Annotated in this window: 53 protein-coding genes and 4 tRNA genes (2 of these 57 only partly in view); 24 read left to right on the top strand and 33 right to left on the bottom strand. The window is 60.5% G+C overall.

Annotated elements, in window-relative coordinates; all coding sequences use genetic code 11:
- From rpsG to HRU82_04900, 17 genes are all read right to left on the bottom strand, one after another.
- On the bottom strand, positions 1 to 60 hold the start of the coding sequence (gene rpsG, locus HRU82_04820) for a 30S ribosomal protein S7 (protein ID QOJ34315.1). Its footprint begins 414 nt before the window's first position; 60 of the gene's 474 nt are visible here — the first part of the coding sequence; it begins with the start codon at positions 58 to 60; its stop codon lies off the left edge, out of view.
- Positions 61 to 120: 60 nt separating this feature from the next.
- Positions 121 to 492: a 30S ribosomal protein S12 gene (locus HRU82_04825; protein ID QOJ34316.1), complete on the bottom strand. Its 372-nt coding sequence runs from the start codon at positions 490 to 492 to the stop codon at positions 121 to 123.
- Positions 493 to 599: 107 nt separating this feature from the next.
- Positions 600 to 4787, bottom strand: a complete 4188-nt coding sequence (gene rpoC / locus HRU82_04830) for a DNA-directed RNA polymerase subunit beta' (protein ID QOJ34317.1) — start codon at positions 4785 to 4787, stop codon at positions 600 to 602.
- A gap of 85 nt (positions 4788 to 4872) precedes the next feature.
- Positions 4873 to 8832, bottom strand: a complete 3960-nt coding sequence (gene rpoB, locus HRU82_04835; protein QOJ34318.1) for a DNA-directed RNA polymerase subunit beta — start codon at positions 8830 to 8832, stop codon at positions 4873 to 4875.
- An 84-nt stretch (positions 8833 to 8916) separates the two neighbouring features.
- The gene (rplL, locus tag HRU82_04840) at positions 8917 to 9849 is read right to left on the bottom strand and encodes a 50S ribosomal protein L7/L12 (GenBank protein QOJ34319.1); all 933 of its coding nucleotides are present in this window, start codon (positions 9847 to 9849) and stop codon (positions 8917 to 8919) included.
- A 29-nt stretch (positions 9850 to 9878) separates the two neighbouring features.
- Positions 9879 to 10571 carry a 50S ribosomal protein L1 gene (locus HRU82_04845; GenBank protein ID QOJ34320.1) on the bottom strand — a complete coding sequence of 231 codons (693 nt, stop codon included), beginning with the start codon at positions 10569 to 10571 and terminating at the stop codon, positions 9879 to 9881.
- A gap of 44 nt (positions 10572 to 10615) precedes the next feature.
- On the bottom strand, positions 10616 to 11038 hold the full coding sequence (gene rplK / locus HRU82_04850) for a 50S ribosomal protein L11 (GenBank protein QOJ34321.1): 423 nt from the start codon (positions 11036 to 11038) through the stop codon (positions 10616 to 10618).
- Between the two features lie 78 nt (positions 11039 to 11116).
- Positions 11117 to 11656 (bottom strand): transcription termination/antitermination protein NusG, encoded by a 540-nt coding sequence (gene nusG, locus HRU82_04855; protein ID QOJ34322.1) that lies wholly within the window; start codon positions 11654 to 11656, stop codon positions 11117 to 11119.
- A gap of 73 nt (positions 11657 to 11729) precedes the next feature.
- Entirely contained in the window at positions 11730 to 11924 is a 195-nt protein-coding gene (gene secE, locus HRU82_04860; GenBank protein QOJ34323.1) for a preprotein translocase subunit SecE, read from the bottom strand.
- 68 nt (positions 11925 to 11992) lie between these two features.
- A tRNA-Trp gene (locus HRU82_04865) sits at positions 11993 to 12067 on the bottom strand.
- Between the two features lie 56 nt (positions 12068 to 12123).
- Positions 12124 to 12273, bottom strand: coding sequence for a 50S ribosomal protein L33 (gene rpmG, locus HRU82_04870; protein QOJ34324.1), 150 nt, complete (start codon positions 12271 to 12273; stop codon positions 12124 to 12126).
- Between the two features lie 46 nt (positions 12274 to 12319).
- Positions 12320 to 13525, bottom strand: coding sequence for an elongation factor Tu (gene tuf / locus HRU82_04875; protein ID QOJ34325.1), 1206 nt, complete (start codon positions 13523 to 13525; stop codon positions 12320 to 12322).
- An 84-nt stretch (positions 13526 to 13609) separates the two neighbouring features.
- Positions 13610 to 13685: transfer RNA gene (locus tag HRU82_04880), tRNA-Thr, on the bottom strand.
- 79 nt (positions 13686 to 13764) lie between these two features.
- Positions 13765 to 13839, bottom strand: a tRNA-Gly gene (locus HRU82_04885).
- A 145-nt stretch (positions 13840 to 13984) separates the two neighbouring features.
- Positions 13985 to 14070 (bottom strand) — tRNA-Tyr (locus HRU82_04890).
- Between the two features lie 245 nt (positions 14071 to 14315).
- The gene (locus tag HRU82_04895; GenBank protein ID QOJ34326.1) at positions 14316 to 15173 is read right to left on the bottom strand and encodes a hypothetical protein; all 858 of its coding nucleotides are present in this window, start codon (positions 15171 to 15173) and stop codon (positions 14316 to 14318) included.
- A 115-nt stretch (positions 15174 to 15288) separates the two neighbouring features.
- Complete coding sequence (locus HRU82_04900) at positions 15289 to 17367, bottom strand: ATP-dependent helicase (GenBank protein ID QOJ34327.1); 2079 nt, start codon at positions 17365 to 17367, stop codon at positions 15289 to 15291.
- A 122-nt stretch (positions 17368 to 17489) separates the two neighbouring features.
- Between HRU82_04900 and HRU82_04905 the strand changes: the two genes are divergently transcribed.
- The 3 genes from HRU82_04905 (at position 17490) to HRU82_04915 (ending at position 21945) form a co-directional block, all read left to right on the top strand.
- The gene (locus HRU82_04905; protein QOJ34328.1) at positions 17490 to 18308 is read left to right on the top strand and encodes a hypothetical protein; all 819 of its coding nucleotides are present in this window, start codon (positions 17490 to 17492) and stop codon (positions 18306 to 18308) included.
- A 69-nt stretch (positions 18309 to 18377) separates the two neighbouring features.
- Positions 18378 to 20540: an alpha-glucan family phosphorylase gene (gene glgP, locus HRU82_04910; GenBank protein QOJ34329.1), complete on the top strand. Its 2163-nt coding sequence runs from the start codon at positions 18378 to 18380 to the stop codon at positions 20538 to 20540.
- Positions 20503 to 21945, top strand: a complete 1443-nt coding sequence (locus HRU82_04915; protein QOJ34330.1) for a HEAT repeat domain-containing protein — start codon at positions 20503 to 20505, stop codon at positions 21943 to 21945. The genes glgP and HRU82_04915 overlap by 38 nt, the downstream gene beginning before the upstream one ends.
- A gap of 122 nt (positions 21946 to 22067) precedes the next feature.
- Here HRU82_04915 and HRU82_04920 read toward each other — a convergent pair whose 3' ends face one another.
- The 5 genes from HRU82_04920 to HRU82_04940 all read right to left on the bottom strand — a co-directional run bounded on the left by HRU82_04920 (position 22068) and on the right by HRU82_04940 (position 25152).
- Complete coding sequence (locus HRU82_04920; protein QOJ34331.1) at positions 22068 to 22907, bottom strand: HEAT repeat domain-containing protein; 840 nt, start codon at positions 22905 to 22907, stop codon at positions 22068 to 22070.
- A gap of 35 nt (positions 22908 to 22942) precedes the next feature.
- Positions 22943 to 23155 (bottom strand): hypothetical protein, encoded by a 213-nt coding sequence (locus HRU82_04925; protein ID QOJ34332.1) that lies wholly within the window; start codon positions 23153 to 23155, stop codon positions 22943 to 22945.
- Between the two features lie 131 nt (positions 23156 to 23286).
- Entirely contained in the window at positions 23287 to 23952 is a 666-nt protein-coding gene (locus HRU82_04930) for a septal ring lytic transglycosylase RlpA family protein (GenBank protein QOJ34333.1), read from the bottom strand.
- Between the two features lie 117 nt (positions 23953 to 24069).
- Entirely contained in the window at positions 24070 to 24729 is a 660-nt protein-coding gene (locus HRU82_04935) for a hypothetical protein (GenBank protein ID QOJ34334.1), read from the bottom strand.
- 57 nt (positions 24730 to 24786) lie between these two features.
- A complete protein-coding gene (locus HRU82_04940; protein ID QOJ34335.1) occupies positions 24787 to 25152 on the bottom strand; it encodes a hypothetical protein in 366 nt (121 codons plus the stop codon).
- Positions 25153 to 25401: 249 nt separating this feature from the next.
- On the opposite strand from HRU82_04940, the gene HRU82_04945 reads away from it, so the two are divergent.
- From HRU82_04945 to HRU82_04965, 5 genes are all read left to right on the top strand, one after another.
- Entirely contained in the window at positions 25402 to 26370 is a 969-nt protein-coding gene (locus HRU82_04945) for an ABC transporter ATP-binding protein (GenBank protein ID QOJ34336.1), read from the top strand.
- A 4-nt stretch (positions 26371 to 26374) separates the two neighbouring features.
- Positions 26375 to 27145, top strand: coding sequence for an ABC transporter permease subunit (locus tag HRU82_04950; protein QOJ34337.1), 771 nt, complete (start codon positions 26375 to 26377; stop codon positions 27143 to 27145).
- A complete protein-coding gene (locus HRU82_04955; protein ID QOJ34338.1) occupies positions 27136 to 28665 on the top strand; it encodes a GldG family protein in 1530 nt (509 codons plus the stop codon). The genes HRU82_04950 and HRU82_04955 overlap by 10 nt, the downstream gene beginning before the upstream one ends.
- A gap of 3 nt (positions 28666 to 28668) precedes the next feature.
- Complete coding sequence (locus tag HRU82_04960; protein QOJ34339.1) at positions 28669 to 30045, top strand: DUF4340 domain-containing protein; 1377 nt, start codon at positions 28669 to 28671, stop codon at positions 30043 to 30045.
- 93 nt (positions 30046 to 30138) lie between these two features.
- Complete coding sequence (locus HRU82_04965; protein ID QOJ34340.1) at positions 30139 to 30540, top strand: hypothetical protein; 402 nt, start codon at positions 30139 to 30141, stop codon at positions 30538 to 30540.
- A 69-nt stretch (positions 30541 to 30609) separates the two neighbouring features.
- On the opposite strand, the gene HRU82_04970 is transcribed toward HRU82_04965, so the two are convergent.
- On the bottom strand, positions 30610 to 31911 hold the full coding sequence (locus HRU82_04970) for an MFS transporter (GenBank protein ID QOJ34341.1): 1302 nt from the start codon (positions 31909 to 31911) through the stop codon (positions 30610 to 30612).
- A gap of 49 nt (positions 31912 to 31960) precedes the next feature.
- On the bottom strand, positions 31961 to 33220 hold the full coding sequence (locus HRU82_04975; protein QOJ34342.1) for an MFS transporter: 1260 nt from the start codon (positions 33218 to 33220) through the stop codon (positions 31961 to 31963).
- A gap of 301 nt (positions 33221 to 33521) precedes the next feature.
- Between HRU82_04975 and HRU82_04980 the strand changes: the two genes are divergently transcribed.
- The 14 genes from HRU82_04980 (at position 33522) to HRU82_05045 (ending at position 44175) form a co-directional block, all read left to right on the top strand.
- Positions 33522 to 33848 (top strand): YtxH domain-containing protein, encoded by a 327-nt coding sequence (locus HRU82_04980; protein ID QOJ34343.1) that lies wholly within the window; start codon positions 33522 to 33524, stop codon positions 33846 to 33848.
- A gap of 48 nt (positions 33849 to 33896) precedes the next feature.
- Complete coding sequence (locus HRU82_04985) at positions 33897 to 34205, top strand: BON domain-containing protein (GenBank protein QOJ34344.1); 309 nt, start codon at positions 33897 to 33899, stop codon at positions 34203 to 34205.
- 50 nt (positions 34206 to 34255) lie between these two features.
- The gene (locus HRU82_04990; GenBank protein QOJ34345.1) at positions 34256 to 35731 is read left to right on the top strand and encodes a DUF4403 family protein; all 1476 of its coding nucleotides are present in this window, start codon (positions 34256 to 34258) and stop codon (positions 35729 to 35731) included.
- A gap of 162 nt (positions 35732 to 35893) precedes the next feature.
- Positions 35894 to 36301: a hemerythrin domain-containing protein gene (locus tag HRU82_04995; GenBank protein ID QOJ34346.1), complete on the top strand. Its 408-nt coding sequence runs from the start codon at positions 35894 to 35896 to the stop codon at positions 36299 to 36301.
- A gap of 61 nt (positions 36302 to 36362) precedes the next feature.
- Positions 36363 to 37463: a Gfo/Idh/MocA family oxidoreductase gene (locus HRU82_05000; protein QOJ34347.1), complete on the top strand. Its 1101-nt coding sequence runs from the start codon at positions 36363 to 36365 to the stop codon at positions 37461 to 37463.
- A 127-nt stretch (positions 37464 to 37590) separates the two neighbouring features.
- A complete protein-coding gene (locus HRU82_05005; GenBank protein QOJ34348.1) occupies positions 37591 to 37785 on the top strand; it encodes a hypothetical protein in 195 nt (64 codons plus the stop codon).
- A 12-nt stretch (positions 37786 to 37797) separates the two neighbouring features.
- Positions 37798 to 38205: a phage holin family protein gene (locus tag HRU82_05010; GenBank protein ID QOJ34349.1), complete on the top strand. Its 408-nt coding sequence runs from the start codon at positions 37798 to 37800 to the stop codon at positions 38203 to 38205.
- Positions 38169 to 38858 carry a hypothetical protein gene (locus HRU82_05015; GenBank protein QOJ34350.1) on the top strand — a complete coding sequence of 230 codons (690 nt, stop codon included), beginning with the start codon at positions 38169 to 38171 and terminating at the stop codon, positions 38856 to 38858. The genes HRU82_05010 and HRU82_05015 overlap by 37 nt, the downstream gene beginning before the upstream one ends.
- Positions 38859 to 38876: 18 nt before the next feature.
- Positions 38877 to 39356, top strand: a complete 480-nt coding sequence (locus HRU82_05020) for a hypothetical protein (GenBank protein QOJ34351.1) — start codon at positions 38877 to 38879, stop codon at positions 39354 to 39356.
- A gap of 8 nt (positions 39357 to 39364) precedes the next feature.
- Positions 39365 to 39856, top strand: coding sequence for a DUF421 domain-containing protein (locus HRU82_05025; GenBank protein QOJ34352.1), 492 nt, complete (start codon positions 39365 to 39367; stop codon positions 39854 to 39856).
- A gap of 3 nt (positions 39857 to 39859) precedes the next feature.
- Positions 39860 to 40819 (top strand): YihY/virulence factor BrkB family protein, encoded by a 960-nt coding sequence (locus HRU82_05030; protein ID QOJ34353.1) that lies wholly within the window; start codon positions 39860 to 39862, stop codon positions 40817 to 40819.
- Positions 40816 to 42018: an AI-2E family transporter gene (locus HRU82_05035; GenBank protein QOJ34354.1), complete on the top strand. Its 1203-nt coding sequence runs from the start codon at positions 40816 to 40818 to the stop codon at positions 42016 to 42018. Before HRU82_05030 ends, HRU82_05035 begins: the two co-directional genes overlap by 4 nt.
- The gene (locus tag HRU82_05040) at positions 42015 to 43763 is read left to right on the top strand and encodes a pyruvate oxidase (GenBank protein ID QOJ34355.1); all 1749 of its coding nucleotides are present in this window, start codon (positions 42015 to 42017) and stop codon (positions 43761 to 43763) included. Before HRU82_05035 ends, HRU82_05040 begins: the two co-directional genes overlap by 4 nt.
- A gap of 37 nt (positions 43764 to 43800) precedes the next feature.
- Positions 43801 to 44175: a sensory rhodopsin transducer gene (locus HRU82_05045; GenBank protein QOJ34356.1), complete on the top strand. Its 375-nt coding sequence runs from the start codon at positions 43801 to 43803 to the stop codon at positions 44173 to 44175.
- 25 nt (positions 44176 to 44200) lie between these two features.
- Here HRU82_05045 and HRU82_05050 read toward each other — a convergent pair whose 3' ends face one another.
- The 6 genes from HRU82_05050 to HRU82_05075 form a co-directional block, all read right to left on the bottom strand.
- Positions 44201 to 44455: a hypothetical protein gene (locus HRU82_05050; GenBank protein ID QOJ34357.1), complete on the bottom strand. Its 255-nt coding sequence runs from the start codon at positions 44453 to 44455 to the stop codon at positions 44201 to 44203.
- A gap of 136 nt (positions 44456 to 44591) precedes the next feature.
- A complete protein-coding gene (gene ligD / locus HRU82_05055; GenBank protein ID QOJ34358.1) occupies positions 44592 to 47174 on the bottom strand; it encodes a DNA ligase D in 2583 nt (860 codons plus the stop codon).
- A gap of 18 nt (positions 47175 to 47192) precedes the next feature.
- Complete coding sequence (locus HRU82_05060) at positions 47193 to 47939, bottom strand: DUF72 domain-containing protein (GenBank protein QOJ34359.1); 747 nt, start codon at positions 47937 to 47939, stop codon at positions 47193 to 47195.
- Between the two features lie 20 nt (positions 47940 to 47959).
- Positions 47960 to 49978 carry a glycogen debranching enzyme N-terminal domain-containing protein gene (locus tag HRU82_05065; GenBank protein ID QOJ37111.1) on the bottom strand — a complete coding sequence of 673 codons (2019 nt, stop codon included), beginning with the start codon at positions 49976 to 49978 and terminating at the stop codon, positions 47960 to 47962.
- 39 nt (positions 49979 to 50017) lie between these two features.
- Positions 50018 to 51940, bottom strand: a complete 1923-nt coding sequence (gene treZ / locus HRU82_05070) for a malto-oligosyltrehalose trehalohydrolase (protein QOJ37112.1) — start codon at positions 51938 to 51940, stop codon at positions 50018 to 50020.
- Positions 51941 to 51997: 57 nt separating this feature from the next.
- Complete coding sequence (locus HRU82_05075; protein QOJ34360.1) at positions 51998 to 52858, bottom strand: Ku protein; 861 nt, start codon at positions 52856 to 52858, stop codon at positions 51998 to 52000.
- Between the two features lie 151 nt (positions 52859 to 53009).
- Here HRU82_05075 and HRU82_05080 point away from each other — a divergent pair, with 151 nt between their 5' ends.
- Entirely contained in the window at positions 53010 to 54536 is a 1527-nt protein-coding gene (locus HRU82_05080) for an FAD-dependent oxidoreductase (protein ID QOJ34361.1), read from the top strand.
- Here the strand turns inward: HRU82_05080 and HRU82_05085 are convergent.
- Complete coding sequence (locus tag HRU82_05085; GenBank protein QOJ34362.1) at positions 54523 to 54693, bottom strand: hypothetical protein; 171 nt, start codon at positions 54691 to 54693, stop codon at positions 54523 to 54525. The two genes, HRU82_05080 and HRU82_05085, sit on opposite strands and share 14 nt — an antisense overlap.
- An 82-nt stretch (positions 54694 to 54775) precedes the next feature.
- Here HRU82_05085 and HRU82_05090 point away from each other — a divergent pair, with 82 nt between their 5' ends.
- Entirely contained in the window at positions 54776 to 55015 is a 240-nt protein-coding gene (locus HRU82_05090) for a hypothetical protein (protein QOJ34363.1), read from the top strand.
- Here HRU82_05090 and HRU82_05095 read toward each other — a convergent pair.
- Together HRU82_05095 and HRU82_05100 are read right to left on the bottom strand one after the other, a co-directional pair.
- Positions 54999 to 55748, bottom strand: coding sequence for an endonuclease/exonuclease/phosphatase family protein (locus HRU82_05095; GenBank protein QOJ37113.1), 750 nt, complete (start codon positions 55746 to 55748; stop codon positions 54999 to 55001). The two genes, HRU82_05090 and HRU82_05095, sit on opposite strands and share 17 nt — an antisense overlap.
- Positions 55749 to 55779: 31 nt before the next feature.
- On the bottom strand, positions 55780 to 57671 hold the 3' portion of the coding sequence (locus HRU82_05100) for a VTT domain-containing protein (protein ID QOJ34364.1). 262 nt of this gene lie beyond the right edge of the window; the window shows 1892 of its 2154 coding nt (coding positions 263-2154); its start codon lies off the right edge, out of view; it ends in the stop codon at positions 55780 to 55782.

The raw sequence follows: 57671 nt of genomic DNA on the forward strand, positions 1-57671 counted from the left end.
ATCGCGATACTTTGAATCCGGCTGCGCTTCCCGGTGACCAAAAAATTGTCCGCGTGGCATCGTTATCCTATAGCGTAATGACTGTTGAGGTTCCGCAAGAACACAACCAAGTAACCAACCCTATTTCGGACGCTTCGCCCCATACTTGGACCGAGCCTGCTTTCGATCCGCCACACCGACCGCATCGAGAGAGCCTCGCACGATGTGATAACGCACACCAGGCAAGTCCTTGACCCTCCCCCCGCGCACCAGGACGATCGAATGCTCCTGAAGGTTGTGGCCAACACCAGGAATATACGTGGTGACCTCCATCCCATTGGTTAAGCGAACACGAGCGACCTTTCGAAGGGCCGAATTGGGCTTCTTTGGGGTGGTGGTATACACACGTAAGCACACACCACGTTTTTGAGGGCAGCGCTTCAGTGCCGGACTTTTCGTCTTGGACTTCATGAGCGTCCGGCCTTTACGGACAAGCTGATTAATCGTTGGCATTCACAGTACTCTTTCTTGAAAAAGCAACGAATTATTAAGATTTGTTCCTGAGCGAAGCCGTCGGATTATAGGGATGTATGCCATCCCTGTCAAGACCGTTCTTCGCCTCATTCGACTTTTTCGCGTTCGATTTCTCCTGCCACAGCGGTCTGTTGGGCAACGGCAACCGATTGAGCCTGCCCTCCCGTTACCTCAGCTTCAGCCTTGGCACTGGCCACGAACGTTTCTCGATATTCGTCAAATCCGCTTCCGGCAGGGATAAGTCGACCGACGATGACATTCTCCTTCAGGCCGAGCAAATTATCCTCACGACCGTTGATCGCCGCCTCAGTCAACACTCGGGTCGTCTCCTGGAAGGAGGCAGCGGAGATGAAGCTGTCGGTAGTCAGCGCAGCCTTGGTGATACCAAGCAATACCGGCTTACCCAATGCCGGCTTCCCATCCGCTTCCAGCACACGCTGATTCTCCAGATCGAAGAGGGACTTGCTCACCTGACTACCAGGCAAGAACGAGGTATCACCAGGGTCTTCAATCCGAACCTTCCGGAGCATCTGCCGCACGATGATTTCGATGTGCTTATCGTTGATCGAAACACCCTGCAAGCGATAGACGTCTTGCACTTCATCCACGAGATACTTCTGCAATTCTTTCGGCCCGAGAACGTCCAGGATGTCGTGGGGATTGGCCGATCCGTCCATCAAAGGCTCACCGGCCCGCACCCAATCTCCTTCATGGACGTTGACGTGCTTGCCCTTCGGAATGAAGTACTCCTTCACGTCACCCACCTTGTTGTCGACCATGACCTTCCGCATGCCCTTCACGAAGCCACCGTAGGACACTTCGCCGTCGATTTCGCTGATGACGGCTTGCTCCTTTGGTTTGCGCGCCTCGAATAATTCCGCGACACGCGGCAGACCGCCCGTGATGTCCTTGGTCTTGGTGGTTTCGCGCGGAATCTTGGCCAGCACGTCACCGGGATGAACCGTGGCGCCCTTTTCAACGAAGATGTGGGCGCCGACCGGCAAAAGGTATCGGGCAACGGGCGCTCCCGCCCCTGAGACCTTGGCGGTTTTTCCGCTTTCATCTTTGATTGACACGCGTGGACGAAGGGCCGCTCCACTCTGTTCGATGATGACCTTGCGTGACAATCCGGTCACCTCGTCGAACTCTTCCTTCATCGTGACGCCCTCGATGATGTCGCCGTAGGCAACTTTCCCGCCGGTTTCCGTCAGGATGGTGAGCGAGTAAGGATCCCATTCGACCAGCTTTTGGCCGACTTCAATACGATCGCCATCCTTCACCTTGATCTTGGCGCCGTACACGACGGGATACTTTTCGCGTTCACGGCCGCTGTCGTCCACGATCGCAATCTTGGCGTTGCGATTCATGACGACCCACTCGCCTTCCTTGTTGCGCACCGCAATGCCTGCGTTGTGCACATCGGCGTTCTTCTTCGCGTCGAAGCTCATGTACTTCATATGGCCGACGTGCTTGGATTCCAAGACGGTTTGCTCGACCACCTTACTCGCCGTACCGCCGATGTGGAAGGTACGCATCGTCAACTGCGTACCAGGCTCACCGATAGATTGCGCTGCAATCACGCCCACCGGCTCCCCCTTTTCCACGAGTCGGCCCCGTGACAAATCTCGCCCATAACACAACCGGCAAACCCCACGCTGCGACTGGCAGGTCAGCACCGAGCGAATCTTCACTCGATCGACACCGGCCTCCACAACCGCCTTGGCTTGCTCTTCATCGATTTCCTCATTGAAGGACACGATGATTTCGCCGGTCACAGGATCACGAATGTCCTCGCCCGCAAGCCGTCCCAAGAGACGCTCCTCGAGCGGTTGGATGATCTCGCCGCCTTCGAGCAAGGCGCTCACGATAATGCCATCCGTCGTGCCGCAGTCTTCCTCGCTGACGATAACGTCCTGCGCGATGTCAACCAACCGCCGCGTCAGGTAGCCGGAGTTGGCCGTCTTCAAGGCCGTATCCGCCAAGCCCTTGCGCGCGCCGTGGGTCGAAATGAAGTATTGCAAGACCGTGAGGCCCTCTCGGAAATTGGCAGTAATGGGCGTTTCGATGATTTCCCCGGACGGCTTCGCCATCAGACCACGCATACCACCCAGCTGTCGAATCTGTTGCGAGCTACCTCGCGCACCGGAGTCGGCCATCATGAAGATAGGGTTGAATGCTTCAGCCTTGGCCGGATCACCGCCGGCGCCCAATTCCTTCATCATCTCGTTCGCCACCTGCTCGGTGACGTGGGCCCAAATGTCGATCACCTTGTTGTACCGCTCGCCGTTGGTGATCAATCCCTCGGCATACTGCTTTTCGATTTCATTGACCTCGCGCTGCGCCTTGACGATGAGGTCTTCCTTGCGTGACGGTATATGCATGTTATCGATACAGATCGACATGCCCGCCTTGGTCGCATAGTGGAAGCCGAGACTCTTGATCTTGTCGAGGAACACGACCGTCTCGCGATGGCCGGCTTGGCGATAGACCGCATCGATGAGCTTGGTCATCTCCTTCTTGGTCATCAGCTTGTTCGCATCGGCGAACGGCATCATCGGAGGCAAGATTTCAGCCAAAATGACACGCCCTGCGGTCGTCTGGACCATGGAGCCGTTACAACGGACCTTGATCCTCGCATGTTCGTCCAGAGCTCCGGCATCATAGGCGATCCGCGCCTCTTCCGGCGAACCGAACATTTTTCCCTCACCCTTCGCGCCGACCCGCTCCTTGGTAAGCCAGTAACAGCCCAACACCATGTCCTGCGACGGCACGGCAATCGGCTTACCATTGGCAGGCGACAGGATGTTGTTGATCGACATCATGAGCACGCGCGCCTCGATCTGCGCCTCCACCGACAGGGGCACATGGACGGCCATTTGGTCGCCGTCAAAGTCGGCGTTGAATGCCGCGCACACGAGCGGGTGCAGCCGGATGGCCTTGCCCTCGACCAGCACTGGATCGAAGGCTTGGATGCCCAACCGGTGCAGAGTCGGCGCACGATTCAGCAGAACGGGATGCTCACGAATCACTTCGTCCAGCACATCCCAGACTTCCGGCCGCTCCTTCTCCACCAGGCGCTTGGCGCTCTTGATGGTCGTGGCGGCTCCGCGCTCTTCGAGCTTGTGGAAGATAAACGGCTTGAACAGTTCCAGCGCCATCTTCTTCGGCAAACCGCATTGATGCAGGCGGAGTTCGGGACCAACCACGATGACCGTACGGCCTGAATAGTCGACTCGCTTCCCGAGGAGATTCTGCCGGAAGCGTCCCTGTTTTCCCTTCAGCATGTCGCTCAAGGATTTCAGCGGTCGCTTGTTTGGCCCGCGGATGGCCCGCCCGCGCCGACCGTTGTCGAAGAGCGCATCGACCGCTTCCTGAAGCATCCGCATTTCGTTGCGAATGATCACCCCCGGCGCCTTCAGTTCGATCAAACGCTTCAACCGATTGTTGCGGTTGATGACGCGGCGGTACAGATCGTTCAAGTCCGACGTGGCAAAGCGCCCCCCATCCAGGGGCACCAACGGACGCAGCTCAGGGGGCAATACCGGGATGACGTCCATAATCATCCATTCCGGCTTGTTTCCGGAACGGCGGAACGCCTCGAGGACCTTGAGTCGCTTGGCGTACTTCTTCTTCAACGCGGCCGAGGCCGAGGCCTTCGCCTTGACATGCAACTCATCCCACTGCGCATTGATATCGACCTTGCGGAGCAATTCGCGAATCGCCTCGGCTCCGATGCCGACCTTGAATGCACCGCTTCCGTACTCCGACTGCAACGAGCGCAATTTTTCTTCCGATACGAGTTCTTGCTCGCTCATACTGGTAGATCCCGGATCCACCATGACATAACTCTCGAAGTACAGAATCTTTTCGAGCTGCTTGAGACTCATGTCCAGCAACGTACCGATTCGGCTGGGCACCCCCTTGAGGAACCAGATGTGGGCAACCGGAGCCGCCAGCTCGATATGGCCCATCCGCTCGCGGCGTACCTTCGACTGAATGACTTCCACGCCGCATTTGTCGCACACGATGCCCCGATGCTTCATGCGCTTGTACTTGCCGCAATTACATTCCCAGTCCTTGATCGGCCCGAAAATTTTGGCGCAAAACAGCCCATCTTTTTCGGGCTTGAAGGAACGATAGTTGATGGTCTCCGGCTTCTTGACTTCGCCGTACGACCACGACCGGATTTTCTCGGGCGACGCGATGCGAATCCGCATCGAGTCGAACGACACCGAGTCACGCGGCTTTTCGAACAATGTGTATACGCCTTCCAAGGTTGATCCCTCCTTAACGGTCGCCTGACCGCAGTTCTGAGTTATGAGCGCTGTGCGATTCGGTCCTCAACACTCAGCCCTAGAATCAGTCCTTCGATTTCACCAATTCGACATCAAGCCCAAGGCTCTGCAGTTCCTTGACCAACACGTTGAACGACTCCGGCAAACCCGGTTCGAGAAACGGTTCGCCCTTTACGACCGCCTCATACATGCGCGAACGACCAGGCACGTCATCCGACTTCACAGTCAGGAACTCTTGCAAGGTGGAGGCAGCTCCGTAGGCTTGAAGCGCCCACACTTCCATTTCTCCCAACCGCTGGCCGCCGAACTGTGCTTTACCGCCCAGCGGTTGCTGGGTCACCAACGAGTAGGGGCCGATCGATCGCGCGTGAATCTTATCATCCACCAAGTGATGCAGCTTGAGCACATACATATATCCGACCGTCACCGGGCTGCTGAACGGCTCTCCCGTCTTGCCATCCATCAACACCGTCTGGCCGCTGGGAGAAATCTTGGCCTTCTTCAGCAAGTCTTTGATTTCTTTTTCCGATGCCCCGTCGAACACCGGGCTGGCCACTTTGATGCCCAATGCGCGGGCCGCCCAGCCAAGGTGTGTTTCGAGAATCTGCCCCACGTTCATACGAGACGGAACGCCCAACGGATTGAGCACAATTTCCACCGGGGTCCCATCCGGCAAGTAGGGCATGTCCTCCTCGGGTAGGACTCGAGAGACGACACCCTTGTTGCCATGACGACCGGCCATCTTATCGCCGACCTGGATCTTCCGCTTCATCGCGATATAGACCTTGACCAGCTTGATCACGCCGGGCGGCAATTCATCACCTCGCTTGAGGCGGCCCACTTTTTCGTCGTAGAGGGTCTGCAGGATTTCGATTTGCTCTTTGGCGCGCCGCTCGACATCCTCCAGCTCCTTCTGCTCGTCGGGATCGCTGAGAATGATATGCCGCACCATGTCGTCCGGCAGGCGCTTCAAGATTTCTGCAGTAAGTTTGCCTTTCTTCTTCAGAATCACGTCGCCGGTTTCAGGATCCATCAGGTCGCGACCGACGACTTTGCCCAGCAAGAGCTTCCGAACCTTCTTGGTCTTTTCGTCTTCAATGATGCGCAGCTCTTCCTGGTGGTCGCGCTGCAGCTTCATATGATCTTCACTCTCGATGCTTTTCGATCGCTCGTCCTTATCCAACCCCTTACGCGAGAAGATCTTCACGTCGACCACGATACCCTCGACGCCGGGAGGCACCGTCAACGAAGTATCCTTCACATCGCCGGCCTTTTCGCCGAAGATCGCGCGCAGGAGCTTCTCTTCCGGCGTCAGCTGCGTTTCGCCCTTCGGCGTCACCTTACCGACCAGAATATCGCCCGGCTTCACCTCCGCGCCGATGCGGATGATGCCGCTCTCGTCCAGATCGCGAAGGGCCTCTTCGCCGACGTTGGGAATGTCACGCGTGATATCTTCCTTGCCCAACTTGGTATCGCGCGCCTCGACCTCGAATTCCTCGATGTGGATCGAAGTGAACGCATCCTCTCGGACCAGCTTCTCACTCAAAAGAATGGCGTCCTCGAAGTTGTAGCCGCCCCACGGCATAAACGCGACCAACACGTTCTTACCGAGCGCGAGTTCGCCGTGATCGATCGCCGGACCGTCGGCCAATACCTGTCCCTTCTTGACCGGCTCTCCGATCCGGACAACCGGCGTCTGGGTAATACAGGTATTCTGATTCGACCGCTGGAACTTGATCATTTCATAAACATCAAGCCCCGAATCGTTTCTCTTCCGCCCATCCTTCGCGTCGACGCGCACCACAATGCGCGTCGCATCGACACTTTCGACCACACCTTCTCGCTTCGCCTGCACCACATACCCCGAGTCGCGCGCGACTACTGCCTCCATGCCGGTTCCGACCAGAGGGGCCTCTGCTTTCAACAGAGGAACGGCCTGCCGCTGCATGTTGGATCCCATCAACGCCCGGTTGGCATCGTCGTGCTCCAGGAAGGGGACCAATGCCGTCGCCACACTGACGACCTGCTTGGGCGACACGTCCATATATTCGACCTTGTCAGGCGTGGCCGTAATAAAATCGCCGCCCCACCGGGCCGAGACCGTTTCCGAGACCAGGCGGCCGGCTGAATCCACCTTTGAGTTGGCCTGGGCGATCACATACTTGTCCCCCTCGATCGCGGAGAGGTATTCAAGCTCATCGCCCACCTTGCCCTTCACGACCTTCCGATAGGGTGCCTCGATGAATCCGAATTCATTGATACGCGCATAAGTGGCCAGCGAGGTGATCAAGCCGATGTTCGGCCCTTCCGGTGTTTCGATCGGACAAATACGGCTGTAGTGCGACGGGTGGACGTCGCGCACTTCGAATCCCGCCCGCTCACGCGTCAAACCACCCGGCCCGAGCGCCGACAGGCGCCGCTTATGGGTAATTTCAGCCAGCGGATTGGTCTGGTCCATGAACTGCGACAACTGACTGCTGCTGAAAAACTCTTTGACCGCCGCCACCACAGGCTTGGCATTGATCAAGTCGTGCGGCAACACCGTTTCCATATCCAGGAGATTCATCCGCTCCTTAATGCTGCGCTCCATCCGTACGAGGCCGAGGCGGAACTGGTTCTCCAAGAGTTCGCCCACCGACCGGACGCGACGGTTGCCCAAATGGTCGATGTCATCGATTTCACCGCGCCCGATCTTCAGATTGACCAGGTACCGCACCACCTCCACGATGTCTTGTGCCGTGAGCGTCCGCTGTTCGAGCGAAAGATCAAGTCCCAGCTTTTTGTTCAGCTTCAGTCGTCCCACCGGCGACAGGTCGTAGCGCTTGGGGCTCAGAAACAGATTATCGAACAGCGCGCGGGCCGTCTCGACGGAAGGCGTTTCCCCCGGGCGGAGACGGCGATAAATCTCGACCATCGCCTCTTCCTTTGACCCCGTCCGCTCCATATCGAGCGTATCGAGAATCACCGGTGTAGCGCTCGTGGTGTCCAGGTAGATGACCTTGAACTCTTCGATATCGCTTTCGAGAATTTTTTCCAGGACCTCTTCCGTCAGTCGCTGATTTTTCTCGGCGAGCGTCTGCTTTTTGCCAGTATCCACCAACTCCGTCAGCACCGCACGACCGACCAGTTCCGCCGGAGCAACAGGAATCTCTTTGATCCCGGCAGCCTTCAGTTTGGCAATCACGACCTTGGTCAGCTTGCCCCCTTCTCGCACCAGCGGATCCTTACCGCCCTTCTCCGTGACTTCGGTCGAGCACTTCAACCCGTGATGGATTTCCGGATCGAGCTTTCGGAACAACTTGCCCCTGGACACCCGAATCTCTTCGACCGGGTAATACATCCGCAAGAGGTCGTCGGTGCTGTACCCGAAGGCCTTGAGGAGAATCGTAGCCGGCATCTTGCGACGCCGGTCGATCCGGACATACAAGATGTCCCGTGCGTCGAACTCGAAATCGAGCCACGATCCGCGATAAGGAATGATCCGCGCCGAGTAGAGCACTTTCCCGCTCGCGTGGGTTCTCCCCTTGTCATGGGTGAACGAGGCGCCGGGTGAGCGATGCAACTGACTCACCACGACTCGCTCGGTTCCGTTGATGAGGAATGTCCCGCGCTCGGTCATGAGAGGAAGCTCACCGACATAGACTTCCTGCTCGCGCACGTCCAAGACCTTCTTCTTCGGACCCTTGTCCTCCTTGTCGAAGACAATGAGGCGAACCCGCAGCTTCAGCGGAACGGCGAACGTCATGCCCTGCTCGAGACACTCCCGCTCATCGTACTTCGGAGTCCCCAGCGAATAACTGGAGAACTCCAACGCCGCCGTATTGTTGTAGTCCGTTATGGGAAAGACACTGGCCAATGCCGCCTGCAACCCTTGATCCTTTCGGCGATCCGGCTCGACTTCCATCTGAAGGAACTCTTCGTAGGACCGTTTCTGGATTTCAATAAGATCGGGAATGTCGATACTCGTACGGATGCGAGAAAAGTCCTTACGTTCGACAAACTCCGAAAGAGTCGATTCCGACATTCGTTAGTCCTCCAAGCTCATAAAAGGGATGGACACGCGGCCCATCCCATCGAACGACCCCACACACGGCAGACGACGGACGGACTACTTGACCTCGACCTTGGCTCCGCTCTCTTCGAGCTTTTTCTTCATGGTATCGGCCTCTTCCTTGGCCACGCCGGTCTTCACGGGCTTCGGAGCCCCCTCGACCAAATCCTTGGCTTCCTTCAAACCGAGGCTGGTGAGCTCGCGGACTACCTTGATGACCTGGATTTTCTTGTCGGCCGGGGCGCTGACCAAGACTACGTCGAACGAGGTCTTCTCTTCCGCCGGAGCCGCCGCCGCGCCGCCGCCCGCCGGAGCCGCCACCGCCACCGGCGCCGCTGCGGTCACGCCGAACCGCGTTTCCAACCCCTTGACCAACTCAGCCAATTCCAACACGCTCATGCCCTCGATCGCCTTGATCAATTCTTCCTGCGACAATTTGGTTCCTGCTGCTGACATGTCCCCCTCCCCTTTCTTTTTATCCTGAATGGCTGCAATGACTCGCACGAACTTGCTCAGTAGGCCGCTCAACGCATATACGACGCCGCGAATCGGGCCCTGCATGGCCGACAGCAACATCGCGATGAGCACTTCTTTTTTGGGCAGCTGGGCGACCGCCGCAAGGTCCTCGGCCTTGACCAACTTGCCCTCCAACACTCCAACCGTGACCTTGATTTTCTCCGAGCGCTTTTCGGCCTGGATGAAATCCTGCAGGATTTTGGCCGGACTGACGGGGTCATCATATCCGATGATCAGTCCTATCGGTCCCTTGAAGTGGTCCTTTGCATCGGCAAGGATCGTCCCCCCCGACGCCCGGACGGCCAACGTATTCTTGACCACGCAATACTCGGCCTTCGCACCGCGCAACTGACGACGCAATTCCGTCATCTGGTTTACGGGCAGGCCGGCGCACTCCGTCAAAATCGCCAAGCGGGCGCGACCGAACTTTTCCGCCAACTCCGCGATCGCTGTTGCCTTTTCTTCTTTCTTCATACTTTCCCCCTACTGAGAACGGCCCGTTCTCACCCACCCAACTTCGACAAGGCCACGGGATCCAACTTCACGCCGGGCCCCATAGTGCTCGACATCGTCACGCTTTTCAGATAACGCCCCTTGCAGGACGATGGCTTGGCCCTGATGACGGACTCCAAGACGGCCTGGGCATTGTCACAGAGCTTTTGAGCTTCGAACGATACCTTGCCGACGGCAACCTGCACGATCCCGGCCTTCTCGACCTTGAACTCCACTCGTCCCTTGCGGATCTCGTTGACCGCCTTGCCCACCTCAAACGTCACCGTCCCCGTCTTCGGATTCGGCATAAGCCCCCGGGGCCCAAGCACCTTGCCCAACTTACCGACCGAGGCCATGAGATCGGGAGTCGCGATGGCACAATCGAACTCCATCCATCCCCCCTTGATCTTCTCCATCAAGTCGTCACCCCCGACGAAATCGGCGCCGGCTTGCTTGGCTTCCTGCTCTTTTTCGCCCTTGGCGAAGACCAGAACGCGCAATTGCTTACCGGTTCCATGGGGTAAGGCCGTGGTCCCACGCACCATTTGGTCCGAACGCTTCGGATCAATGCCCAACCGAATGGCTAGATCCACGGATTCATCGTATTTCGCGTAGGCTGCCTGCTTGACGACCTCGACGGCCTCCTGCAGTCCATACAGCCTGGGCTCAACCTTCGCTTGAGCCGCGGTCATCTTCTTTCCCATACTGCTACTCCTTCACATCCGACGGATGTTGACTCTACCGAGACTCACTGGACGGCAATGCCCATGCTGCGCGCGGTTCCCTGAATGATCTTGATCGCTCCTTCGAGATCGGCCGCATTGAGGTCAGACATCTTCTTCTGCGCGATCTCACGAATCTGAGCTTGACTGACTTTCCCGACCTTATCCTTGTGTGGGATTCCAGACCCCTTAATGATTCCCGCGGCCTTCTTGAGGAGATCCGACGCCGGCGGCGTCTTCATGATGAAGGTGAAGCTCCGGTCTTTGTACACGGTGATAATGACCGGAATGATGCTGTCGCCCTCTTTCTGCGTTTTCGCGTTGAATTGCTTGCAGAACTCCATGATGTTCACGCCATGTTGTCCCAGCGAAGGGCCGACCGGCGGCGCAGGATTGGCTTTCCCTGCCGGGATTTGCAACTTGATCTGTGCGGACACTTCCTTAGCCATGAATTACTCCCTGAAGACTGCGGACTGAGCACGAGGACTGAGAGCGGCTCTCAGTCCACCCTCTCGAATCCAGTGATCTCAAATACGTTCGACCTGCAAGAAGCCAAGTTCGACCGGCGTCGAGCGGCCAAAGATGCTGACGAATACCTTGACACGGCTGTGGTCGGCATCTACCTCATCGACCGCGCCGTTGAACCCCAAGAACGGCCCGTCTACGATCCTCACGTTGTCACCCTTGATGAACCGGACCTGTTCGCGCGGTCCCGCTGCTCCGGCATCCACCTGCTTCAACAACGACTCGATTTCTTCCTGCGACAACGGTGTCGGCTGTGCGCCTCCGCCCACGAACCCTGTCACCTTGGGCGTTTCCTTGATCAGTTGGAGCGTCTCGTCGGCGAGTGGGGACTCCAATTCGACCAGGACATAGCCCGGAAAAAACTTTCGCCGCGACGTACGACGCTTCCCATCCTTGATTTCGATGACGTCTTCCGTGGGAACCAACACCTGCCCCAATTGCTCGGTCAGGCCCATCTGGTTCGCACGCTCCATGAGGCTGGCCTTCACGCGCCCTTCAAACCCTGCATAGGTATGGATGACGTACCAGTTCTTATTGCTCATCGTCTCCTCTCAGCTGAACATCCAGCACCGTATCGTCCGGGTCATGCCGAACTTGTCCAGCCGCACCGCGCACTTAAATCACCTTGCGCATCAGCCAGCCGAGGACGGAGTCCATCAGCGATAGATACAAGGACATAAGGACACAAAACACGATCACCACCGTCGTGGCGCCGATTGTTTCCGCCCTCGTCGGGAACGAAACCTTCTTCAGTTCGCCGCGCACACCGTCAAAAAATTCTCGAATCGAAGCGCTCAGTCGCTGAAACACGATATCTCTCCTTCACACACTCGCACTGGCCGCCAAAGCCCTCTCGCCCAATCGATCGCGGGACGGCTTGGCAGGGGCACTAGGATTTGAACCTAGACTCTCGGTTTTGGAGACCGATGTGCTGCCATTGACACCATGCCCCTCCGCATCGATCCGGGCACGCCGGACCCGACGCACCGGCACCTCACAAGGCGAAGCGCTACTTCACCTCTTTGTGGGCACTGTGCTTCCGACAAAACTTACAGAACTTGTTCCGCTCCAGCCGGTCCGGATCGTTCTTCTTGTTCTTGCGGGTCGTATAGTTCCGCTGCTTACAGACCGTGCAGGCCAAATCGATGATATCTCGCATGTCCCATTCAGCAAGGCGCGATCCGCTCGACGCCTCGCGCCTCCTACTACGCTAAGATTTCCGTGACGACGCCGGAGCCGACGGTCTTGCCGCCTTCGCGGACCGCAAACCGCAACCCCTGATCCATCGCGATCGGACTGATCAACTCCCCCGTCACCGTCACATTATCCCCCGGCATCACCATCTCCACCCCCGGATTCAACGTCACCACCCCCGTCACGTCCGTCGTCCGGAAATAGAACTGCGGCCGGTACCCGTTGAAAAACGGCGTATGCCGCCCCCCCTCTTCCTTCGTCAAGACATAGATCTCCGCCTTGAACTTCGTGTGCGGCGTGATGCTCTTCGGCTTCGCCAACACCATGCCCCGCTCCACATCCTCTTTCTTCGTCCCCCGGAGCAGCACCCCGATGTTGTCGCCCGCCTGCCCCTCATCCAGCACCTTGCGGAACATTTCCACGCCCGTCACCACCGTGGTCTGCGTCGGCCGCAACCCCACAATCTCGATTTCGTCGCCCACCTTCACGATGCCCCGCTCGCACCGTCCCGTCACCACCGTGCCCCGCCCGCTGATCGTGAACACGTCTTCGATCGGCATCAAAAACGGCTTGTCGATGGCCCGCGTCGGCGTCGGAATGTAGGTGTCGATGGCCTCCAGCAACTTCAGGATCGACGGCACCCCCAGCGGCCCCTGATCCCCCTCCATCGCCTTCAACGCCGAGCCCTGAATGATGGGAATCTTCTCCCCCGGGAATTCATACTTCGTCAGCAGCTCCCGCACTTCCAATTCCACCAGGTCCAGCAACTCCTTGTCGTCAACCTTGTCCGCCTTGTTCAAGAACACCACAATGTACGGCACCCCTACCTGCCGAGCCAGCAGGATATGCTCCCGCGTCTGCGGCATCGGACCATCTGCGGCACTCACCACCAAAATCGCCCCGTCCATCTGCGCGGCGCCCGTAATCATGTTCTTCACATAGTCCGCGTGCCCCGGGCAGTCGACGTGCGCGTAGTGCCGGTTGTCCGTCTCGTACTCCACGTGGCTGATCGCAATCGTCATGATCTTCGTCGCGTCGCGCCGCCCCTGGCTCTCGCTCGCCTTCGCCACTTCGTCGTAGCTCACGAACTTCGCCATCCCCCGCTCCGAGCAGATCTTGGTCAGCGCACTCGTCAGCGTCGTCTTCCCATGGTCCACATGCCCAATCGTCCCAATGTTCACGTGGGGCTTCCGTCGCTCAAATTTCGCCTTCGCCATGATTCACTCCTTTTCTAAAACACTGAAGGTAGTACCCCGTCGCGCTCAAGCATCCAGCGCTCCTGGTCGAGCTAGCTCTATATATGGAGCCCACGACGCGGATTGAACGCGTGACCTCGTCCTTACCAAGGACGTGCTCTGCCAACTGAGCTACGTGGGCCCTCAACACGTATGGCCATGGCACTTCCCGATCGCCATGACATCGGAGAATATCAGCGTTAGACCGAGCAGGCCTGGTTTGGAGCGGGCGATGGGATTTGAACCCACGACAGCCAGCTTGGAAGGCTGGAACTCTACCACTGAGCTACGCCCGCCCACGGCCCCCCAACAGATCCCTTCCTGTCACGGCCTACTCAACAGTGCGCCGTTTCGAGCCAACCAGACCCAGCGGATAACACACTCAACTCCACTCGCTTGCTCCGCACCCGCGTTAGGCGCCGAAGCTGAACCGGCTCGATATGGTGGGCAGGCAAGGATTCGAACCTTGGAAGACATAAGCCAGCAGATTTACAGTCTGCCCCCTTTGGCCACTTGGGTACCTGCCCCTCCGGCACCCGGCTCCATATACAATTTTTCAACGCACGTACGTTCAAACCAGACAAACCACTCGCTGGAGCAGCCCCATCTCCCCTCTGCGGAGAATGAAAGTAAGCCCCACCACGCACAGCTCCCCAGCGAAACGACAGGGCTGGAATGCTGAAGAAATGAGGATTGGTTTGGCTTTGAAAGCAGCCGATTTTATTTGTGACGCGTTCTATTGTCAAGGGGGTATGTTCTATGCAGGAACAAATCAGGGAGTGGGTGGAATTTGGCAGGTACCCTGAGTACTGACGCTCAACCTTGGCCGCTTCAGCACTGCCTCGGCCTGGCGGATCAATTCAACCGGACTCCCCAGCACCTCTTTCATCAGGGTCGTCAACTCCTGGGCGGAAAGCCGAAACTCCGGCGCGAGGAATCGCTTACGCGCCATGGCCTGCTCGCTGGGATCTTCAGGTTCATAATAGCCCTTCAGATCCGCCTCCCCGTCCGCTTTTTCGAGGCGGGCCAACCAACCGGACGGGCTGAACGGTTGCGCCGCCCCCTTCGCAGGCTTCCCCACCTCCAACTGCGTCCAGACCGCCCAGCCGATGAAGATGGCCCAGGTTTCGTTCAGCACCTCCCACGACTCCGTTTCGCTGAGGAATCGTTCCTCCTTCTGATCTTTCTTTTGCAGCAGCGGAGTGATCAGCACATGTTGATACCGACAACGTTGTTGTTCCCGCGCAAACGCCAGTAAGCCCGGTCCGTTGGCAGACTGCGTCTGTTCAAGAAAATCCATATAGGCATGGAACAGCTCGTGATACAGCGTCTCCAGCTCTTTGTGTGTCAACCGTTTCAGAGGCCGCAACGTACCCCCCGCCGCATTCAACGACAACGAACGATTGAGGACCATTCGATGCTCCGCGGGATGATACTCGGCGGCGTAGGCATGCAAATCCTCAAACTCAAACCGAACGAATTGTGCGGGAATCTGCTCAAGAAATTTGGTCGGCAGTTGCAACGCCTTGGCCTCAGCAATCAAGGTCGTCCATAGCCTGGAGGAATCGGGGTGCGGCCCACCGGACTCCGCTCCAGCCGATCCCACAAAAACCAGCCCTACCCACAGCACAAGGGCCCATAGACCAAGCAGACGGGAAAGACGGTTACGACAGGAAGACATCTGGAGCATGGTGCTGGAAACTCGCGGAAGGCCGATGGACAACTACAGCGTCGGCGAGCACTCGTCAATACGAATCTCGATCACGTCCCCATTCATACGCCCCCCCCTCCTCGACCAGAGCCAAGGTCTCGAAGAGCTGTGGAGAGACATGATCAAGAAAACGCGAGGGTTTGGATAATAACATCCCGGAACTCTTATCATACACATTGATTGGATAGATGAGGAAGAGGTGCCGCTTGGCTCGAGTGACTGCGACGTAGAGGAGTCGCCGCTCCTCTTCCAATTCCTCATCCGTGTTGAATGAGAACACGGACGGAAACTTTCCATCCACCACCCAGATCAGGAAGACACATTGCCATTCCAGCCCCTTGGCGGAATGGATGGTGGAAATGACCACCTGTTCATCGTCCGATCCCAGCGGATCCACGCCGACCGCGCTGCCCTCCGGAGGGGAGAGGGCCAAATCCGCCAACAGCTCGGTCAGGCTAGGATAACTTTCAGCAACGGTGTGCAGGTGGTCGAGATCGCGAATACGTTTGGGATAGTCGTCATGCTGATCCTTCAGGATCGGCAGATAGTACTCGTAGATCCGATTCACCTGTTCCGTCGGGCTGAGATCATCCGAGGCGGCAAACCCTTCCAAGACCAAGGCCAAATCCTTCAGTCCCTTTCCCGCCCGTCCACGGCTCTCCCGCAACACTCGATAGGGATCGGCGGTCCGCACGATCGTCGAAACGAGATCCTGAGCCTTCTTCGGTCCCACCCCTTCCACCAGCATTAACACCCGATGCCAACTCACCGCATCCTGAGGATTGAGGACCACCCGCAGATGGGCAAGCACATCTTTGACGTGGGCAGCCTCGATAAATTTAATTCCTCCCCGCTTCACAAAAGGTATACCGCACCGAGACAGCTCGATTTCCAAATCGAAGGCGTGAAAGCTCGATCGAACCAGCACGGCGATCTCATTGAGCGGGACCCCTTCCTCACGCAACTCCAAAATCTTTTGCGCCACGAAGCGCGATTGGGCGTTTTCCCCGGCTGCTTCAACCAAGGCCGGAAGCGGACCATCCAACTTGCGGGTAAACAGACGTTTCGAGTACTTCTCCGGCGCTTCCTGAATGATCTCGTTGGCCACACTGAGAATCGGTTGCGTGCTGCGGTAGTTCTCTTCGAGCTTGTAAATTTTGGCGCCGGGAAACCAGGTGGGAAATTCCATGATGTTTCGGAACGTGGCCCCCCGGAAGGCATAAATGGACTGAGAATCGTCGCCCACGACCATGACGTTCTCGTGGGTCGCGGCCAACTTGCGAATCAGCTCGGCCTGCAACCGATTGGTGTCCTGATATTCATCCACCAAAATATGCCGAAACTGCTGAGACACCGCCCATCTGGTCGCCTCGTCCTTGTCCAACACGTCCCGCAACAGCACCAAGAGATCATCATAATCCAGCAACTGCCGCTGCCGCTTGGTAGCCCGATACGCCTGCTGCAGCTTCGCCAAGTCGTTCAGATGGTCCGCAAAGTGGGCAAACTCTTCGAGCACGATGTCTTCCAACGACCGCAGGGTGTTCTCGCACTTGCTGAAGACCTCCGCGATGGTGCCCTTGCGGGGAAACCGCTTGTCCTTTTCATTGAGTTCCATCTGGGCACGCAACAGGGCGATGAGGTCTTCGGCATCCCCGCGGTCCATAATTGTGAAGCCAGGTTCGATGCCCAACACCCGCCCGTAACGCCTGAGCAGCAGATTGGCGATGGAGTGGAAGGTTCCGCCGCAGACTCGTTGACTCCGCGCCCCGATCAGTTGCCCCGCGCGCTCCAGCATCTCCTCCGCCGCTTTCCGCGTGAAGGTCAGCAGCAAGATCCGTGCGGGGTCGACACCGGAATCGATCAAGTAGGCTACTCGGTGGACGAGCGTCCGCGTTTTCCCGCTGCCGGCTCCGGCAATGACCAGCGCGGGCCCTTCTCCGGCCGTCACCGCCGCATACTGCTGGGGATTCAGCGTGCCGGCATAGTCCAGCGACAGCTTCGGGGGGGCGGTCGGTTCGGAGGCACGTTTCAGAATGTATGGTTTGACGTCTCGATTCATGACGGCAGCGATTCGTAGCCGTGAGGCCCGCACAGCGGACGCGCTGTATAACATACCACCTGATGCCTTGCAACGAACAGGAGCGGCCGGTCACCGTTCGTCGCCCCTGCGGAATGGCGCAACACTTGGCCCCTGAAAGTGAGTTGTATATAATGCCGCTCACCTAGAGGAGGGTTATGACGGCAGAGCAAGACATTTTGGCACAACAAAGGCAGACGGTTGCAGAGCTCATGCTCGCGGTGGCGGGCGAGTCGGTCTCCGTCATTAAACGCGCGGCGCCGGAACAGGCGCTGAAGCTGAAGCGTCAGGAAGAGTGGGGGATCTACCTCGAATTCCTCCGCGTGATGTTCAACCTGGTCGATCGCGTGTCTGCCCTCCATGTTCCCCTCAAGGAACAGCCCCAGTTCATGGACCAGTTGACCGATGCCGTCATCGACCAGCTCAAGAAAGTCCTTGAGCCGGCCTTTGGCGCCGGGGAGGACCAGACGGAAATCGTCCTCACCATCGGCATGGCTGTCTCCGAAAGCCGCCAAACCTACGAACGCTACAGATTTCTGGTGACCGAAGATAGCGCCGGGCGAAACGATCTGTACCGGGATTTCAGCGAACGAATTGCCCGCGCGCTTGGGGTGCCCGGCAACCCCCAAGTCACCGCCGCCGCCACGCTCTGCATCAGCGCGGTCATCCCGGCCCTCTGCGGGATTTTCGAAGGCCAGGCTCCTCCTGGGACGGCGGAAGCCGCGGCTCAGACGGCAGCACCCCGTGGCGCCACAGGTACCGATATCAAGCTGGTGAGTGTCATGTCGAGCATCAAGGGCGAAGAAGTCGAAACGCGCTGGGGGCTCCACCCGCGCTTCCGTCAGGACTTGACCCAGGAGGAGGCGAAACAACTCACGGCGACCATGAACCGCGTCGCCAAAATCCTCGGTGAACGATACGCCACTGTCGCCTTTTCAGACCAGTGGGCCTCCTGGCACAAAGCCGGGCACGCCTGACGCAGCATTCGGAAAGAACGACCCGACGGTCCTCTTCCGCAGCCACTGACCACACTCCACGGAGGCGACGTGCAAGCACCCGATCAGCAACCCCAACCAGGGCCGGACAACGTACCGCAGAATCTGCATCGTTTGGGCGAGCTGGCCCATAATCTCTGGTGGAGTTGGAACGCCGCCGCCAGGCAATTGTTCGAGTCCATCGATCCGACCTTGTGGTTTCTCACCCATCACAACCCGGTGCAGTTATTGTCCGGCGTCAAGCCCGAACGACTGATGGCCCTGGCCAGTGATCCGCACTTCGTCCGCCAATACTCAGCCGTCCTGCGTACCTTCGACGAGTACATGAGCGACAAAAAAACCTGGGCGGCGACGGAATTTCCGGCACTCCAGAGCGCTCCCATCGCGTATTTTTCGGCCGAGTTTGGACTGCACATTTCGATCCCGATCTACAGCGGAGGACTTGGGATCCTCGCCGGAGACCATTGCAAAGAGGCCAGCGACCTCGGCATTCCCCTCATCGGCATCGGATTCATGTATCCGCAAGGCTACTTCAAGCAACGCATCACGCCGGAAGGTTGGCAGGAAGCGACCTATGCGCCGTTCAACCGCCATGATTCGCCCATCCATCAGGCGCTGACGCCGATCGGGATTCCCTGCTCGCTCAAGGTTGAGATCGGCCACCGTCAGGTGACGGTGCTCGTCTGGCAAGTCCGCGCCGGTCGCATGTCGCTGTACTTGATCGATACCGACGTGCCGGAGAATACGCCCGAAGATCGCGCACTCTCCGCGCGGCTCTATGGCGGCGACCAGGAAACGCGTCTCTGCCAAGAGTTTCTGTTGGGCATCGGTGGAGTGCGGGTGCTGCGAGCGATGGGGAAAAATCCTGCCGTCTGGCACTGCAATGAAGGACACTCCGCCTTCCTGACAGTCGAACGGATCCGAGAACTGGTCACGGCAGGCCACAGTCACGCAGAAGCCAGCGACCTGGTCAGACAGAGCACCGTGTTCACGACCCATACGCCGGTTCCCGCCGGCCACGATATCTTCCCGTTTCACCTCATGGATCGTTACTTCTCCAATTATTGGGGCCAACTCGGGTTATCGCGGGAGGAGTTCTTGCGACTCGGAGAAACTCCGGAAAGCAAAGGCCACGGGTTCAACATGACGGCCCTGGCCATGCGGTTATCGGCTCACCTCAATGGAGTCAGCCGGGAACATGGACGAGTGTCCAGGAAGATGTGGCAGCACCTGTGGCCCGGTTTAGCCGAAGACCTGATCCCGATCCGCAGCCTGACCAACGGAATCCATGCCCCGACGTGGATTTCTCCGGAAGCCAACTCCTTATATGCGAAATACCTTAGCCCCAACTGGGCCGAGCGAATTGACGATCATGCGATTTGGCAGCGGATCTCCGACGTGCCGGACGCCGACCTCTGGGAAGTCAGACAGACGACCCGGCGAAAGCTCATGCGGTTCATCCGCGAACGGGCGAGGGACGGCTGGATCCGAGGACACCTCCAGCCCATGCAGGCCATCGCGCGCGGCACGCTGCTGGATCCGGAGGCCCTCACGATCGGATTCGCCAGACGATTCGCCACCTATAAACGGGCGACACTGTTGTTCCGCGACCTCGAACGGCTGAAGCAATTACTGCACAATCGGTGGCGACCGGTCCAAATTGTGTTCGCAGGAAAGGCGCATCCGGCCGACGAGCCGGGTCGATACTTCATCCATGAAGTGCTCAGCTTCTGTAACGACCATAAGCTGGGCGGCCACATCGCTTTCCTCGAAGACTATGACATGCATATGGCGAAATACCTCGTGCAGGGCGTCGATGTGTGGCTCAACACGCCGAGGGCGCCGCTCGAAGCCAGCGGCACCAGTGGTCAGAAGGCTGCCCTCAACGGTGTGATCAATCTCAGCGTCTTGGATGGCTGGTGGCAGGAAGGCTATAACGGCGCCAATGGCTGGGGCATTCAGCCGTTGCCGGATGGGACGGATGCCCACGCTCAGGATCACCATGACGCCGAGCAACTGTTCCGTTTACTGGAACAGGAGGTCGTGCCGCTCTTCTACCAACGTGATCTTGACGGCACCCCACGCGGCTGGCTCCAGATCGTAAAAGAAAGCATCAAGACCATTGCCCCTCGGTTCTGTACCAGACGGATGGTCAAGGAATACATGGAGCAGATGTATGCACCGGCCACCGCACGTACTCCGTCGAAATGGTAGCGTGATCCGTTTGGTTCTGTCGCGTCGGCATGGTGCGCTCCTCTCTTGGGCTTTGGGCATCGTCCTCGGTCTTCACGGAGGGCTTGCCGCCTCCTCGGTCTCCGCGGCCTCCTCACCGCCCAAACCCGCCCTCACAGCCACGGCACGGCAGGCTGCGGCATTCTACAAGTCCGGCGAATACGACCGCGTGCTGCAGCTGCTGCAAAGCGTGGCTCCGGGACAAGAGCCGGATCGCGAGATGATTCGGTATGCGCTGCTGAGCCAGGTGAAACTCGGCAAACCGGAAGAGGCTTTCAAGCTCTACCTCAGGCTAATCCCCGCCGGCCAACCGGATGATCCAGCCTTGTTGCGTGATGTGGCCCGGAGCTTCATTCTCAGCCGCGTCCGCGACTCCCAGGAGCACGTTCGTATCGCAGCCTACACTGCCTTGGCGGAGATCGGTGACAAGGACACCTTACCGCTCTTGGAGGATGGGCTACTGGATTCTTCGGCGCTGGTCCGTGCCCGCTCCGCCGAGGCCATCGGCCGAAGCGGGATGGCCGGACATTCCTCAGCTCTCAAGCGAACCCTTCGCGACGAGGCTCCGGGGGTTCGGATAGCGGCCATCAACGCGCTCAGTGATGCCAAGGTCTCTGGCATTACCGAGCAACTGACGGAAATCGCACGGATAGACGAGGGGCCGGAATCTATTTTTGCATTGGCAGGCCTGTACAAGTTGGGCCGAACAGACGTGCTGATCGACATTTCGAATGCAGCGACCCTCCCTGACCCGGAAGTCCGCATGGCCGCCATCGGGATCCTGGGTCGGCTACGCCGGCCTGGCAGCCTCTCCATTCTGAGTCAAGCTGTGTATGATCCCCACCCTGCCGTCAGGGCCTTCGCAGCTGGTGCATTGGGTGAGTACGGAAGTCCGGAGGGCGTCGCTCCTCTGACCCATTCACTGGGCGACGACAACCCGCGTGTCCGCAGTGTAGCCCTCACCAGCCTTGGCCGTCTGGCCCTGCCTGAAACTCGAAGCGTCATTCAACCGCTCTTGCGTGATCCCGACGAGCAGGTCCGGGTCAGCGCTATCGAAGCCATGCTGCGATTGGGGGACGCCACAGCCGTCCTGAATGCTGCCGACCTCGCTCGCCATCCCGATCCCTCCGTGCGCGGAGGAACCGCACAGGCGTTAGCGGTCGCAACAGCCCCCAAGGCCCTTACCGTGTTGGAAAGTCTGCTGAAAGATCAACAACCGCTCCCCCGCCTCATGGCCGCCCGCGCCCTTGGGAAGTCTCCTCTCAGCACCGTGATCTCTCCTCTCAAGCTCGGCCTGCAGGATTCTGACGCTGCCATTCGAATCGCCTCTGCCGGAAGCCTCCTCCAAGCACTGGCAAGGACGGGTAAATCGGGAAGCAGCCGTTAAGGCTTGTCTCGATACCCAAACTGCTTAAGGGGTCTGCGTAGGGAGAGAGAACCTATGACGTTCCTACGCCCAGGCTGAGAATTTCGCCTGGGCGCAAGAGATTTGCGGAGCAGGTCGAGGGACTACACGGTAGCTGGCTGTTTCTTCCATTTGGCGAGGATACGCTCAACGCGCATCTTCACCACGAGGTCGTTGTCTTTGAGCAGCGGCTTGATGGCCTCGCGGCCACGTTCATCGCCGATGGCCTCCAGCGCAGCGGCAGCCGTCAATCGGATAAACCAGTCCTTGTTCTGCAGCATTTCGATCAAGGGATCGATCGCTTCCGGAGACTTGATGCGGCCCAAGGCAATAACAGCCTGTTTGCGCACCAATTCTTCTTTATCCTTCAACGCTTTGATCAATCCAGGGAGAGCCGGTTCACCCAAGTTGACCAGCGCATCGGTCGCATCCTCCATGAATTCATCGTTCCGCAGTTGCTGTAAGAGCGGCTCCAACACTCGCTCATCGCGGATCTTCCCAAGTGCGGTAATCGCAGCCTTCCGCACATCCCAATCGCGCAGCAACTTCAGCAGGACTTCAACGGCCGGCGATCCGATCTGCCCGAGCCCTTCTACAGCCACTTCACGGACCTGCCAATCTCCATCACGTAGCGCGTTGGCAAGGGGCTCCACACAGCGTTCATCACCCATTTCCCCGAGCGTAATCGCCGCTTCGCGTCTCACCACCCAGTCGGGATCCTGCAGAAGATCGATCTGGATATCGATCTCGTCCTTGACCTGTTCTTCTTCCAGCGCGACATCCTGAACGGCCTCCGTAAGGTCTTGAGCCGCACCTTCCGTGTCGGACGACGCGATGAGCTGATCTGAAACTTGGTCGGTCAAGGCCTCGTCGGTGTCTTCCATATTCTGACCGGCAAGGGCCGGGGCCTGAGGCCGTTCTTCATTGCGACCAGATTGTTCCATTGTGATGTCCCTCATGTGACAGGAGGTGGAAAATGTTACCCGGCAGCCTCGGTTTTCCCTTCAGCCTTCCCCGCCGCCTGCTTGGCACGTAACGCCATAGACCGTCGCTTACGCTGGACCCGTTTCAAACGTTTACGCAGAGACCGGACGGCAGTGCTGTCGGCGGATTTGCCTTCCCCGGTTCCCAGCCCGGTGAGTTTTTTCTTCAGTCGAGTTTCGTCCGTTTCAGCGGTTGGTTTCTTAGCCATCCAGCCCTTCCCCCCAGCGTTAAGTGGCAACAGTTGAACAACGGCGCAGCACCTACGGGCGTCGCCTGAGATCGGGCAGTCTAATCAACTGCAACAGGGAGTGTCAACTGAGCGAAGGAGCAGTCGCCTGATTACGCCACGACGAGTACCGGAACGGTATTATGAGCAGTATGGTCTGCGGCCAACATGCTGCCGATTCGTCGCTCCCGTCGAACGTAAATGGCTTCTTGCGGCAACATGCGCATGGGAAGCGCTGGACCCTGCAGATCGCCGCCAGGCCGACCAGATTGAACGACCTGACGTTCGTTCATGTTCAACAAGACACCCGCCACCACTGGAAGTGTCTGCGGGGGCAACGGCATGACCGGACGATGGTCCGCTACCACCTCGACTTGGACGGACGCTATGCCTGCATCCACCATCCCCAGTTCTCGAGCGGCGGCGTGAGAGAGATCTAACATGCGACCCGCGACATAGGGGCCTCGATCATTGATTCGAACTTGCACGGACTTTCCGTTGTGGACGTTCATGACACGGATCATGGTGCCAAGTGGTAACTTGCGGTGGGCAGCAGTGTAGGCGGTCATATCAAATAGCTCACCGTTGGCCGCGAGTTTTCCGTGAAACTCTTTTCCGTACCATGAAGCCACGCCGCGGTCCTTGATGCCCAAGTCCAACGAAAAGTCTCCTTTGGGAACCGAGGAACAGGCACTCAGGAGGAGAAGACCGGTCAATGGAACAACCGTACCGGCCAGTTTGCGTCGAGACCACTTCTGAAAGGTCTTTTCCATCTTCATAGAAGTACCTCACATGAAAGTCTGAGCAACACAAGGCCTCAGCCTACGAGGGAATCTCCTCGGCGACAATCCCGCCCGAGTGGTGGCGTCCCCCCTACAAATGGACGAGGGGGAGCCTTACCGAAGTTGAATCGTGCGGTCCTCGAACTTGGTCTTCATGACAAACCGCTCGAAGTTCTTCTCCAAGACCTCTGAGAGAATGGCCTCGCCATCTTGCGGATCAAACCAAAACACATTCTCGTAAGCTCCCGAGTGCGCATCAGTCCGTGACAGAGAGCTCTCGTCCTCACGATTGCTGGCTTGAATCACCAACTTGCTTTTGGCCTCAACGTCGGTCAAAAGGAATCCCTTCTTCGCATCGACGGCCAACTCCAAGATCTTCCCCGTGAGCACGATGTCGGGGCCGCCCTCACTCGAAGGAGGAACTGTTTTCGCGTACTGCGCCTGCCACCCCTTCCGCTTGAGATAGGCCGCAAACACCTGAGCTGTTTCTTCACCTGCATTTCCACTTGAGACATTAAAGGGCGTCTCTCCGCCCCACATCGAAGTCCGGCTGCCGATCCTGGTCCGATCGGCCCTTCCATCCTCAAACGGGATGACAACAACCTTGGGTCCCGTCATTGCCCTGACAGGCTGGGCAGGCACACTAGACTCGGCGGACGGCTTGGGGGTCAGATTCATTGGAATGACATCGTTTTTCCCGGAGCAGCCCAAGAGCAGCAACAACCCTATTGCCGTCGTCGCAGACAGCCCACACGATCCATGCTGTCGAATCATAAAAACTCCTTACCTCCTAATAGGCCACAGACCTGAACGTTACAGATTGAATGTGATTTAATGGCGATGCAGCACGATCGAACGAACAACCAAGCCGTCGCGCGTCTTGCTGTACTTCAAGGTCACGTCATCCCCCGGGCGAAGGCGATCGAGCCCGATGCGCTTTTTCCCCAGCAGAATGGTCGAACCTTGCTTGAGTACTGCGCCGACCACGATCTCTTCGGATGAGCCGCTGACGCTACGCACCATGATGACGGGGGGATCTTCGGACGGGCTCACGGAAGCTACGGTACCTCTGATCTCGTGGATCTGACTTCCTGCCGCATAGACCGAGCTCAGCAAGCTTCCCAATCCGGCCACAAGCACACAGAGGATCGCGCCGATCACCAACAGGCCCAGCAGATTTGTCCGTGACTGACTCATGCGCACCAGGTACCGATGCCATCCGAACGTGCCCGACTCGCACCACACCCAGAGAAAAGTCGCGAAACTTTAGCAGTTACGCATCACAGTGTAAAGCCAAACAGTCGAGACCCTGCCCATCGAAACAGGCCGCGTCCGTCTCTTGACTGCATACCAGGCTGCCGGTAATATCCGATTCGGTTTGCCACACCACGTGCCGAATCAACGAACAGCAGGACTCAGCCGCAGGCAGCCGTCCACCTCGACTGCATGATCGACGTTCGCAATATCACGAAGCGGTACGGGCACCTCACCGCCATCGACCGCGTGACGTTTCGGGTCGACAAGGGCGAAGTCTTGGCCTTTCTCGGCCCGAACGGCGCCGGCAAGACCACGACCATGCGGATTCTCACCTGCTTCATGCCCGCCACCGAAGGCACGGCAGAGGTTGCGGGGTTCAATTGCGCCGACCAGCCCGACGAAGTCAAGAAGCGAATCGGCTATCTACCCGAAACCCCGCCGGTCTATCAGGAACTCACGGTCTCGGAATACCTCTCGTTCGTCGGAAAGTTGCGCGGGCTGAGCGGAGAGAAACTGACGCAGGGCATGGATCGCGTGATTGAACGCCTGTCCCTGGGATCGGTTCGAGGACGACTCATTGCGAATCTCTCTCGTGGGTATCGCCAGCGTGTCGGCCTCGCCCAAGCTTTGATTCACGATCCGCCGGTCTTAATCCTCGACGAGCCCACGGTGGGCCTGGATCCGAAGCAAATCATCGAAATCAGAGAATTGATCAAGAGTTTAGCCGGCTCGCACTCCGTCATCTTGAGTACCCACATCCTGCCGGAAGCCACCGCAGTCTGCCAGCGCGTCGTGATCATCCACGGAGGCCGGATCGTCGCAGAGGACACGCCGGAGCAGTTGTCGGCACGCCTGCGCCGTTCCGAAAAGATCAGCGTCACCCTCAAAACCCCTCCGGCAAACGTCCTGGAGCGGCTCCGAGAGGTGGAGGGGGTAGAACACGTGTTGACGACCACGGACAACGGCACCTTTCTCATCGAATGCGCGTTGGGCAAGGACATTCGAGAAGAAATCGCACGATTCGCAGTTGGACAGCAATGGGGCCTACTGGAGATGAAACTGGTCTCAATGACCTTGGAGGACGTGTTCCTACGACTGACCCAACATGAAGAGGGGCTGCCCCAGCCGGGTGGGGTCGGCGACAAGGAGTCGCACTGAGACCATGACACCGGTTGAAGTCATCATAGCGAAGGAGTTGCGCTCCTACTTTGTCTCCCCCGTCGTATATGTCGTAGGCGGGGTCTTTCTGCTGACTTTCGGGTTTTTGGCCTACCTGTATATCGTATTCACCGGGGCCCAGGCCATCCAGTTGATGCAGATGCAAGGGGGAACGGCTCAGATCAATCTGAACGACCTGGTCTTCCGCAACCTTTTTGCCAGCATGCGCTTCGTGTTGTTGCTGATCCTTCCGATCCTGACCATGCGTCTGCTCGCCGAAGAACGGAAACTCCGCACCTTTGAATTTCTGATGACCGCCCCGGTGCGAACCATAGAAATCGTCGTGGGGAAGTTCACGAGCGTCTACCTGGTCTTTCTCGGGATGCTGCTGGTCACAACCCTGGTGCCCCTGACGCTGGCCCTCTTCAGCGACTTCGACTGGTATCCCGTCTTGACCGGATACCTGGGCCTGGCCCTGTTGGGGAGCCTATTCCTTTCGGTCGGCCTCTTTGCTTCCTCCATCACCGAAAACCAGATCGTCGCGGCCTTCACCAGCTTTGGATTGCTGCTGATGTGTTGGCTCTTGGCGGGACTGGGCGCATTACTGGGAGATACCCTGGCTGGAAACGTGGTGTCGTACCTGTCGTTCATGGAGCACTATGACCACTTGGTGCGGGGTTTGGTGGACACCAAGGACTTGGTCTATTACGTCAGCGGAACCGCACTCATGTTGTTCCTGGCCCATCGGATTGTGGATTCGTCGAGATGGAAATGACGCCTACGCGTTTGCCCATCGGTGTCATCGCGGTCGGGTTGGCCACTGCGGGGATCATCGCCTACTCGCTGGCTCCCGATGCCCTCTGGTTGGTGACGGTCTTGGAAGGGTCCGCCCTGGCCTGCTTGATCTGGCTCTTCGTTACCCAGTTCGAGCGGCTCAAAAAGTTTTCCGCGCAGCGCTCCACCCGCATGGGTGCGAACAGCGCCATAATGGTCCTGCTGTTCATCGCCATTCTCGCCATCGTCAATTTCTTAGCTGCACGTCATTCGATCCGGTGGGATTTCTCAGAGAACCAGAACTACACCCTGGCACCGGAAACCTATCGCGTCCTCCGTAATCTGCCCCGGGACATCAATATCACGGTGTTTACCAGAGAAAAGGATCCTGGCTACCAGGCCTATAAGGAACGCCTCGACAGCTACCGGCAATTCAGTCCGAAACTCACAGTACAGTTCATCGACCCTGAGCGGCAGCCGAAGGTGGCGCAAAATTACGGCATCATGCGGACCGATGTCGCCATCTTCGAAAGCGGCCCCCAGTCCGTCCGCATCAGTTCTCCCGCGGAGGTCGAAATTACCGGGGCCCTCCTCCGCGTCTCGCGAGACAGCCGAAAGCGCCTGGTCTTCCTGGAAGGTCACGGCGAACGCAACCTGGAGGACAAAGATCGTGGCGGACTGGCCCTCACCAAGGATGTCTTGCAAAAGCAAGGCTATGATATCGGCAGCCTATCCTTGCTTCAGGAAACCGCTGTACCCGACAACACCGATGTGCTCATCATCGCGGGGCCGCGCCGGCCGGTGACGAAAGACGAGCAGGCCAGGATTCAATCCTACGTCGCCAAAGGCGGGCATGTCATGGTGTTGGTCGACCCGGAGACTCAAGCAGACCTCGACGACCTGCTCGCCGGATGGGGGCTGGAACTGGGACAGGGAGTGCTCGTCGACCTCCAGGACCGACTGGCGCAGGGCGACCTGACCGCTCTACTCGTGCGGACCTTCACCGAGCATGAAATTACCCATGAACTGACCTCCGCGGTCTTATTTCCGCTCGCGCGTCACCTGACGTTCCACGAGGACAAGGGCAAGGACTGGGATTATGTCCCCCTCGCGCGAACTTCCCCCCGAAGTTGGGCCGAAACTGAGATGAAGGGGAAAGTCGTCAGTTTTGACGAAAAAGAGGACGTGCAAGGCCCCCTCGCCCTGGCGGTCGCACTCACCCCGAAACAGACTCCGGAAGAAGGCAAGCCCCGCCCGGCGGTGGTCGTGGTCGGCAACTCCTCCTTCGCCAGCAACGGCTTCATAAACTTCCCCGGCAACAGCGACTTCTTTCAGCGGGCGATCGGCTGGCTGTCGGAAGAACGTGACCTGATCTCGCTGACTCCCAAGGACCCGGCGCTCCGCCCCTTCGTCCCCAACCCCTTGCAGGAACGTATCCTCCTTTACGTGCAAGTGATCTTTCTGCCGGCCATGACCGTCCTCGGCGGACTCTTGGTCTGGCGGCGACGGCGCCGGCTGTAATCCATGACGCGCTATTGGCCCACGCTACTGATGGCGGGTGTATTCGCGGGGCTCGGCCTGTACCTCTATTTCATCGAACTGCCCGAGCAGCGGACCGAAGAACACACCGCCGCCGAAGCCACGCGCATCGTGCCCTTCAACGAGGCGGAGATGACTTCGCTCATCGTCAAGAGCCAGGGTGGAGAGGTGACCCTGTCTCAGGCCCCAGGACAACCTTGGAGCATCACGGCCCCGATCCGTAGCGATGCCGACCAGCGCCAAGTCCAGGCCCTACTCCGCGCACTGGTGACCGGCAAGGTATCGCGCCTCGTCGAAACGCGCCCCGCCTCCCTCGTGCCATTCGGATTGGACCATCCTTCCACCGTCGTCACCATCGACACGGGCACGAAACAGGAGACGCTTTCGATCGGCGATGCCGGGCCATTGTCCTCCACCCTCTATGTCCTGCGAGGATCGGATCAGGCCGTGCTCCTGACCGACCTGGCGCCCAAGGACTTCTTGAACAAGACGCTCCTGTCGTTCCGACGCAAAGAACTCTTGCAGTTCAGCACCAACGACGCGGAGCGGCTCCGCCTCACCTACCCGACCACCGAAATCGTGCTCTACGCTGTAGACGAGAAGCCGAAAAAAAAGTGGAAGATTCGGTACCCGATCGAAGCCGAAGGCGACCGCACCGAGGTGCAGGCCCTGTTGTTTCGTCTGGAGGACCTGAAGGCGCTGGCCATCGTTGATCCCGGCCCCGAACGGGATGCGCTTCTGCCGCTCCTGGTGAAACCCAAGGTCAAGGTCGCCCTGCAGGCCGCCGGCCCCGAACAGACCGTGCGGCTCTTTCAGCCGGACCCGGCCAGCGGCGAGGCCTACGCCCAAACCACGCCCGACGGCCCGATCTTCAAGGTCAGCCCTTCCGCCATCAAGGACCTGACGAAGGACCTGTTCGCGCTGCAAGACAAGCGGCTCCTGGGTGCGGAGATCAACGACATCGCCCTGCTCTCGATCAAGACGCGGGATGAGCAATACGTGCTGGTACGCGACCAAAACGAATGGGTACTCGAAGATCGGCCGACGACCACATTGCGCCAGGATGTGGCTGACCTGCTCGTGAGTCGGATCGTCAACCTGCCGGCGGAGGAACGGGTGCTCAAGCAGGCCGGTCCCCTGGCGCCCTACGGCCTCACCGCACCGGTCGCGGAATTCGTCGCCACAGGGAAAGACGGCCGCACCGTCGGACGCCTCGCGCTGGGCAGCCAGGTCGGCGGACTCGTGTACGCCATCGGCCAGCGCATTCCCGGCATCTTTCAGGCCCGCCCCGATCTCCTGACCCAAATTCCCTCGCGACCGACCCTCCTGGGGCAGTCCCACGAGCAGGAGACCACACGGTAAACAGACGCACGGAGGTGTTTCCAGTCGAGGGAGGTTTGTGCTACTGTGTGCGCGCTATTGCCCTTGGATAAAGTGATAAAGGAGGATCCTTCAATGAGGTACTTGCAGTCTCACAGTGCACTCGTCTTGTCCTTATCGCTGCTCATCCTCAGCGCCTGCGCCACGCAAGAAGGCACTACCAGCGGTTCGTCTGCCGCCGGCTCCTCGATGAGAGCTGCCACACAGACCGACCCACTGCAAGCCTGCCTGGCCCGCATTCCATCGGGTGGCACAGCCGGCACACGCCAGTTGGCGGAAGAAGCCTGTCAACGCGATGAAGCGCTCCGTCAGACGATCGCCGGCACCGCCGCCGTCAAGAGCGGGAATCGCGCCGCCGCCGGTGCCGCCGGTGACACGTTGGAAGCCTGCCTGGCCCGAATCCCTACGGATGCGTCCGCCGGACAGAAGATGCTGGCAGAGGAAAGCTGCAAGCGCGATCAGGCGAACCAACGGTAACCTGCCGCTCCTCCCCGTTGTTGCGCCTTCCGCCTCGGCAGCCGTCGAAGGCGGGAGGCGCGTATCCCCTCAGGAGGATTCCACCTCGACGCTCCACCAACCGCTGACCAGGGCAAGGAGCAACAGGGTGAAGGAGATGCCGACGACCGCGCTCGCAGCCCCCCACGACTCCGCCACCCACCCGAACACCGTCATCCCTGCCATCGAGGTAGTTGTCGCAATAGCCGTGTACAGCGCCATGACCCGCCCCACCAGAGTCGGTGGAGCCACTTCCTGCACCATTCCCCAGGCAATCGGCGTCCAGCCTCCGAAACCGGCGCCGACGCAGGTGACCAACAGGGCAGCAATGCGAAATTCCTGAACCCAGACCAACATCAGCGCCGACGCGCCGCTCAACAAGGCAAACAGCACGACGGTCGAGAGCCGCCGCCGAAGACTCCAGCCGCTCAACCGAATCAAGCCCAGCGAGGTCAGGCAGAGTCCCACCCCCAGCCACGACCAGAGATACCCCACCTCGACCGGACCGAGCTCGAGGAGATTCCGTCCGAACACCGGAAACAATGTGGTGAAGGCGCCCGCGGCAAAGGTATAGAGCGCCGCCAAGAGCACCAACCACAACAGCCGACGTTCGCCGGCAAGGATGTACCACAATCCCTCCCACAGGGCATGAAGAACCTGCCGCACTCCGCCTTCCTCGCCCTTGCCTGCGCGCCCCTCGCTCAACCGGATCGGCAACAGCAGCAACGCGGACAGGAGATAGGTCCCTGCATTCATGCAGAGCACGTCCTGCGACCCGGAAAAGGCGATGCCGAGCCCGCTCAAGGCCGGCCCGATGATGATGCCGAGACTGGTCGTCCCTTGGAGCAAGGCGTTGGCCGCCGTGTACTGAGACCGCCGCACCATGAACGGCACCGACGACGACAGTGTCGGAACGAACAGCGCCGTCGCCACGCCGTACAGAAAAGTCAGCGCATAGAGGGCATCGACCGTAAACTGCGCGACGGAGATCCAGCAGGGGATCAGGCCGATTAAGAGCCCACGGGCCAAGTCGCTGCCGATCAGGATGGCCTTCTTGGGAAGGCGATCGACCATCACTCCGATGAACGGCCCCAGCAGGATAGGAGGCAACGTTTGTAAGAGCCCGATCACGGTGGTTTTGAGTGGTGACCCGGTCACGGCGTATACAAACCAGAGCAGGGCGAGCTTGCTCACTCCATCGGCCACCTGGGAGAGCACCTGACTCCACCAGAGGAGTTGAAAGTCGCGCGTCAGCAGCCACCGATGGGGGTGCCCCGCAGCGTCCGCAGACCGCTCCGTCACGGCTGTCACCAGGCTGTTTGACGGGTGCGGGATGGTCCGATCCTCCTGCATGGAGAGCACCGAGTCGAGGACCGGAGTCGAACGGTTATCGAGTCCGCCCTCACGGTACCGCGATCGGGCTCTGGGTGCATCTCGCGCAATACACGGCGACCGCAGCGGTCATCAACAAGACCACCCCGAGCCCCATCAGGCTCGCCGCCGGCCCCAAAGACTCCGCCACCCAGCCGAAGCCCGTCATCCCCGCCATGGCGGAGGCCATCGAGCCGACGCTGAAGGTCGTGAGCACTCGACCGATCAGCGGTTCCGGAGTCACTTCTTGCAACAGAGCCCACACGATCGGATTCAGGACGGCCGTACTTCCGCCGACGATGATCACGACGGCCGCGGCAATCAACGGTTGTTCGAGGAGACTGAGACTGCCCACCGCGATGCCGCCCACCGTCATGCCCCGAACCACGATGCGCAACCGACCCTGCATGTCGTTCTGTTGTTTCCACGCGAGCCACGTCGAAGCCACCAACATCCCCACGCCCAGCGCGCTCCACAACCAGCCTAATTGCACCGGCCCCACTTGGAGAAACTCCTTGGCATACACCGGCAGGATAAACACAAAGGCGCTGACGCCCAGGTTGTACAGCGAGGAAATGACGACCAGCGTGAAGACCATGGATCGTCGGCCGAACACGAAACGGAATCCCTGCTTCAGGTCACCCCAGAGCGAATGGGCCGACGTCGAAGAGCCCACCGCCTGTGTCACGAAGTGAATGGGCATCAGGCACAACGCTGAGATCAAGAAGGTACCCGAGTTGATGAACAGCGCACGCTCCGATCCGATCAGTGCGATGAGCAGACCGCTGATCGCCGGACCGAATAACATTCCCAAATTGCCGGTACCTTGAATGAGGGCGTTGGCCGCAGTCAGTTCGGACGGGCGGACCAGCAAGGGCACGGCGGACACCAAGGCCGGTCCGAACACGGTCGAGACGATCGAAGTGACGAAAATGAGGAGGTACAGCCGCTCGATCGACAGCGCGTCCACGGCGTACAGTGCCGGAATCAGAAAAGTCAGGCCGGCCCGAATCACGTCCACCCACACCATTACCTGCTTCTTGGGCCACCGGTCGAGATAGACACCGATCACCGGACCGAACAACAACGGAGGGATCGTCTGCAACAATCCCACCATGGTCATCTTCATGGCAGACCCCGTTAACTCATACACGAACCAGAGGAGGGCCACCTTATTCAGGCCCTCGCCGATTTGCGAGGTCACCTGTCCCCACCACAACAATCCGAAGTCTCTGGTTCTGATGAGGCGCCAGCCTCTGTTGTTCGGCTCCGTCGATGAGTCTTGTGCCATGACGATTCCTCCCCGGTCATGACTGTGGGTGCGGGCTGTGTACCCCGCACATACTGCTGTTGTGCCCACCTTAACCAACCGTACGACGAGGAAAAGCTGGGGAAGCCCCTGGAGGTCCGGCATCACGAACCCTCGGCGGAGGCCGAACTCGATGAGGAAGGCCCATGACTAGGGCCTTACCTAGTGCAAGAGAGGCGCCGGGCTGCATAGGGTGATACTCATCAACAGTCGCGGACATCGAGAGTCGCCGATGGGTCGCACGTATTCACTCCGGGCCGCAAGACAAGAAGGAGGTCGAGAGATGTACAACCAGGATTCGTCTAATTGGTCCGCCTTTATCGCAGGAGCCTTCATCGGCGCAGGAATCGCCTTGCTCTTGGCGCCGCAATCGGGACCGGAACTTCGGTCCACCCTTCGGGACTATGCCGCTCGGGCCAAGGATGAACTCGACGAAGCCACGGAACAAGGGCGCGCCGCCTGGGACCGCGCCGTCGAGCGGGGACAAGAATATGTGGAAGGCGGCAAACAGACCTTGCGCAAGGCAGGCCAGGCCGCACGCGAGTTTGTGGACGAGACCGTGCAAAGCGCAGAAAAGACCGTGGAAGAAGCCTCCTCGCGCCGAGGGTAAGCGCTATCTCAAACCGATGCTCGACAACTAGAGAAGGAGAACCATCCCATGATGACCCGCATGACTCACATAATGTTCGGCTTGGCCCTCGTGACGCTCGTCGGCTGCCAATCCACCACCGGCAAGACGGCCGGGCAAACCATCGACGATGCCTCCATCACAGCCGCGGTCCATTCCAAGCTGGCTTCGGACCGTCTGTCGAACTTCACCCGCATCGACGTCGACACAGAACGGGGTGTTGTCACGCTCAACGGGGTCGTGGGGACCGCCGAGCAGAAGATGCGCGTGGCCGAACTGACGCGCGAGGTGAACGGCGTCCGGACAATCAACAACAACCTTCAAATCCAACCCCAGTAACGAGCCCCGTAGACTGTGCGACCGTTCCGACGGAAAGAAGGAGGCATGTCATGAAGCATCGTCGCACCCTCGTGGTTCCAGTCCTCACCGCCGTCTTTCTGACGGGGGTGGCCTGCAGCCATACCATTCCCAAGAGTTCCTCTCAACCGGTGCCGCCGCCCATTACGAGCGCAGTTCCCTCCTTCACTGCGATGGCGAAGGAGGACGCACCGGCCCCGGTGTCGCACGTGCCGGTTCAGGTCAAGACGGATCTGACGCCCATTCAAACGGCAATCCGCCAAGCCGTGCCGGATCGTCTTACGGAGACAGGGCATCCTTTGGAACAGGAGTTCCGGTGGACGTTCGTTAGGACCGGCGAGCCTCACGTACACATCCAAGACGGCCTAGTTGCGATCCATGCGGAGTACAAGGGCGACATCGAGGCGCGTGGGAGTTCCCGCGCCTGCCGATTGGATCCCGTCTATGCGACGCTGGACGCCACCGGAACACTCCTACTCGTGCAAAGCCGCGAGACGCTCTCCTTTGCGTTCGACCTCACTCATGCGGCAGTCGGTACGAAACCGGAGAGCGATGCACGTTGCAATATGTTCAACCGGTCTATCAATGAGCAGTTGCCGGAGTTGTTCAGCCTGACGCAGGTCAAAACCGCCATGGTGGACGCTGTGCATCCGGAGGCCTTCGGCATTCCGTTCCAACGCATCTGGAACAACCTAGAAGGCCCCTTGTCGATTCCCGTGGCCTCCTTGAACACGCGCGCCTGCCTGTACGGCAATCCGCGGGAAATGCTCGTGAGCCAACAGAAGGGAACCGTACAGGAGACGGTGATTGTCGGCACCGCCAAACAGATGCCGTTGGTCACCTATGAGGCGGCCTGTTCGGAAGCGGCTCCCACCGTGGCGCTCGTGAGCTCCGGTCCGGCCTCCACGGAGAAGAAGCCGTACGTGATCCTCGCCAAGATTCCGCTCTCCTATCAACAGGTATCGCACCAGCTCCAGGGCAAACTGTTCCATCAGACGATCTTCTTGGACTCGGCAACCTCCGATGCCGCCGTCATCGAGCGGGTCTCCGCCGCCGATGCCAACGGACGGGTCCTGCTCACGGTCGAGACGGCCGGAGACCTCAAGGGCACCATCTACTACTGGGGCACCCCACGATTGGATGATACCGGGAAGACCCTCACGATCCCCGATTTGCAGATGGCGAATGAATCTCGAACCGCCATCGATTCCATTCGCGTCGGATATTGGCAGGCCGTGGACCGCGAACTGCAGCCCAAACTCCGGCAGGCAATCGCCATAGACCTGTCCAACCAAGTGGATCGGTTGAAGCAGACCGTCACCGGAAGCCACCGGTCCGGGGACCTCACCATGGATATTCTGGTCACCAGGCAGCAGCCGGATCAGGTGTGGTCCTCCACGCAAGGTATCACCGTGTCCATCTTGCTGGAAGGCACGGCTAACGCCACGGGTCAGATGACGCTCGAAGGCCAACCGCCCCGGGCCATGCTGCGGGGTGAGAGTCGCTGACGCTCAGCGGCCGGGTCGAGGGTGTCGAATCCACCCTGGCCCGGCCCGAGCCCTGTCCGTCCGTCCATCAGGGCCCTACCCAGTATGCGCCCCGTCGCTTCCCTGCTACGTTCAGTATCGAGATCCCGCCGGGCTCGAAGGAAGATGAGAGGGAGGCGATCCATGGCGAACGCACAATCCATTTCAAAGGCCCATGAAACGGTCCGCATCTTGCGCAACGACCATCGTCAGATTTTAGCGCTGTTCCACCTGTACCTCGCGGCGCCCGCAGATTCCCGGCAAGCCACCGTGGACCACATTCTCGAACTGATCGAGGAGCACTTCCACAGGGAAGAATCGCTTCTGGCCGACGGATCGCGACCGCGCAACGATCAAGAGCGGAAACTCCTGGGACAGGTGCTCATGGAACACGAAGAACTGCGGGCCATGGTCGACGAACTCCGGCGATCGGAGGCGGACGACGACCAGGCATTGGACGAATTTTTTGAAGACACGATGCGGGCGGCGCGCGCGCACTTCATCACGGAGGAGCGGGATCTCTTCCCACACCTCGAAACGCTGGCCGTCTAGCGCGCACCATGGAGTTCTTCACTTCAACGCCCCTGGTAAAAGGGAGAAGGAGCCTCACCCCATGCGGAGCACCCCCATACGATTCGCAGTGGTCGGCCTTGGACATATTGCCCAGGTTGCGGTCCTGCCCGCATTCGCCCATGCCAAGTCCAACGCACGCCTCGCTGCGCTCGTCTCGGACGACGCGGTCAAACGTCGCGTACTCGGCAAGAGCTACGGCACCCCACACACCTATGCCTATCGCGAGTACGACGCCTGCTTGCGCAGCGGCGAGATCGACGCCGTGTATATCGCCCTGCCCAACAATCTGCACCGCGACTTCGCCCTAAGGGCCGCAAGGGCCGGCATCCATATCCTTTGTGAAAAGCCCTTGGCAGTGACCGCCGCCGATTGCCGCGCGATGGCGCGGGCCGCCGACCGTCACGGCGTCAAGCTCATGGTGGCCTATCGACTCCACTTCGAGACCTGCAACCTGCGCACGATCGCCCTGGCCCAGTCCGGGCAGCTGGGAGACCTGCGTCTGTTTCACTCGGTCTTTACGCAGCAAGTGCGTCCAGGCGATATCCGCTTGAAGCATCAGCTCGGCGGAGGCCCGCTCTACGACATCGGGATCTATTGCATCAACGCCGCGCGGTATCTGTTCCGCGACGAACCGATCGAGGTGTCGGCCTTTCTGGGCAAGGGCGACCGCCGATTCCAAACGGTGGAAGAATCGGCATCCGTCCTCATGCGTTTTCCGCAAGATCGATTGGCCACCTTCAGCTGCAGCTTCGGCGCGACGGACGAAACCATGTACGAGATCATCGGCACGAAGGGTCGCGTCCGCGTGGAGCCGGCCTACGAATATGTCGGAGGGTTGAACGCCGCCATCACGATCGAGGGGACGACGAAGCGTCAGACCTTCCAAGCCGGGGATCAATTCGCGCCGCAACTGATCCACTTTGCCTCCTGCATTCGGCAGAACCGCGAACCGGAACCGAACGGCCTGGAAGGGCTGATCGACGTGCAGATCATCGAAGCGCTGCACCGATCGGCCCTTCAAAGGCAGCCGATCACACTCCGCCTCCCGACCAAACGGATCAGGCCGGACATTCGGTTGGCTATGCATTATCCGCCGGTGCCGAAACCCAAGGAGGTCCACACGAAGTCCCCTACGCTCTAGCAGAGGCGGGGATGCGGCGGAAACGGACTAGGGCTTTGCCCAGTTCAGCAATCTCGGAGCCGCCGATAGGCTCTGACTGTAGAAACGGCGCGGTGAACCCTCTACTACGGATGAGAAGGAGAGCAGAATGGATCAGGAGACGGACATGGATAAGACGATGCGGCAAGCCGGTGACACGATCGCAGACGTAGCAGAGAAGACGACCGCCGGTGTCGGCGGGGTCGTGCAGGACCTTGAGATCCTCATCCGTCGGTATCCGTGGCAGGCACTATTGCTCGGCCTCGGATGCGGGTATGTCTTGTCCCGCATTCGATCGAACTAGGAAGGATGCGACATGGAGAATCCCCATCCGATATCCGTTGCCGCATTGCTTCAAGGCCTCGTCGAAGACGTGCGGTTGCTGATCCAGCAGACCCTGCGGCTGGCCCGCCATGAAATGCAGCTGGAGTGGCACAAGGTCACTGCCATCATCATTCGTGCCGGTGTCGGCATCACCCTGGCGTTCATGGCGAGCGTCCTCCTTCTCCTCATGGTCGTCCATCTGCTGCACGACCCGCTGGGCCTTCCGTTCTGGGCGAGTTATGGAATCGTAGGACTCCTCTGCGCACTCGTCGCGGGCCTACTCTTGGCCGGCGTCGTTTCACTGGGCGCCACGCTTCGCTTGTGGCCGTTCCGCACTTTTCACTCCATAAAGGAAGATGCCCGATGGATCAAAGAACAGGTGCTCTCGACCAAGATCTAAAAGACATTCTGCACACGCGGATGGCAATCGCAGACAAACTGGATGCGTTGGAGCAACGTGTCCTTCATCACGCGGAGGACGCCACGATGCAGCTGACCCAGGTGCTCGATCGAACAACGAAGAGCGTCAACAAGCTGGTGGATAAGACCAAAGCCGTCATCGACCCGGTGCATCGCATCCATGAACATCCTTGGTTGATGGTGGGCGGAGCCCTGTGCGCCGGGTTTGCCCTCGGCCTGCTCGACCAGGGATCGAGACCGCGTCGGCAAGGCGTCTATCCCTACTATCCGCCTGGAGTGAAGGGATCCAGGGTCATGCCGGGACCGGCAGCGCGTCCCAAGCGGCCCCAAGAGGCCGATGGAGTCTACGAGTTCTATCCCAGCGAGTCCCAGCCTCGTCCCCGGCAAGCCCCCCCGCGAAGCACGACGCTGTGGGACTCGCTTTCCCGAGAGTTTCAGCAGGAAACCGAAGAGGCGAAGCTGATGGTACTGGAAGTCGGACGCGCTCTGTTCACGGAATTGACCCGACGGATGGTGCCGGAAATCGCCCGTTCTCTCGGTGTGACGCTTCCGCCGACCTCCTCGTACAGGTCTCCGCAAGAGAAGCGGCGGTCTCCGGAAAAGGCCGAGGAGGGCCAGGTCACGGCCTCCTGATTCACGATGCACGAGCGCTTGGGAATCGATCAAGATCTGCCGTTTCAATATCGAGCCTGGCGCTATCAGCGCATGGCGTGGGCCGCGCTCGCCCTGACATTGGCCGGTGCGCTGCTCGGACTGTTCGGGCAGGGTCCCCTGGCCGATGCCTCGGTCCGCAGCGCGGACGGGCAGGTCACACTGGACTATGAACGTTTCACCCGCTACGACCGAACGACTTGGCTGATCGTCTCCCTGCCCCGTTCCGATCACAGAACCGACTCGATCCAGATCCTGTTCGACAAGGACTACGCGCAGGCCGTCACGCTGCGTTTCCCCTTGCCCAACCCCGTAGACACGGCTTGGACGGCGGAGGGGTTACGGTATGAGTTCACCCGGCCGGAAGGCGGCGGGATCGTGCGACTGTTGCTTTCGATCCAGGCCGTCGGCCCGGTTACCGGCCGTATCCGGGCAGGACAGGGAGAGTGGCTGCCTTTCACGCAATTCATCTACCCATAGGCGCGACGATGGATGCAGTGCTCCGTGGCGCAACGATGTACCTGTTCCTCTTGGTGGTGTTCCGTCTGGCCGGACGCCGGACGCTGGCGCAAACCACCGTCTTCGATTTGGCCCTCCTGTTGATCATCAGCGAGGCCACGCAAAACGCCATGCTGGGACAGGACTATTCGGTCACACACGGCATCCTGGTCATTCTGACCTTGGTGGGTCTCGACATTCTCTTATCGTTGCTCAAACAGCGGGCGCCCTTTCTGGCCCGCTGGATCGACGGCAAACCCCTCGTGCTGATCGACGAGGGCCGGCCCCTCGGGGATCTGATGCGACGCGCACGCGTCGACCTCGAGGATATCCTCCGCGCCGGGAGGGAACAGGGGGTCGAAGGACTGCACCGCATCCGGTACGCCGTGCTCGAAACCAGCGGAACCATTTCCATCATTCCGCGCAACGCCGACGAAGAGCTGGAGGGACGGCCCATACCTCCGAGTCGGGACTGGAGTTGACACGTGGCCGCTTCACTTACGAGCCCATCGCCCCGTTGGAACCCTTGGAAGCTCGGAGGCCTCCCCTGGAAAACCTTCTTCCTCCAATTGTGGCAAGAAAGCCAGAAGGACGAGATCCTCGGCCGCGCCGCGCAGCTGGCCTATTATTTTCTGCTCGCCCTGTTTCCGGCACTGCTGTTCCTGACGGCCTTCATGGGCCTCTTTCCGCTCACGGAGACCTTGCCGGAATTGATGCAATACCTCCGCACCGTGCTGCCCGCCGACGCGCTCTCCCTGTTGGAGCGATATCTGGAGAACGTGGTCCAGGGCAGCGGCGGCGACATCCTGTCACTCGGACTGTTGGGCACGCTCTGGGCCTCGTCGAGCGGCGTGACCGCCATCATGGAAGCCTTGAACGTCGTCTACGGTGCCGAGGAAACGCGCCCCTATTGGAAGGTTCGCCTCATCGCCATCCTGTTGACCGTCGGACTGGCAGGCTTCATCATTCTATCGATCACCCTGATTCTGTACGGCGCGCGGATCGGCGAATGGATCGCGGACATCGTCGGTTTGGGCTGGTTGTTCCTGCTCACCTGGAACGTGTTGCAGTGGCCCGTGGCCGTTCTCCTGATGTTGTTTGCCCTCGCAATCATCTATTATGTGTGTCCGAACGTGGAGCATGACTGGCGCTGGGTGACTCCGGGGTCCGTTTGCGCGGTGTCCTTGTGGTTACTGGTCTCGCTGGGTTTCAAGGCCTACGTTGAACACTTCGGCAACTACAATGCGGCCTACGGATCGATCGCCGGCGTCATCGTGCTCATGTTGTGGCTGTACCTCACGGGCGTGGTGATGTTGCTGGGGGGAGAAATCAACGAGCAGATCGAACAGGCCGCCGCAGCGCTCCGTCGGGGCAAACAGGTGTCGAGGCCCAATTCGGCCGGAGAACCTGCGCAGTTCCAGAAAGGGGAAGAGACGACCGCATGAAGCCCGACTATCCCGACCTCCTCACGGAACAACGGATTCCCCCGCAACCCGCACAACCTCCTGCCTCCTCACCGGCCGATCGGCACCTTTGGCAGATCACGCCGATACGGGATTTGCTGTGGGGCGGCGGATTTCTCTTTGTGCTCTGGTTCGGGTATTACCTGCGAGGGGTCTTCACGCCGGTCCTAATCGCCCTGTTGCTGGCTTACCTGTTCAACCCGCTGATCCGGCGGGCCGAGGCACAGTGGCATGTCCCCAGACCCGCGACCATCGCCATCATCCTCTTTCTCTCGGCGGTCCTGACCGTGGGTCTGATCACATGGCTGGGTCCGCTGCTGGCGGAACAGGTTCAATCCTTTGCTGAGCGCGTGCCGCGCTACATCCAGAGCATCGCTCAGCGGTACCACGTGCGGCTGGGTGACTTCTCGGAACACTTGTCGACGATCGCCACCAGCCTTCGCGAGGACCCCCTTTCGATCTTGCGACCGGTCTTCTCGGGCACGGGCCAGGCGTTCGGCGTGTTGGGAACAGTGATCGGCACCACCGCCGACGTCGTGATTGCCTTCGTCCTGATTCCCATCTACTTCTTTTTCTTCGCCTGGCGGTTCGACCGCTCCCTGGACCAGCTCAAGCGGTACATTCCGGCCGGCTACCGCGCCCGCGTGCGCCATATCATGATACGGATGGACCATGCCGTGAGCGGGTTCTTTCGCGGCCGCCTGACGATCGCGCTCGGTTCAGCGGTGCTCTATTCTCTCGGCTGGGCGCTCACCGGCATTCGGTATTGGTTTTTGCTGGGTCTGATCACCGGCATCCTGACCATCATCCCCTACGCCTCGTTGATCGGCTGGCCCCTGGCCGTGCTGTTGAAATATCTGGACGTGTTGTCGTCCGAGAGTGCCGTGTTCGACCTGATGACCATCGTGGTGTGGCCGTCCCTGGCCTACCTCCTGGTCCAGTTCATCGAAAGCTGGTTGCTGACGCCCTGGGTGCAAAGCCAGTCGATGGACATGAGCGCCGTCACCGTGCTCATCGTGGTGTTCGTCGGCGGCGCCTTGGGCGGATTCTACGGCCTGCTGCTCGCCATCCCCATCGCGGCCTGCCTCAAGATCCTGGGCGAAGAACTGGTCCTCCCGCACCTGGCCCGTCGGGCTGCGGCATCCCCGTCGCCCGACAGCCGACGAAAGGAGCCGCTATGACGACCGTTGCAGACTTGTTGATCGATCGACTGATCGACTGGGGCGTGGACACGATCTTCAGCCTGCCGGGCGACGGCATCAACGGCATTTACGAAGCCCTGCGCACGCGCCAAGACCGGATCAAACTGGTCTTGGTCCGACACGAAGAATCGGCGGCGCTCGCGGCCTGCGGGTATGCCAAATTCACGCGACGGCTGGGCGTCTGCCTGGCGACCTCCGGTCCCGGCGGCATCCATCTCCTGAACGGCTTGTACGACGCCAAGTGCGATGGCCAGCCGGTCCTGGCGATCACCGGCCATACGTTCCACGACCTCATCGGCACGCATTACCAGCAGGACGTGAATCTCGACAAACTGTTCAGCGATGTCGCCGCCTACAGCGAACGGGTCATGGGACCGGCCCATGTCGGCAACGTGGTCGATGAAGCCATCAAGACGGCCATCTCGCGCCGCACCGTCGCCCACCTGACCATCCCCAAGGACGTACAGGACTGGTCGGCCGACACGCAGGGCTCCAAGGCCAATGTCCCCGGCCATAGCGGCGATCTGTATAGCGATCCCCTCCCCTTGCCCTCTCAAGCACTCTTGGAGAAAGCGGCCGCCTTACTGAACGACGGCACGAAGATCGCGATCCTGGCGGGCCGCGGGTGCCTCGGAGCCAGGGCGGAGATTCTGGAGCTCGCCGACAAGCTGGGCGCGCCCATCGTCAAACCGCTGTTGGGCAAGGGCGTTGTGCCGGACGACCATCCCTTGACCACGGGAGGCATCGGCCTGCTCGGCACCGCACCATCCCAGGAGGTCTTGGAAACCTGCGATGCACTCCTCATCGCTGGGAGTAGTTTCCCCTATCTGGAGTTTTATCCCAAGCCCGGCCAGGCTAGGGCCGTCCAGATTGATCTGGACGCAAGCCGGATCGGCCTGCGGTACCCGATCGAGGTGGGGTTGGTCGGGCAGTGCTGGGATGTCCTACGCGCCCTGCTGCCGCTTATCCGACAGCAGCTCGATCGTCGTTTCTTGGAACAGGCTCAGGCCAGAACGGTCGAATGGAATGATTTGCTGGAAGCACGAGGGACCCGCGCCGACGTTCCGCTGAAGCCTCAGGTGGTCGTGCGGGCCGTGAATGAATTCCTGGCGGACGATGCGATCATCTGCTGCGATACCGGCACCGTGACGACTTGGGTCGCCCGCCACATCCGGGTGAAAGGCAACATGGAGTTTTCCGCCTCCGGTACCCTCGCCACCATGGCGAACGGGCTCCCCTACAGCCTCGGTGCCGGGATCGCCTTTCCGGGCCGACAGGTCGTCTGCATCGCGGGAGACGGCGGTTTCTCCATGTTGATGAGTGAGCTGGCCACGCTCGTCAAATATGCCCTGCCCGTGAAGATCATCGTGTTGAAGAACAACCTGCTCGGCATGATCAAGTGGGAACAGCTGGCCTTCGAGGGCAATCCGCAATACGGCGTCGACCTGCAGCCGATCGACTTCGCCGCCTGCGCTCGCTCCTGCGGCGCGACCGGATTGCACGTGGAGGATCCTGCCGACGTGCGGGATGTCTTACGACAGGCCTTCGCCCTGCCTGGACCGGTCGTGGTCGAAGCCGTGGTCGACCCCTCCGAGGCCCCGCTCCCAGGCAAGATTACGATGGAACAGGCCTGGCAGTTCACGAAAGCCATGGCACGCGGCCAAGACGACCGTTGGGAACTGGTCAAAAACTTGGTCGTAAATAGGATCCGTGAAGTGGTGTAACCAGGCAGCGGAGAATCAAAGCAAGGAGGAACGGCACATGGACGCAATGGGTCGCACGAGATGGGCCATCGCGGAAGGTTATATTCCGCGCGAGAGTCACGGACCGGCACCGCACATGACGAGTCACGAGACCGTCTGCCTGCTCAATACCGGGCAGGAGGACGCCCACGTCCGGATCACGATCTACTTCGCCGATCGCGAACCCGTCGGTCCCTATCGAGTGACCGTGCCCGCCCGCAGAACCGCACATGTGCGCTTCAACGATCTCACCGACCCGGCCCCCATTCCCGTCGACACGGACTATGCGAGCGTCATCGAGTCGACCGTTCCGATCGTGGTGCAGCACACCCGTTTGGATTCACGACAGGCCGAAAACGCGCTCTTCAGCACCATAGCCTTTCCGCTCTCCTAACACCGGCTGCCCCGGTCGGTCGAGGTCAGGCAGCCTGAACGATTTCTTCTTCCAGTTCGACCCTATGCGCCGGCAGACTGCGATTCTGCAAAATGACTTCATCGACGAGATCGCCGCATTGAATGCACCGTTGCGCCCAGAACCAATAACCTCCCAGGCTTTCGCCGATGTCCATGCAACGTTCGTGGACCATCAACCCGCCGCAACGGGTGCAGCTCTGGACGTCATGGCTCCGGCTTCCGCCGCTGCTCCGTGGAACGCTGGTGATCGTGGCTTGCATGGCCTGCTCCTTTCGGATTTCTCGGTCGAGTGAGTTCGACCGGTCATGCTCACTGATACCAGGACCACTTTCGTCGGAATACTAGCGCAGCCCCCAGGGGCCGGAGAAATGCACCCTAGGATTGGCAGGCCGCGTTCTACCGTCTCAGTTTGGCGAGCATCGAGCGGGTGATCGTCTGTCGCTGGGAAAAGTACTCACGCCACGGATCCTCGGCGAGTTGCCGGAGCCGTTGCGGCAAGTCGACCACCGTAAAATGGTCGGAACGGAGGCCTGGCGACAATTCGTCCCAGGCCAATGGCACGGAGACCGGCGCGCCGCGCCGGGCGCGGGTCGAATAGGCCGCCACCGCCGTGGCGCCCTCCGCATTACGCAGGTAGTCGATGAAAATTTTCCCCCCGCGCTTCTGTTTCGACATCGTGGCGATGAACCGTTCGGGAATCGTGCCCACCAGGTGCTCGGCCACGGCCTTGGAAAACGCCTTCACCTCGTCCCAGCCCTGCGTGCGGCGGATCGGCACCACGACGTGAAGCCCCTTGCCGCCGGTGGTCTTGACGAACGAGCGCAGGTCCAGCTCCTGGAGCAACGTTCGGAGCAGTTGCGCCGCTTCCACCACCATCGGCCAGGGCACATCCGGAGCGGGATCGAGATCGAGCACGAAACGATCAGGCCTCTCCAGCCGGTCACGCCTCGCGCCCCACGTGTGCAATTCCAACACGCCGAGTTGCACGAGGCCGATCAAGGCCGGCAGCGAATCTGCCACCATGTAGGAGGCCGATGACTCCTTGGTCGGAATCTCCACGCGGCCGATCACGTCCGGAATCCGGTCCGTCGCATGTTTCTGATAAAAACATTCCTGTTCATACCCCTCCGGACAACGGACCAAGCTCAGGGGCCGCCCCTGAAGATGCGGCAAGATCCACTCGCTCACCGTCTCGTAATATCGCGCAAGGGCTTCCTTGGTGAGTTGCTGTTCGGGATAGAGCATTCGCTGCGGGTGGCTGAGGGTCACGCCCTCGATCACCAGATTCTCGGACGAGTCGGTCTCCAGGCCACGAGCCTTGCGTCCTGACTTGGTCGCCGATGGGTACTTGCTTGCCTGGTTCGCAGGCACCTGTTCCCGCCGCACGGTGGAAGCCGGCTTGTCATCGCGCAGCCCTTGAAAGGATGCCTGACGGAGCTGTCCGTCCTTCGTCCATTCCGCGAAGGCCACCTCCGCCACCAGGCTGGGCTCGACCCAATGGATCTTGGCTCGATCCGCAGTCGCCGGTACCGCCTTGAATGGTGAGGACCGGCGCTGTATGGCGCGCAGCCGCCGATGAAGTTCCTGCAGCGACCGAGCCGAGAAGCCGGTGCCCGTTCGACCGGCATACCGGAGCTGCCCCCGGTCGTCGTACCATCCCAGCAACAGTGCTCCGAAGCCTGCTCGCATCCCGGAGGGCTCGGTGAAACCACCGATGACGAACTCCTGGCGTTGCTGACACTTGACCTTCACCCAGGCGTGCGACCTGCCCTCCAGGTAGGGCGCGTCAGCCCGCTTGGCCATGACGCCCTCCAAACCCAGACGGCAGGCCTCCGCAAAGACCTTGTCGCCTCGCCCGGGAATATGGTCGCTGTACCGGATAAGCCCTGCGCCGTCCTCCCCTTCGAGCAACGCAGCCAGACAACGCTTTCGCTCTACCAATGCGGCCGGACGAAGGTCGTACCCATCGAGGTACAGCAGATCGAAGAGGTAGTAGGCGAGATTGGCGGCACCGCCCGACTCAAAGGCATTCTGAAGCGCTTGAAAACTCACTCGGCCGTCCGGCAGCAGCGCCACCACTTCGCCGTCCAACCAGGCGCTCTCCACAGGCAAGGCTGCGAGGGTCTCGGCCATCGGGCGCAATTTGGCCGTCCATTCGATGCCGTTCCTCGTCCACAGCGTGGCCTTTCCGTCGCGGATTCGACAGAGGATGCGGTAGCCGTCGTATTTCAGTTCATGAATCCACGCATCCCCCTCCGGCACGCGGTCCACGAGGGTGGCCAATTGAGGAGCCATCCGGGACTCCTGCCGAGCCTTGCGCGCGTCCTTCGGCGGCGTGGTTCCCGACAACCGGGCCGGACGCGCGCGGACCGATTTTCGACTGGACCTCCCTGCCTGCCACACGTTGCGGCGCCCGGCGGCGATCTCCTCCAGAGTCCGTCCGCTCGCCACACTTTTCGTCAGGATGCGCGTCACCTCAGCCTCTGCGCCCTTGCGTGCGGCTTCATCACGCTCCTTGATGAGAAGCCAGTTTTCTTTCCCGGCTTCCTGCTTCCCGCCCATGCGGACGAGCGTCCAAACCCCGGATAACTTGTCGCCCTGCAGGGTAAACTTCAGTCGCCCGCGCCGGAGGCCTTCACGTGCATCTTCCAGGGGAACCCAGTGGCCCCAATCCCAGAGCAAGACCGTTCCTCCGCCATACTGTCCGGCAGGGATGAGGCCCTCGAACTGGGCATAGTCGAGCGGATGGTCTTCAACGTGGACGGCCAGGCGCTTCTGCGTCGGATCCAGGCTTGGTCCCTTGGGGATCGCCCAACTTTTTAAAGTCCCATCCAACTCCAGGCGAAAGTCGTAGTGCAGACGGCTCGCCGCATGCTGCTGGATAACGTACAGTCCCGCACCCTCGCCGGAACCAGGCCGACCGCGAGGCTCCGGTGTGTTGTTGAAATTGCGCTTGCGCCAATAGGGTTTGAGGCTCATGACCTCCTCGTCACCTGCCTAACGGAGCCGTCGTCGAGCCACGGCGGCCTTCAAGGCACGGGCATTTTGCACGGCATAGGCAGCCTGATCATTGTCGAAATAACAGTAGACCGCGAGACCGGCCTTGCTCCACTGCCTGATCCTGCCGGCCCAAGCGGCCAGCGCCGCCGGTGCATAGGAGCCCTGATACTTTTCTCCCGGTCCATGCAGCCGCAGGTAAACGTGGTCGGCCGTGACGGGAGCTGGAGAACGCAGCCCGCCCAACTCAAAAATACAGAACGACACCCGATGCCGCTCCAGCAGACCGTAGACTTCCGACGTGTGCCAACTCGGATCGCGACATTCGATGCTGTACCGGCGGCCTCGGGGAAGCACGGCGAGAAACTGCCGCAAGCGCTCCACGTTGCAGTGCCAGCGAGGCGGCAGCTGAAAGAGAATCGGACCGAGTTTCCGGCCTAAGCCGCCGGCGGCCTCCAGCAACCGCTCGACCGCTTCGGCGGGCTCCTGCAGTTTCTTCCAATGGGTCAGGTAGCGGCTGGCCTTCACGGCAAAACAAAATCCCGGGGGACTTTGCCGCTTCCAGGCTTCGAACGTCGCCCGTGCCGGCAGCCGATAAAAACTGTTGTTGATCTCTACGCTGTCGAACTCACGGGCGTAATACTCCAGCAGGTCGGACGAGGGAAGCTGCGGCGGATAGTAGGGGCCGCGCCAGTGGTCATAATGCCATCCCGAGGTGCCGATCCGGACTTGCACAGGCTGACCCATCACACAACGGCCTTGCCTCGTCATGAACGGGACGCCGGCGTCCCGCGTGTCTTCTGCCATACTCGCAGCACTTCGGCCACGCTCCAGGCCTGGGCGATACAACCTCGTGGATGGTAGGGTGGCTCGGCATCGAAAATCTCGCTGATCGTGCCGATTCCGGCTTCAGACAGGTGCGCCTGAAAGCCCTCCAGCAACGACCGCGTCTTGGCGGGATCGGGCGAGACCTTCAGCCAGGCGTCGATGAACGGCCCGATCAGCCAGGCCCAGACCGTTCCTTGGTGGTAGGCGGCGTCCCGCGCGCGCAGGTCGCCGAAGTACTTCGATTTGTAGTCGGGATGTTCCCGCGAGAGACTCCGCAAGCCCACCGGCGTGAGAAGTTTCTGGGCAACCTGCTCCACCACTCCACGCCAACGCGTTTCGCCCAGCACCGGATGGGGCAAGGCGATCGACAGCAGTTGATTGGGGCGAAAGGCCGGATCGTCGCCCTGTTCGCCGTCGACCACATCGTACAGGTAGCCGCCCGCTCCATACCAAAATCGCTCGTTGAACGATTGCTGCGCCTGTTCCGCCAGCTCGGCCCACTCGGAAGGCGGCCGGCCGGTGAGCGGTTCCCACTCGGCCATACAGCGGAGCGCGTTGTACCAGAGGGCTTGGATCTCGACCGGTTTTCCCCGTCGAGGCGTCACGACCCAGCCGTCCACCTTCGCATCCATCCATGTCAGTTGGTAGCCGTCGGCGGAAGCTCGAAGCAGACCGTCGCGCCGATCTACGCCGATCCCGAAGCGGGTCCCTCTGACGTGGTGGTTGAGAATCGATCGCAGAACCGGCTGCAAAGATATGAGCGTGTCATGGTCGCCCGTCACGCGGTAGTACCGATCGACGGCATGGAAGTACCACAGCGTCGCATCCGCCGTATGGTAAAGCCCCTCCCGCTCCCCCTCGGGGAACAGATTGGGCAGCAACCCATCCTTCACATAGGTCGCGAAGGTCCTGAGGATCGACCGCGCTTCCCGGTGGCGCCCCGTGCAGAGCGTGAGGCCTTCCAGGCTGATCATCGTATCGCGTCCCCAGTCGGTAAACCAATGATACCCGGCAATGACGGTGCGAGCCTCGTCGCCCGAGGCCCTGGCCAGCGCCTGCTCCTCCACCCGTGAACCGGGCTCGACGATGAATTGATCCGCCGCCAGCGCCAGACGCTCCTCCATCTCATCGGCTCTGGCCTCACGAAGCGGGGCCAGCAAGGTGTTCAAGCGCTGGGCCTCCGCATCGACGATGGTTTCCGGGCCGAAGTGGAGGAACTCCCACGGTTCCGTACTGGCGACGAACGCGATGGATCGTTCCGTCGTCAGGTCGGCGAAAAAATAGCCGGGGCTGGCCACATCTTCAAGATGTTCGGAGCCGCGATCCCGGTCGACCCGGTAACAGACGGAATGGCTGATTCGCGCGTCCGCGACGAAGAGGCCGCAGCCAGGCCGTAGGCACAGTTTCAAGGTCGGGGCTCCATCGCAAAGCTCGATCTCGTAACGTCCCTCCACCACGGTCAGAGGAAAGGGCGGTTGTTTGGCTTCCTTGAGCGGGGCATCCAACATGCGGAAAGTCACAAACGGCCGTACCTGCATCCGAATGGGGTCCCCTTCCAGCAGGCGATATTCCACGTAGAGCGAATTGTGTCCGTGGGGCATAAGGACGCGTTTTTCCAAGCGGCGCCCGGCAAACGCACAACGCCACAATGGCGTCTGCCCTTCACGCACGAATGTTTCGAGCACCGTCGGGAGGTCGCTGTCCGCCCGCCCGTCTTCGAACTCCACCCCGCTGAGATAATAGGTTTCGCCGGCGACGACCGCCTCTTCGTCCAGCCGCGGAATCATGACCGTGCGGCCCCAGGGCGAGGGCAGGTCCGGCACGAAGAGGCCATGGTAGCGCCTCGTCGGAGCACAGAGCAGTGTCGACGAAGCATAGCCACCGAGCCCGTTCGTCACCAGCCATTCCCGCGTGAGGAGCCCCTCTTCATCGTGCAATCGATTACGCGGGATGATCATGGTCACAGGCTGTTTGGGAGCCGTCACGGCCATGGGTCGTCATCCCTCTCTCGAATCAGGCGACGATTGAACCGGTTCGGCCGCATACAGCACGGCCGATTCGGCTGGGAGCCGCCACCCCTCTTCGCTCAAGGGGCCGACGACACCAGGCCCTCCATATCGGGGCTCATCGCTGGACCAGCGCAGGTACCATGAGCGTCCCACCGGCGGGGCCAGCAGGGGCTCGGGGGCCGGTCGATAGTCGTAATCGGCTCCAAGATTCAGGAGCAAGAGCCTGTCATCCCCCGCCGGCCCGAAGTACCTTACGATGAAGGCATCAGGTCCGATGACTGCTCCATCGATCAGCTCGCGCGCCTGCTGGGTGATGACGGGATCCTCGCGCCGCAGCCGCAGAAGATCACGATGCAAGTCGTACCAGATCCGGTGGCGCTCCCGCTCCGACAGATCCAGCTTCGACCGCTCGAACACACGCGGATCGCAGGGATCGGGAATGGTCGCTTGGGCCCCGCTCGACGCCGCGCTCCGAAACTGCGCCAAGAACGCCTTCCTGCCTCGATGAATGGCTTGCGCCAACTCGCCGGGCGGAAAATCGGCGAAGAAGAGAAAGGGCGAGGAGGCGCCGAACTCCTGCCCCATGAACAGGAGCGGCGTCTGCGGCGAGAGGAGCAACAATGCCGTCAAGACGCGGACGAGGCCGGGACTCGTTTTCTCATGGAGTCGGTCCCCGTGCAGCTGATTGGCCACCTGGTCATGGTTTTGGAGGAAAAATACGAATCCGGCTGCCGGTTCGTTTCCCACGACCGTGCCCCGAGGCTTGCCCTGCCAGTGGTACCGCTGCCCTTGGAAGAGAAACGACCGTTTCATGCAGGAGAGCAATTCCTGCGCGGTGCCCCGGTAGTCGGCGTAATACCCTTCGCGGCGGCCGGTCGCCGCGACTCGCGCCGTATGGTGGAAGTCCTCGCACCACACACCGTCCAGTCCCCACCCGCCCTGCTCGATCGGCTGGATGGTATGGACCCACTGCGCCTCGCACTCGGCGACCAAGATGACCGACCTGGCTCCCGCCGCCTGCCTTGCGGCCTTGGACAGGTCGGCCAACACATGCCGTGGACTGGCATCGTGCAGCGCATGCACGGCATCCAGCCGCAACCCGTCGAGATGAAATTCGTCCACCCAATAACAGGCGTTCTGGATGAAGAAGTCGCGCACGCCGGACGACCCCGGCCCATCGAAGTTGATGGCTTGGCCCCATTCGTTCGGATAGCGATCGGTGAAGTATCGGTCGGTGAACGCCGACAAGTAGTTCCCGTCAGGGCCCAGATGGTTGTAGACCACGTCCAGGATGACGCCGAGCCCCAGCCGATGCGCCGCGTCCACGAACCGCTTGAGCGCCTCCGCATCCCCGTAGACGTGAGCAGGGGCATAGAGTCCGACGCCGTCATACCCCCAGTTCCATCGGCCCGGAAATTCGCCCACTGGCATCACTTCGACGACGGTGATGCCGAGGTCCTTCAAGACGTTGAGTTGCGCGACGGCGGCATCGAAGGTGCCTTCCGGCGTAAAGGTGCCCACATGGAGTTCGTAGATCACCTGCCCTCGCATGGTCACGCCCTGCCAGCCCTCGTCCTGCCAGCGGTAGGCCCCTGGATCGACGATCAGCGATGGACCATGGGGACCGGTCGGTTGGAAGCGGGAACAGGGATCGGGATAGGCCTCGCCACCATCGAGGCGATACCGGTAGGTCATACCGGCCCTCGCCCCCTGGACCCTCCCGGACCAATAACCCTGTTGATCACGTTTCAACGGATAGCCACTCCGCCCCTCCTCCAACAGGACTTCGACCAGGGTCCGTTCAGGCGCCCAACAACGAAACCGCACGGCATCGCGCTCCACGGTGGCCCCGAGCGTTACTCCTCGCTGACGCTGCGCCGCGGCGGTTCCCGCCCCCCCTGTTTCCGTCATGATATCCATGCGACCTCCGCCTCTCGGCTCAGTTCCCGCCCTGTCCCTATCCATCGTTTATGCGCTTTTTCGACGGAGCTGTCGATCCTGGGAGGCAGAAGCCCGCTTCGTTTTCCCGGCGTGCCGGACGCTTTGTTTCAGGAGCGCCATGAGATCGACAACCTTGCCCTTGCTCGACTTGGAAGCCAGGCCCCCAGCGGACGGCCTCGTCACCACTGCGGTGCGGCCCGCCTTGATGCGCTTGTTGATCAGGCGCATGAGGTCGTCGTGATAGGTGTCTTTGTAGCGCTCCGGCCTCCACGACTCCGACATGTCCTCGACAAGCCTGGTCGCCATATCCACCTCGCGGGCCGTCACGCCCCCGCCCTTCACCCTCTTGGCGGGAAGATCCAGATCCTTGACCGGCCTGATTTCATGCGCATAGCGCAACGTATTCAACAGCAGCACCCCCTCCCAGGGGATCAGCGCGGCAAGAGACTGTCTAGTCCGGATCACCACCGTCGCGATCGCAACCTTGCCGGTCTTCTTCAGCGTTTCCCGCAGCAAGGCATAACCTTTCTCGCCGCGCTTGTCCGGCACCAGGTAATAGGGCGTCTCGAAGGAAGCGGGCGCGATGTCCCCTGCCTTGATGAAACTCACAATGTCGACCGTCTGCGTGGCCTCGACATTCGCCCGACGAAAGTCCTCGTCGGTCAGGACCACATACCGATCCTTGTCATACTCGTAGCCCTTGACGATCTGGTCCCACCCCACCTCCTTCCCGGTGGTCTTGTTGTACCGCTTGAATCCCACCGGTTTCATATCGCGCCGATCCAAGAGGGTGAGGTCAAACCTGTTGTGGTCTTCCGCCGAGTACAGCAGGACGGGGATGTTGACCAGGCCGAAGCTGATCGATCCTCGCCAGAGAGGCCGTTCCATGGCTCATTCTCCTCCTGAGAAGTACCGTCACCTTAGCACGCGACCAGACACTCACAACTCGGACAATCCCTAGCTGGCAACAACGCCGGCCCACGTTACCCTCACATTCTCAACCACCCTCAGCTCACGACAGAAGGAGCCTCCTATGGACATGGACAAGGGGTCAAGCGCAAGCCGTTCCCTATGGATGTCGACGCCCATGCCGACCTGGCCGCCTCTCGGCACCGGCCTGCATACCGACGTGTGCATCGTCGGAGCCGGCATCGCGGGCTTAACCACGGCCTACTGCCTCCTGCGCGAAAGACGGCGAGTGGTCGTCCTGGATGACGGCCCCCCCGGTGGCGGCATGACCGAACGAACGACAGCACACCTGTCGAACATGCCCGAGAAGGGGTTTGTCGAACTCGAGCGCCTGCACGGACGCTCGGGTGCGCGCCGCGCCGTCGAGAGTCATCGGGCGGCGATCGATCGTATTGAGGCGATTTGCCGGCAAGAACAGATCGCTTGCGATTTTTTGCGACTACACGGGTACCTCTTCGCGGGGAAGGGACAGGGCCTGGAGGTCTTGGACGAGGAACGGGAGGCTGCTCGGCGCGCAGGACTCATGGCGGTCGAGCGGCTTCCCCAGGCGCCGAAGGCCGCGGCTTCGTTGGGGCCCTGCCTCCGTATTCCCAACCAAGCCCAATTCCACCCTATGAAGTACCTGGCGGGCTTGGTCGAGGCGGTCCGACGAGACGGAGGACGGCTGGTCAAGGGGCATGTCACCCGAGTGACGGACGGAGTCCAGCCCCAGATCGAAACCCGCGAGGGCTGCTTCGTGACGGCGGATGCGGTGGTTGTCGCCACCAACACACCGATCAACAACCTGGTGAGCATCCATACGAAACAGGCACCCTACACCAGCTATGTCGTCGGGGCCCGAATTCCGGCCGAGGCCGTCGAGGCCGCGCTGTACTGGGATACCCTCGATCCCTACCATTACGTGCGGCTGCACCGCTCGTCGAACGACGGCGCTCCCCTCCTCATCGTCGGCGGAGAAGACCACAAGACCGGGCAAGCCGACGACAGCGAACAGCGGTATGCCAGGCTGGAGGCCTGGGGGCGCGAACATTTCCCCATGATGGGAACGGTCGAGTATCGGTGGTCCGGTCAGGTGATGGAATCGATCGATGGGCTGGGCTTTATCGGCCGGAATCCGAGCGATTCCGGAAGCGTGTACATCGCCACGGGTGATTGCGGCATGGGCATGACGCATGGCACGATCGCCGGCATGCTGATCACCGACCTCGTGGTGGGCCGCCCCTCCCCTTGGGCCTCGCTGTACAATCCGGCTCGTCGAACGGCAGTGGCTGTCGGCGAATACGTCCAGGAATCGCTGAACATGGCCGCCCAATATGCAGATTGGGTGACCGGCGGCGACGTCCCCCATGAAAAAGAGATTCCGCCGGAGAGCGGCGCGGTGCTGCGAAGGGGATTGTCCAAGCTCGCCGTCTATCGAGACGCACAAGGCGCCCTGCACCGTTGTTCCGCCGTCTGCCCGCATCTCAGTTGCATCGTGGCCTGGAACCACAGCGAAAAGACCTGGGATTGCCCTTGCCACGGATCGCACTTCGATCGATTCGGCACCGTCATCAATGGTCCCGCACACGAGAATTTGGAACCGGTCAAAGAGGAGTAAGTCGACAAGGCCCGCTAACCTTGCGCAGCCGACGCAGAACGCCGATTACCTCCGCCACTCGCAGGGCATCGGCACTGAATTGCTGCTCGGCCAGCCTGGTCGGCATTTGCGCCTGCCGAATCTGCGTCGTGGCTATCTGACGCCCTCGCTGCGTCATCGGCGGAATGCAACGATGGCCGGAATCTTTCTCGGCTCATTCGGAACCTCGAATCTTCACGGCCCGATCACGGAGGACGACCATGAAGCAACGGCGCTCGATTTCCATCTGCTGCGTCTGCAATGCAGTGTGGGAAGACCGATCGGCGCAAGGCACCCCGTTTGAATCGTGGAACACTTTGACTGGGTATCTCCAGGCTCACCGGCTTAGCAGCGGCGACTACCACCTGACGGACAGCTACTGCCCAACCTGCTCGGCGCAGGTCTCGAAACTGAGCCGCCGGCGCTTACCCGTCACCGCGTCGATCAGCTCGTCGCTGTAACGGGCGAGCGACGTGCCTCCTGGGAGGCTCCCGTCCATCGGTCCGCCCGCAGCCGAAGCTCAGCCTTCACGGGTAAGTGGTCGGAGGCGACACGACTCGCCTCGCTCCGGTGGGCTTCCACGCCGAGTAGGGCCGTCGGAGGCGCAACCCAAATTCGATCCAGCGCCAGCAGAGGCCAGCGCGCCGGAAAGGTCGGGGGCGCAGGGGGCACGCCGAACACGGCATAGAGGGCTCGTAGCACCCGCCCCCACATGTGCCACTCGTTCAAGTCGCCCATCAGCACTGTCAGTTCTCGCCGATCCACCGCCAGCAGTTCCAGCAGACGCTTGGCCTGCAGGGGGCGTTCGTGAGGCCACAACCCCAGGTGCGTACTCACGACATGGATCGAACGGCCGCGGTATCGCACATCCACATCCAATGCTCCGCGCGGTTCGTGCCATCCGACGGAGAGGTCCCAATGGCGGACCTGCTCGACCGGAAAACGAGAGAGCAGCGCATTGCCATATTCCCGCCCGTCGCGCAACCAAACCGGCCCCTCCACCCCCGCCATGTTCAGTTTCCCGGCCAGCCAGGGCAGAATCGTAGCGGTCTCGGTTCCCGGCAGATCGACCTCCTGCAGGGCCACGATGTCCGCCGCCATCTCCTCGAGCACGCGGAGAATCCGTTCCGGCTCATACCGCCCGTCCCTGCCGATTCCCCGATGGATGTTGTACGAGGCCACGCGCAGGCACAGGTCCTTCTTGTCGGTTGGCCTCACGAGTCCATCACCCCTCTCGATGCCTGGAAAGGAGCCTTCGGCAGAGGTACCAGGCGCCGACCCAGGCCGTGCACAGAATCCCGGCCAACAGCGCGAAGGCCAGGGGGCTCGGGTCGCGCAGAGCGTCCGCCAGTCGGTCCACGAAGACGGAGGTCATGACAAGCCCGGGTCCCATGCCTACGGCTGTCCCCAGGAGGAAGTCTCGCAACGAGAGACTTGTCGAACCGGCAACCAGGTTCACCATGGAAAAGGGAGCCACCGGCAGGATACGGACCATGAGCACTGCCCAAAATCCATACCGCGCAAGCCGGCGGCTCAGGTGCGCCACATGTCGACCGGCCAAGCGCTGCACCTGATAGCGCCCCAGGACTCGACCGACCGTAAATAACGTCGTCGCGCTCACCAAGGCTCCCGCCAAGGCCGAGGGAACTCCGAGCCAAGGTCCGAAAGCCAACATGGTGACCACGATCATCACCGTGATGGGAACCGCCAACAACCCACCCAACAGATACCCGCTCATCAGGGTCAGAAACCCGGTCGGCCCATGGCCGAGGGTCTGCAACTGCGCGACACCGGCTTCGACATCGATCCACTCACCCAGCGGTGTCCATCGCCAGAGGAGCGCCAAGAGCGCCACCAGAGCCAGCAGGGAATAACCCGCAATCAGGCGACGGCCGAGTTGCCTCCGACCGCCTTGATGCACGACGGTGTCCAACAGGTCATCGGCAGCGATCGGGCGCTCCGGATCGACCAGCAACGGCTCGGGAATCGAGGAGGACGACGCGCCCTTCTCGAACCCGACCTCCTCCAAGCTGCGCTCCCCACCACGCAGGGCATCGATGGCCTGCACGAGAGAACCTCGCCGGCGCGCCTCTTCCGCCACCCGCTCCGGTTCCACGCCCAGATGTTCACCCAAGAGGCGATGGCGCAATCCTGCAATGGCATCCCGCACATGCGCCTGCCCCTGCGCCTCGAGTCCCAGGTTGCATTCGGTGTCCAACCCCATCGACCGGTTCGACAAATTCGCGGACCCCAGACACAACACCTCGTCATCGGCAATCAACAGCTTGCTGTGGACGGCCACACATTCGACTCCCTGCGTGCCGGGCACCGTCGGCGCATAGACACGAAACCGGCCATAGTGATCCGCCAGCACGAGGTCATGGAGGAGCCTGGCCCGCAGAGTGTCCATCGTCTGTTGCTCCAGCCACCCGTCGCTATTGTGCCGCAGCACCAACACCACGTCGGGTCCGTCCTGTTCCGCAAGCCGAGCGGCCAAGGCGCGCCCGATGGCATTGGCGGTGAAATATTGCGACTCGATGTACAGCGAGCGATGCGCGCCCCTGATCGCCTCCAGAAAGGCCCGCTCGACTTCCCGCACCTCCGCTTGCCCGGCGAAGGCCGGTTGCGTCCGCATGATGCCCACCTGACAGTCCACCACGTCCGCCGGCACGTCCGCCGGCCACACATCGCGCAGGGGTCTTGGCGCAGGCCGAGGGAGACGACGCCCTGTCGCGTTCCACCAACGCTGCCGGGCCAGGTCGCCGAGCGCCGCGGCGACCTGGCCGGACACCAGCATCTGCACATCGTGAAAGGGGGCATAGGGCCGGCCGTCGGCATCGACCCGGCGCGCATCCTGCTTGGCGTGAGCCGACGTGTCCCAGCGGGACTTGCTCAAATCCAGCCCGCCGGCGAACGCCACCGTGTCGTCGACCACCACGATCTTTTGGTGGTGCGATGCGCCCAGAGGATGCTGTCCATCCACCTGATACGAGAGTCTGCGGTGCCTGCGCCACCCCGTATGGGCCGTAGGCATCCACTCCCGCTCCAAGGCGTAGATCATGGCGAAATCCCAATTCAGCACATACACACGCAGGCGCCGCTTACGCCGCAAGAGCG

Origin of the sequence: Nitrospira sp. (assembly GCA_015709715.1) — a bacterium.
In the GTDB taxonomy this organism is placed as follows: domain Bacteria; phylum Nitrospirota; class Nitrospiria; order Nitrospirales; family Nitrospiraceae; genus Nitrospira_A.

Bases quoted from the DNA above. Each gene is read 5' to 3' on its own strand.
- HRU82_04825 (QOJ34316.1), bottom strand. From the start codon at position 492: ATGCCAACGATTAATCAGCTTGTCCGTAAAGGCCGGACGCTCATGAAG.
- rpoB (QOJ34318.1), bottom strand. From the start codon at position 8,832: ATGTCGGAATCGACTCTTTCGGAGTTTGTCGAACGTAAGGACTTTTCT.
- rplL (QOJ34319.1), bottom strand. From the start codon at position 9,849: ATGAAGAAAGAAGAAAAGGCAACAGCGATCGCGGAGTTGGCGGAAAAG.
- HRU82_04845 (QOJ34320.1), bottom strand. From the start codon at position 10,571: ATGGGAAAGAAGATGACCGCGGCTCAAGCGAAGGTTGAGCCCAGGCTG.
- rplK (QOJ34321.1), bottom strand. From the start codon at position 11,038: ATGGCTAAGGAAGTGTCCGCACAGATCAAGTTGCAAATCCCGGCAGGG.
- nusG (QOJ34322.1), bottom strand. From the start codon at position 11,656: ATGAGCAATAAGAACTGGTACGTCATCCATACCTATGCAGGGTTTGAA.
- rpmG (QOJ34324.1), bottom strand. From the start codon at position 12,273: ATGCGAGATATCATCGATTTGGCCTGCACGGTCTGTAAGCAGCGGAAC.
- tuf (QOJ34325.1), bottom strand. From the start codon at position 13,525: ATGGCGAAGGCGAAATTTGAGCGACGGAAGCCCCACGTGAACATTGGG.
- HRU82_04900 (QOJ34327.1), bottom strand. From the start codon at position 17,367: ATGTTATACAGCGCGTCCGCTGTGCGGGCCTCACGGCTACGAATCGCT.
- HRU82_04905 (QOJ34328.1), top strand. From the start codon at position 17,490: ATGACGGCAGAGCAAGACATTTTGGCACAACAAAGGCAGACGGTTGCA.
- HRU82_04915 (QOJ34330.1), top strand. From the start codon at position 20,503: ATGCACCGGCCACCGCACGTACTCCGTCGAAATGGTAGCGTGATCCGT.
- HRU82_04920 (QOJ34331.1), bottom strand. From the start codon at position 22,907: ATGGAACAATCTGGTCGCAATGAAGAACGGCCTCAGGCCCCGGCCCTT.
- HRU82_04925 (QOJ34332.1), bottom strand. From the start codon at position 23,155: ATGGCTAAGAAACCAACCGCTGAAACGGACGAAACTCGACTGAAGAAA.
- HRU82_04930 (QOJ34333.1), bottom strand. From the start codon at position 23,952: ATGAAGATGGAAAAGACCTTTCAGAAGTGGTCTCGACGCAAACTGGCC.
- HRU82_04935 (QOJ34334.1), bottom strand. From the start codon at position 24,729: ATGATTCGACAGCATGGATCGTGTGGGCTGTCTGCGACGACGGCAATA.
- HRU82_04940 (QOJ34335.1), bottom strand. From the start codon at position 25,152: ATGAGTCAGTCACGGACAAATCTGCTGGGCCTGTTGGTGATCGGCGCG.
- HRU82_04945 (QOJ34336.1), top strand. From the start codon at position 25,402: ATGATCGACGTTCGCAATATCACGAAGCGGTACGGGCACCTCACCGCC.
- HRU82_04950 (QOJ34337.1), top strand. From the start codon at position 26,375: ATGACACCGGTTGAAGTCATCATAGCGAAGGAGTTGCGCTCCTACTTT.
- HRU82_04955 (QOJ34338.1), top strand. From the start codon at position 27,136: ATGGAAATGACGCCTACGCGTTTGCCCATCGGTGTCATCGCGGTCGGG.
- HRU82_04960 (QOJ34339.1), top strand. From the start codon at position 28,669: ATGACGCGCTATTGGCCCACGCTACTGATGGCGGGTGTATTCGCGGGG.
- HRU82_04965 (QOJ34340.1), top strand. From the start codon at position 30,139: ATGAGGTACTTGCAGTCTCACAGTGCACTCGTCTTGTCCTTATCGCTG.
- HRU82_04970 (QOJ34341.1), bottom strand. From the start codon at position 31,911: ATGCAGGAGGATCGGACCATCCCGCACCCGTCAAACAGCCTGGTGACA.
- HRU82_04975 (QOJ34342.1), bottom strand. From the start codon at position 33,220: ATGGCACAAGACTCATCGACGGAGCCGAACAACAGAGGCTGGCGCCTC.
- HRU82_04980 (QOJ34343.1), top strand. From the start codon at position 33,522: ATGTACAACCAGGATTCGTCTAATTGGTCCGCCTTTATCGCAGGAGCC.
- HRU82_04985 (QOJ34344.1), top strand. From the start codon at position 33,897: ATGATGACCCGCATGACTCACATAATGTTCGGCTTGGCCCTCGTGACG.
- HRU82_04990 (QOJ34345.1), top strand. From the start codon at position 34,256: ATGAAGCATCGTCGCACCCTCGTGGTTCCAGTCCTCACCGCCGTCTTT.
- HRU82_04995 (QOJ34346.1), top strand. From the start codon at position 35,894: ATGGCGAACGCACAATCCATTTCAAAGGCCCATGAAACGGTCCGCATC.
- HRU82_05000 (QOJ34347.1), top strand. From the start codon at position 36,363: ATGCGGAGCACCCCCATACGATTCGCAGTGGTCGGCCTTGGACATATT.
- HRU82_05005 (QOJ34348.1), top strand. From the start codon at position 37,591: ATGGATCAGGAGACGGACATGGATAAGACGATGCGGCAAGCCGGTGAC.
- HRU82_05010 (QOJ34349.1), top strand. From the start codon at position 37,798: ATGGAGAATCCCCATCCGATATCCGTTGCCGCATTGCTTCAAGGCCTC.
- HRU82_05015 (QOJ34350.1), top strand. From the start codon at position 38,169: ATGGATCAAAGAACAGGTGCTCTCGACCAAGATCTAAAAGACATTCTG.
- HRU82_05025 (QOJ34352.1), top strand. From the start codon at position 39,365: ATGGATGCAGTGCTCCGTGGCGCAACGATGTACCTGTTCCTCTTGGTG.
- HRU82_05035 (QOJ34354.1), top strand. From the start codon at position 40,816: ATGAAGCCCGACTATCCCGACCTCCTCACGGAACAACGGATTCCCCCG.
- HRU82_05040 (QOJ34355.1), top strand. From the start codon at position 42,015: ATGACGACCGTTGCAGACTTGTTGATCGATCGACTGATCGACTGGGGC.
- HRU82_05045 (QOJ34356.1), top strand. From the start codon at position 43,801: ATGGACGCAATGGGTCGCACGAGATGGGCCATCGCGGAAGGTTATATT.
- HRU82_05050 (QOJ34357.1), bottom strand. From the start codon at position 44,455: ATGCAAGCCACGATCACCAGCGTTCCACGGAGCAGCGGCGGAAGCCGG.
- ligD (QOJ34358.1), bottom strand. From the start codon at position 47,174: ATGAGCCTCAAACCCTATTGGCGCAAGCGCAATTTCAACAACACACCG.
- HRU82_05060 (QOJ34359.1), bottom strand. From the start codon at position 47,939: ATGGGTCAGCCTGTGCAAGTCCGGATCGGCACCTCGGGATGGCATTAT.
- HRU82_05065 (QOJ37111.1), bottom strand. From the start codon at position 49,978: ATGATCATCCCGCGTAATCGATTGCACGATGAAGAGGGGCTCCTCACG.
- treZ (QOJ37112.1), bottom strand. From the start codon at position 51,940: ATGACGGAAACAGGGGGGGCGGGAACCGCCGCGGCGCAGCGTCAGCGA.
- HRU82_05075 (QOJ34360.1), bottom strand. From the start codon at position 52,858: ATGGAACGGCCTCTCTGGCGAGGATCGATCAGCTTCGGCCTGGTCAAC.
- HRU82_05080 (QOJ34361.1), top strand. From the start codon at position 53,010: ATGGACAAGGGGTCAAGCGCAAGCCGTTCCCTATGGATGTCGACGCCC.
- HRU82_05085 (QOJ34362.1), bottom strand. From the start codon at position 54,693: ATGACGCAGCGAGGGCGTCAGATAGCCACGACGCAGATTCGGCAGGCG.
- HRU82_05090 (QOJ34363.1), top strand. From the start codon at position 54,776: ATGAAGCAACGGCGCTCGATTTCCATCTGCTGCGTCTGCAATGCAGTG.